General features: G+C 73.8%; 50 protein-coding genes and 1 CRISPR repeat array (2 of these 51 only partly in view). Of the genes, 31 read left to right on the forward strand and 19 right to left on the reverse strand.

All coding sequences use genetic code 11. The features are described 5' to 3' along the window. Together UIS43_RS00100 and UIS43_RS00105 are read left to right on the forward strand one after the other, a co-directional pair. Positions 1–2,914, forward strand: partial view of an OmpA family protein gene (locus UIS43_RS00100; RefSeq protein ID WP_370012127.1) — the 3' portion only. It extends 512 nt beyond the left edge of the window; only the last 2,914 of its 3,426 coding nucleotides appear in the window; its start codon lies beyond the left edge, outside the window; it ends in the stop codon at positions 2,912–2,914. Between the two features lie 115 nt (positions 2,915–3,029). Continuing rightward, positions 3,030–4,049 (forward strand): glutathione S-transferase family protein, encoded by a 1,020-nt coding sequence (locus tag UIS43_RS00105; protein WP_013152277.1) that lies wholly within the window; start codon positions 3,030–3,032, stop codon positions 4,047–4,049. Positions 4,050–4,165: 116 nt separating this feature from the next. On the opposite strand, the gene UIS43_RS00110 is transcribed toward UIS43_RS00105, so the two are convergent. Both UIS43_RS00110 and UIS43_RS00115 read right to left on the reverse strand, forming a co-directional pair. Then, positions 4,166–5,419 (reverse strand): FAD-dependent oxidoreductase, encoded by a 1,254-nt coding sequence (locus UIS43_RS00110; protein WP_013152278.1) that lies wholly within the window; start codon positions 5,417–5,419, stop codon positions 4,166–4,168. A gap of 15 nt (positions 5,420–5,434) precedes the next feature. Beyond that, on the reverse strand, positions 5,435–6,274 hold the full coding sequence (locus UIS43_RS00115) for a TetR/AcrR family transcriptional regulator (protein WP_013152279.1): 840 nt from the start codon (positions 6,272–6,274) through the stop codon (positions 5,435–5,437). Positions 6,275–6,731: 457 nt separating this feature from the next. On the opposite strand from UIS43_RS00115, the gene folP reads away from it, so the two are divergent. From folP to UIS43_RS00130, 3 genes are read left to right on the forward strand one after another with little or no spacing between them, the layout of a single operon-like run. Continuing rightward, positions 6,732–7,592: a dihydropteroate synthase gene (folP, locus tag UIS43_RS00120; RefSeq protein ID WP_013152280.1), complete on the forward strand. Its 861-nt coding sequence runs from the start codon at positions 6,732–6,734 to the stop codon at positions 7,590–7,592. 13 nt (positions 7,593–7,605) lie between these two features. Continuing rightward, a complete protein-coding gene (locus UIS43_RS00125; protein WP_013152281.1) occupies positions 7,606–8,316 on the forward strand; it encodes a hypothetical protein in 711 nt (236 codons plus the stop codon). Then, the gene (locus tag UIS43_RS00130) at positions 8,298–9,071 is read left to right on the forward strand and encodes a pyrimidine reductase family protein (protein WP_081461702.1); all 774 of its coding nucleotides are present in this window, start codon (positions 8,298–8,300) and stop codon (positions 9,069–9,071) included. Before UIS43_RS00125 ends, UIS43_RS00130 begins: the two co-directional genes overlap by 19 nt. Positions 9,072–9,328: 257 nt before the next feature. Here the strand turns inward: UIS43_RS00130 and UIS43_RS00135 are convergent, their stop codons facing one another. From UIS43_RS00135 to UIS43_RS00150, 4 genes are all read right to left on the reverse strand, one after another. Further along, positions 9,329–9,988 carry a TetR/AcrR family transcriptional regulator gene (locus tag UIS43_RS00135; protein ID WP_013152283.1) on the reverse strand — a complete coding sequence of 220 codons (660 nt, stop codon included), beginning with the start codon at positions 9,986–9,988 and terminating at the stop codon, positions 9,329–9,331. A 171-nt stretch (positions 9,989–10,159) separates the two neighbouring features. Further along, positions 10,160–11,308, reverse strand: a complete 1,149-nt coding sequence (locus UIS43_RS00140) for a PrsW family intramembrane metalloprotease (RefSeq protein ID WP_071621749.1) — start codon at positions 11,306–11,308, stop codon at positions 10,160–10,162. Beyond that, on the reverse strand, positions 11,305–11,916 hold the full coding sequence (locus UIS43_RS00145) for a hypothetical protein (RefSeq protein ID WP_013152285.1): 612 nt from the start codon (positions 11,914–11,916) through the stop codon (positions 11,305–11,307). Before UIS43_RS00145 ends, UIS43_RS00140 begins: the two co-directional genes overlap by 4 nt. Before the next feature lie 158 nt (positions 11,917–12,074). Next, complete coding sequence (locus UIS43_RS00150; RefSeq protein WP_013152286.1) at positions 12,075–13,016, reverse strand: MBL fold metallo-hydrolase; 942 nt, start codon at positions 13,014–13,016, stop codon at positions 12,075–12,077. Positions 13,017–13,218: 202 nt separating this feature from the next. Between UIS43_RS00150 and UIS43_RS00155 the strand changes: the two genes are divergently transcribed. Together UIS43_RS00155 and UIS43_RS00160 are read left to right on the forward strand one after the other, a co-directional pair. Next, complete coding sequence (locus tag UIS43_RS00155) at positions 13,219–15,186, forward strand: PQQ-binding-like beta-propeller repeat protein (protein WP_370012130.1); 1,968 nt, start codon at positions 13,219–13,221, stop codon at positions 15,184–15,186. A gap of 99 nt (positions 15,187–15,285) precedes the next feature. After that, positions 15,286–15,615, forward strand: coding sequence for a hypothetical protein (locus tag UIS43_RS00160; protein WP_013152288.1), 330 nt, complete (start codon positions 15,286–15,288; stop codon positions 15,613–15,615). A gap of 98 nt (positions 15,616–15,713) precedes the next feature. Here UIS43_RS00160 and UIS43_RS00165 read toward each other — a convergent pair whose 3' ends face one another. Further along, the gene (locus tag UIS43_RS00165) at positions 15,714–16,637 is read right to left on the reverse strand and encodes a LysR substrate-binding domain-containing protein (protein ID WP_071621751.1); all 924 of its coding nucleotides are present in this window, start codon (positions 16,635–16,637) and stop codon (positions 15,714–15,716) included. 216 nt (positions 16,638–16,853) lie between these two features. Between UIS43_RS00165 and UIS43_RS00170 the strand changes: the two genes are divergently transcribed. The 5 genes from UIS43_RS00170 to UIS43_RS00190 all read left to right on the forward strand — a co-directional run bounded on the left by UIS43_RS00170 (position 16,854) and on the right by UIS43_RS00190 (position 22,489). Next, positions 16,854–17,636 carry an enoyl-CoA hydratase/isomerase family protein gene (locus UIS43_RS00170; protein ID WP_013152290.1) on the forward strand — a complete coding sequence of 261 codons (783 nt, stop codon included), beginning with the start codon at positions 16,854–16,856 and terminating at the stop codon, positions 17,634–17,636. A gap of 48 nt (positions 17,637–17,684) precedes the next feature. Next, positions 17,685–19,331 (forward strand): acyl-CoA synthetase, encoded by a 1,647-nt coding sequence (locus UIS43_RS00175; protein ID WP_013152291.1) that lies wholly within the window; start codon positions 17,685–17,687, stop codon positions 19,329–19,331. A 138-nt stretch (positions 19,332–19,469) separates the two neighbouring features. Next, positions 19,470–20,792, forward strand: coding sequence for an MFS transporter (locus tag UIS43_RS00180; RefSeq protein WP_013152292.1), 1,323 nt, complete (start codon positions 19,470–19,472; stop codon positions 20,790–20,792). An 89-nt stretch (positions 20,793–20,881) separates the two neighbouring features. After that, positions 20,882–21,871, forward strand: coding sequence for a phosphotransferase (locus UIS43_RS00185; RefSeq protein WP_370012131.1), 990 nt, complete (start codon positions 20,882–20,884; stop codon positions 21,869–21,871). A 165-nt stretch (positions 21,872–22,036) separates the two neighbouring features. Then, positions 22,037–22,489 (forward strand): hypothetical protein, encoded by a 453-nt coding sequence (locus tag UIS43_RS00190; RefSeq protein WP_013152294.1) that lies wholly within the window; start codon positions 22,037–22,039, stop codon positions 22,487–22,489. Between the two features lie 27 nt (positions 22,490–22,516). Here the strand turns inward: UIS43_RS00190 and UIS43_RS00195 are convergent, their stop codons facing one another. Beyond that, positions 22,517–23,986 (reverse strand): bifunctional phosphatase PAP2/diacylglycerol kinase family protein, encoded by a 1,470-nt coding sequence (locus tag UIS43_RS00195; protein ID WP_013152295.1) that lies wholly within the window; start codon positions 23,984–23,986, stop codon positions 22,517–22,519. Between the two features lie 276 nt (positions 23,987–24,262). Here UIS43_RS00195 and UIS43_RS00200 point away from each other — a divergent pair, with 276 nt between their 5' ends. From UIS43_RS00200 to UIS43_RS00220, 5 genes are read left to right on the forward strand one after another with little or no spacing between them, the layout of a single operon-like run. Further along, the gene (locus UIS43_RS00200; protein ID WP_013152296.1) at positions 24,263–25,549 is read left to right on the forward strand and encodes an NAD(P)/FAD-dependent oxidoreductase; all 1,287 of its coding nucleotides are present in this window, start codon (positions 24,263–24,265) and stop codon (positions 25,547–25,549) included. Beyond that, entirely contained in the window at positions 25,546–26,421 is an 876-nt protein-coding gene (locus tag UIS43_RS00205; RefSeq protein ID WP_013152297.1) for a DUF1365 domain-containing protein, read from the forward strand. The genes UIS43_RS00200 and UIS43_RS00205 overlap by 4 nt, the downstream gene beginning before the upstream one ends. Next, a complete protein-coding gene (locus tag UIS43_RS00210; protein WP_013152298.1) occupies positions 26,418–27,668 on the forward strand; it encodes a cyclopropane-fatty-acyl-phospholipid synthase family protein in 1,251 nt (416 codons plus the stop codon). Before UIS43_RS00205 ends, UIS43_RS00210 begins: the two co-directional genes overlap by 4 nt. Further along, the gene (locus tag UIS43_RS00215) at positions 27,665–28,927 is read left to right on the forward strand and encodes a class I SAM-dependent methyltransferase (protein WP_370012132.1); all 1,263 of its coding nucleotides are present in this window, start codon (positions 27,665–27,667) and stop codon (positions 28,925–28,927) included. Before UIS43_RS00210 ends, UIS43_RS00215 begins: the two co-directional genes overlap by 4 nt. Beyond that, on the forward strand, positions 28,927–29,730 hold the full coding sequence (locus tag UIS43_RS00220) for a DUF1295 domain-containing protein (RefSeq protein WP_071621755.1): 804 nt from the start codon (positions 28,927–28,929) through the stop codon (positions 29,728–29,730). The genes UIS43_RS00215 and UIS43_RS00220 overlap by 1 nt, the downstream gene beginning before the upstream one ends. A 235-nt stretch (positions 29,731–29,965) precedes the next feature. Here UIS43_RS00220 and UIS43_RS00225 read toward each other — a convergent pair whose 3' ends face one another. Next, positions 29,966–31,015, reverse strand: coding sequence for an NAD(P)-dependent alcohol dehydrogenase (locus UIS43_RS00225; RefSeq protein WP_071621756.1), 1,050 nt, complete (start codon positions 31,013–31,015; stop codon positions 29,966–29,968). 328 nt (positions 31,016–31,343) lie between these two features. Between UIS43_RS00225 and UIS43_RS00230 the strand changes: the two genes are divergently transcribed. The 10 genes from UIS43_RS00230 to UIS43_RS00275 all read left to right on the forward strand — a co-directional run bounded on the left by UIS43_RS00230 (position 31,344) and on the right by UIS43_RS00275 (position 41,429). Next, on the forward strand, positions 31,344–32,186 hold the full coding sequence (locus UIS43_RS00230; RefSeq protein ID WP_117198087.1) for an alpha/beta hydrolase: 843 nt from the start codon (positions 31,344–31,346) through the stop codon (positions 32,184–32,186). Further along, the gene (locus UIS43_RS00235; RefSeq protein WP_198048841.1) at positions 32,183–33,196 is read left to right on the forward strand and encodes an ATP-binding cassette domain-containing protein; all 1,014 of its coding nucleotides are present in this window, start codon (positions 32,183–32,185) and stop codon (positions 33,194–33,196) included. The genes UIS43_RS00230 and UIS43_RS00235 overlap by 4 nt, the downstream gene beginning before the upstream one ends. Positions 33,197–33,243: 47 nt before the next feature. Then, the gene (locus UIS43_RS00240) at positions 33,244–34,095 is read left to right on the forward strand and encodes an ABC transporter permease (protein ID WP_026338765.1); all 852 of its coding nucleotides are present in this window, start codon (positions 33,244–33,246) and stop codon (positions 34,093–34,095) included. Between the two features lie 121 nt (positions 34,096–34,216). Next, complete coding sequence (locus tag UIS43_RS00245) at positions 34,217–35,836, forward strand: MFS transporter (protein ID WP_013152305.1); 1,620 nt, start codon at positions 34,217–34,219, stop codon at positions 35,834–35,836. 249 nt (positions 35,837–36,085) lie between these two features. Next, the gene (locus tag UIS43_RS00250) at positions 36,086–36,475 is read left to right on the forward strand and encodes a VOC family protein (protein WP_013152306.1); all 390 of its coding nucleotides are present in this window, start codon (positions 36,086–36,088) and stop codon (positions 36,473–36,475) included. Positions 36,476–36,484: 9 nt separating this feature from the next. Then, the gene (locus UIS43_RS00255) at positions 36,485–36,868 is read left to right on the forward strand and encodes a VOC family protein (RefSeq protein ID WP_013152307.1); all 384 of its coding nucleotides are present in this window, start codon (positions 36,485–36,487) and stop codon (positions 36,866–36,868) included. 1 nt (position 36,869) lies between these two features. Further along, positions 36,870–37,862, forward strand: a complete 993-nt coding sequence (locus UIS43_RS00260; RefSeq protein WP_013152308.1) for a sigma-70 family RNA polymerase sigma factor — start codon at positions 36,870–36,872, stop codon at positions 37,860–37,862. A gap of 258 nt (positions 37,863–38,120) precedes the next feature. Continuing rightward, a complete protein-coding gene (locus UIS43_RS00265; RefSeq protein ID WP_013152309.1) occupies positions 38,121–38,324 on the forward strand; it encodes a cold-shock protein in 204 nt (67 codons plus the stop codon). Between the two features lie 248 nt (positions 38,325–38,572). After that, on the forward strand, positions 38,573–40,066 hold the full coding sequence (locus UIS43_RS00270) for a DEAD/DEAH box helicase (protein WP_370012133.1): 1,494 nt from the start codon (positions 38,573–38,575) through the stop codon (positions 40,064–40,066). A gap of 580 nt (positions 40,067–40,646) precedes the next feature. Continuing rightward, positions 40,647–41,429 carry a MerR family transcriptional regulator gene (locus tag UIS43_RS00275; RefSeq protein WP_370012134.1) on the forward strand — a complete coding sequence of 261 codons (783 nt, stop codon included), beginning with the start codon at positions 40,647–40,649 and terminating at the stop codon, positions 41,427–41,429. A 105-nt stretch (positions 41,430–41,534) separates the two neighbouring features. On the opposite strand, the gene UIS43_RS00280 is transcribed toward UIS43_RS00275, so the two are convergent. The 7 genes from UIS43_RS00280 to UIS43_RS00310 form a co-directional block, all read right to left on the reverse strand. Next, complete coding sequence (locus tag UIS43_RS00280; protein ID WP_370012135.1) at positions 41,535–43,427, reverse strand: alpha/beta fold hydrolase; 1,893 nt, start codon at positions 43,425–43,427, stop codon at positions 41,535–41,537. 181 nt (positions 43,428–43,608) lie between these two features. Next, positions 43,609–45,456 (reverse strand): acyl-CoA dehydrogenase, encoded by a 1,848-nt coding sequence (locus tag UIS43_RS00285; RefSeq protein ID WP_370012137.1) that lies wholly within the window; start codon positions 45,454–45,456, stop codon positions 43,609–43,611. Between the two features lie 9 nt (positions 45,457–45,465). Beyond that, positions 45,466–46,209 (reverse strand): AfsA-related hotdog domain-containing protein, encoded by a 744-nt coding sequence (locus tag UIS43_RS00290; protein ID WP_370012138.1) that lies wholly within the window; start codon positions 46,207–46,209, stop codon positions 45,466–45,468. Beyond that, positions 46,202–47,038, reverse strand: coding sequence for an SDR family NAD(P)-dependent oxidoreductase (locus UIS43_RS00295; RefSeq protein WP_117198508.1), 837 nt, complete (start codon positions 47,036–47,038; stop codon positions 46,202–46,204). The genes UIS43_RS00290 and UIS43_RS00295 overlap by 8 nt, the downstream gene beginning before the upstream one ends. Continuing rightward, the gene (locus UIS43_RS00300; RefSeq protein ID WP_370012140.1) at positions 47,035–48,066 is read right to left on the reverse strand and encodes a 3-oxoacyl-ACP synthase III family protein; all 1,032 of its coding nucleotides are present in this window, start codon (positions 48,064–48,066) and stop codon (positions 47,035–47,037) included. Before UIS43_RS00300 ends, UIS43_RS00295 begins: the two co-directional genes overlap by 4 nt. A 676-nt stretch (positions 48,067–48,742) precedes the next feature. Beyond that, positions 48,743–49,258 carry an ATP-binding protein gene (locus UIS43_RS00305; protein ID WP_117199399.1) on the reverse strand — a complete coding sequence of 172 codons (516 nt, stop codon included), beginning with the start codon at positions 49,256–49,258 and terminating at the stop codon, positions 48,743–48,745. 162 nt (positions 49,259–49,420) lie between these two features. Further along, positions 49,421–50,566 carry a methyltransferase domain-containing protein gene (locus UIS43_RS00310; RefSeq protein ID WP_370012141.1) on the reverse strand — a complete coding sequence of 382 codons (1,146 nt, stop codon included), beginning with the start codon at positions 50,564–50,566 and terminating at the stop codon, positions 49,421–49,423. A gap of 458 nt (positions 50,567–51,024) precedes the next feature. On the opposite strand from UIS43_RS00310, the gene UIS43_RS00315 reads away from it, so the two are divergent. Together UIS43_RS00315 and UIS43_RS00320 are read left to right on the forward strand one after the other, a co-directional pair. Then, the gene (locus UIS43_RS00315) at positions 51,025–52,518 is read left to right on the forward strand and encodes a helix-turn-helix domain-containing protein (protein ID WP_013152316.1); all 1,494 of its coding nucleotides are present in this window, start codon (positions 51,025–51,027) and stop codon (positions 52,516–52,518) included. After that, complete coding sequence (locus UIS43_RS00320) at positions 52,515–52,997, forward strand: hypothetical protein (RefSeq protein ID WP_013152317.1); 483 nt, start codon at positions 52,515–52,517, stop codon at positions 52,995–52,997. The genes UIS43_RS00315 and UIS43_RS00320 overlap by 4 nt, the downstream gene beginning before the upstream one ends. 215 nt (positions 52,998–53,212) lie before the next feature. Here UIS43_RS00320 and UIS43_RS00325 read toward each other — a convergent pair whose 3' ends face one another. Then, positions 53,213–54,106: an alpha/beta fold hydrolase gene (locus tag UIS43_RS00325; protein ID WP_370012142.1), complete on the reverse strand. Its 894-nt coding sequence runs from the start codon at positions 54,104–54,106 to the stop codon at positions 53,213–53,215. 34 nt (positions 54,107–54,140) lie between these two features. Continuing rightward, on the reverse strand, positions 54,141–54,506 hold the full coding sequence (locus UIS43_RS00330) for a VOC family protein (protein WP_117199512.1): 366 nt from the start codon (positions 54,504–54,506) through the stop codon (positions 54,141–54,143). A gap of 158 nt (positions 54,507–54,664) precedes the next feature. Between UIS43_RS00330 and UIS43_RS00335 the strand changes: the two genes are divergently transcribed. Next, positions 54,665–55,309 carry a TetR/AcrR family transcriptional regulator gene (locus UIS43_RS00335; protein WP_370012144.1) on the forward strand — a complete coding sequence of 215 codons (645 nt, stop codon included), beginning with the start codon at positions 54,665–54,667 and terminating at the stop codon, positions 55,307–55,309. 100 nt (positions 55,310–55,409) lie between these two features. Further along, positions 55,410–55,743: direct repeats of the CRISPR family, unit length 29 nt; unit sequence GTGCTCCCCGCGCACGCGGGGATGGTCCC. A 13-nt stretch (positions 55,744–55,756) separates the two neighbouring features. Here the strand turns inward: UIS43_RS00335 and UIS43_RS00340 are convergent. Beyond that, positions 55,757–56,353 carry a TetR/AcrR family transcriptional regulator gene (locus tag UIS43_RS00340; protein WP_117198349.1) on the reverse strand — a complete coding sequence of 199 codons (597 nt, stop codon included), beginning with the start codon at positions 56,351–56,353 and terminating at the stop codon, positions 55,757–55,759. Positions 56,354–56,474: 121 nt separating this feature from the next. Between UIS43_RS00340 and UIS43_RS00345 the strand changes: the two genes are divergently transcribed. Next, positions 56,475–56,950, forward strand: partial view of an alpha/beta fold hydrolase gene (locus UIS43_RS00345; RefSeq protein WP_370012146.1) — the 5' portion only. 361 nt of this gene lie beyond the right edge of the window; the window shows 476 of its 837 coding nt (coding positions 1–476); it begins with the start codon at positions 56,475–56,477; its stop codon lies beyond the right edge, outside the window.

The following is a 56,950-nucleotide window of genomic DNA, read 5'->3' on the forward strand; positions in this document are numbered from 1 at the left end:
ACCGGTCGCGGAGATGATCGACTCCTACGGCGACACCGAGACGCCCGTGCGTATCACCGGCCACACCGACCCCAGCGGGAACGCCCAGACCAACCAGGAGCTGTCCGAGCGCCGGGCCCAGGCGGTCGCCGACCACCTCGACGAGGTCCTGGGCGAGGAGGCCCCGGAGATGGAGGTGGAGGGCGTCGGCTCCGAGCAGCCCCGCGAGGGCGGCGCCGCCGCCCAGCGCAGGGCCGAGGTCGCCTACACCGTCGTTCCGCAGCCGACCTCCCTCCAGTCGCGTGTGATGGCCGCCGAGACGCCGGACCCCGGTGCCGGGGAGACCGCTGCCCCCGTCGAGGAGGACGACCCCGTGGAGGCGGCGGCCGCTGCCGCCGCCGAGGCCGCCGGGGACGGCGAGAACGTGCTGGTCGTGGAGATCCCCGACGGCGCCGTCACCGGAGCGGTGGCGTTCGCGGGCCTGGCCGGGGGATACCTGCTGGGCAAGCGGGGCGTCCGGATGCCCGGCGTCAGCCTGAGCCTGCCCCGCCTGCCGAGGGCGCCCCGCCGTCTGGCCCTGACCGCCCCGCCGCCCCGCCCCACCCCCGGGGACGAGATCGACGAGCGGGTGACGGTGGAACTCGACCACGTGCCCGGCCTCGGCATCACCGGGCCGGGTGCGGCGGGGGCCGCCCGGCGCCTCATCGTCAACGCGCTCGACCGCCTCAACGGCGACGCCGTGCGCGTGCTGCTCACCGAGGCCGAGGCCGCCCGCCTGGTGGGCGACCGGGGCCGCGACCTGCTGCGCGCGCATCCCTGCGAGCCCGTGCGGATGGTCGGCACGATGGAGGAGGCCCTGACCGTCCTCCAGCGCGAGCTGCACCAGATCGTCGAGGAGCCGGGGGAGCGGCCGCACACGCCCCTGGCCCTGGTGACCTCGCCCACCTCCGAGCACGAGACCGCGCTGTCGGGTCTGCTGCTGCACGGGCAGCAGCAGGGCATCACGGCCGTGGTCCTGGGCCGCTGGCCGCTCGGGGGCAGCTGCGTCATCGAGGAGGACGGTCTCATCACCGAGACCAGCCCTCCGCTCAACTCGGTCTTCCACTGCTCCTGGCCCGGCGCGACCGCCGAGGAGGTCATGGACGCCGTCCGCGCCTACCGCCACTCCTCGCCCGCCCTGGAGGAGACCGGTGACCGGGTGCCGAGCCCGGAGGCCGCCGCGGAGGCCGCCGCGGAGACCGTCCCGGACGTCGCGCTGGAGGAGGCCGGTTCCTTCGCGGAGCCGTTCCTCGGCGCCCTGGGGGAGCAGACCGCTGTTGAGACGGCGGAGGCGAACGAGCCGGTAGAGACGGCTGAGTCGACCGAGTCGACCGAGTCGACCGAGTCGACCGAGTCGACCGAGTCGACCGAGTCGACCGAGTCGACCGAGTCAGTCGATGCGGTTGATGCCGCTGTGGGCGAGAAGGACCAGAAGAGGGCCGAGGCGGCCGCGAAGCCCAGGAGGACCAAGGGGATCAGGAAGGCCAAGGCGGCCGACGCCTCGGAGGAGGGCTTCTGGGACGCCGACGTCTGGAACACCGACTTCTGGGAGACCGACGCGCCCGCGGCCGGGAAGGCCGACACCGACCGGTCCGAGACCGAGTCGGCCGAGGCCGCGCCGTCCGTGCCCGAGCGGCCAGGTGCACTGTGGTCCGAGGCCGAGCCGGACGACACGGCCCGCTTCGGGGCCGCGTCGGAGGTCTCCACGCGGCCGGACACCCGGTCGGACGGTTCCGTCATCGGGCGGCCCGCCGTGGAGGAGAGCACGACGCGGCCTTCCTCGTCCGCACCCTCCGTTTCCGAGGAGGTGGTTTCCGGATCGTCCGCGGACGCGGAACCCGCGGGCACCGGAGCGGACCGCTCCGCCCCCGAGCCGTCCGCCGCCGAGGAGGCCGAGCCCCGGCCGTCCGCGTTCGAACAGCTCGCCGCCGAGGAACAGGTGTCCCGGGAGACCGTGACGGGACCGTCCGAGTCCGCGCGGCCCACCGCCTCCGCACCCGCTCCGGAGAAGGCCGCCGCCGAGGAGTCCGCGCCCGAGCAGAGTGCGTCGGAGCGGTCCGCCCGGGAGGAGGGTGCCCCCGTGGCCTCCCCGTCCGAACGGCCCTCCGCCGAACAGTACGCCGCCGAGCTGTCCGCGCCCGCGCCGTCCGCGACCCGGGAACAGCGCGCGCCCGAGGAGACCGCGTCCGAGCCCGCCGAGCCCCGGGAGAACGCGTCCGCCCAGGTCACCGCTCCGGCACGGACGGAACAGCCGAAGGAGAACGCACCCGCGGAGCCCCCAGCCCAGCGCCCCGCGTCCGAGGAGGCCGTCCCCGCCAGGCCCGCCGCCGAGCGGCGTGAGCCGGAGCCCGAGCCCGCCAGGCCCGCCCCCGGGCGTCCGAGCACCGGCACGGTTCCGTCGGTGGTCGCCTCTCCAGCCCGCGCCCAACGCCCGTCCCAGCAGACGCGCACGGCGCCCGCCCAGCAGGAGACGGCCTCCGAGGAAGAGACCGCCCCCGTCCGCAAGGCCGCCAAACGCGCCGTGCGCTCCCGCCTCCCGAAGCCGAGCGGGACCGCGTCCGCTCCGGCGGCCCAGGCGTCCCCGTCCGCCCCGGCGGCGCGGTCCGAGCAGCCCCCGCTCCCGGACCAGCCCGCCCGCCCCGAGCGGGCCCGCGCCCGCGCCCAGAACGCGGCCGCGTCCGGCGCGGAGCCCCTCACCAGCCGCGCGGAGCGCATGGAGAGGCGCACCAGGGCCGAACGCAGGAACGCCACCGCCCCCGCCGGAGCCGTCGCCGAGCACCCCGTGCCGGACACCGATGGCGGGGAGTCGGACGGGTCCCAGCCGTCCCGGCCCCTGCTCCGCAAGCCCAAGAAGGCGGGACGCGGAAGGAGCTGGCGCCCCAGGGACAACTCCTGACCCGGGGCCCGCACCCAGGTGTCGTGGCGCGGACGGCCGGAGCCGACTCCGTACACTGCACGGACAGTGTGCGCGGCTCCGGCCGCGTCCCGCCAGCGTGACGAGGGGGTCGCAGATGAGGGCCAACCAGATGCCCACCGAGGAGATCACCCGCGACCCGGCGGCCTTCGCCGACCGGGTCACCGCAGACGGCCGCTTCGGCCGCCGCGCCGAGCCGGGCCGTTACCGCCTGGTCGTCAGCCGCGCCTGTCCCTGGGCGCACCGGGTCGTCATCACCCGTCGGCTCATGGGTCTGGAACAGGCCGTCTCCCTGGCCGTCACCGACCCCCGCCAGGAGGTCATCGAGGGCGACCCGCACTGGGTGTTCACCGAGGCGACCGGCAGCCCCGGCGACAGGGACCCCGTCCTGGGCATCCACGCCCTGCGCGAGGCCTACCTGGCGCGCGACCCCTCCTACGACGGCGGGGTCAGCGTCCCCGGCCTGGTCGACGTGGAGAGCGGCCACCTGGTGACCAACGACTTCGACCAGCTGGTCCGGGACATGGACACCGAGTGGGGCGGCCTGGTCAGGGACGGCGCCCCGGACCTGTACCCGTCCGCGCTGCGCGACGAGATCGACGCCCTGTCCCGGGAGGTCTACACCGACCTCAACAACGGCGTGTACCGGGCCGGGTTCGCCCCCGACCAGAGGCGCTACGACGCCGCGGTCGCCGCCGTCTTCGCCAGGCTGGACGCGCTGGAGGAGCGCCTCTCCGGTCGGCGCTACCTGGTCGGGGACTCGATCACCGAGGCCGACATCAAGCTCTTCCCGACCCTGGTGCGCTTCGACGCGGCCTACCACGGCCACTTCAAGTGCAACGTCCGCAAGCTGTCGGAGTACCCGGCGCTGTGGGCCTACGCCCGCGACCTGTTCCAGACGCCGGGGTTCGGCGACACCACCGACCTCGACCACGTCCGGATCCACTACTACTGGGTCCACACGGGGATCAACCCCACGCGGATCATCGCCGCAGGACCCGATCCGCGCGGCTGGCTCACCCCGCACCACCGCGAGGAGCTGGGCGGCAGCCCCTTCGGCGCCGGGACCTCCCCGGGGCCGGTTCCGAGGGGCGAGCGCGTCCCCGACATCTCCTGACCCTCGCGCCCCGGCCGCACCCCTCCTGGCGCGTCTCCGATCCGCTGGTGGACGTACCGGAACCGTGGCCGGTGTGACGCCAGTGGCCCTGAACCGCGATGGCGGGTTTGCCGCCGCTAACGGGCCGCGCGCGCGGGGCCGCGGCGGGCGAACCCCGGTATGTGCTCGGGGCGCAGGCCCTTGCCGATGAGGTAGGCGGGCACGAACGACAACCAGGGCATGCGGTCCAGGGCCGCCAGCACGGGCTTGGGCGGACCCTGCCGCTCGCCCCTGATGATCGGTTCGGCCAGCCCCCGGTGCATGAGGCGCTGGAGCGTCTGGACCGCGACCGTCGGCACGATCCGCCGCCTGCGCACCGCGGCCAGGTCGCGGGAGGCGAGCGAGCGCCCCTTCAACGGCCGGGCCAGCAGTGTCGCGGCGGCCACGGCGTCCTGCACGGCGAGGTTGATCCCCACGCCCCCGAGGGGGGACATCGCGTGGGCCGCGTCGCCGATGCACAGCAGGCCCTCCACGTGCCAGCGGCGCAGCCGGTTGACCCGCACGTCCAGGTGCTTGACCTCGTCCATGGACCGCAGGGCCCCCACCCGGTCGGCCAGCTCCGGCATGAGTTCGGCGAGGTCGCGCCGGAAGGCCCCGATCCCGCGTGCGCGCAGTTCCCGGTCGGTGCCCTTGGGGCCGATGTAGGCGATCTGGAGGTAGCCCTCACGCGGGATGACCACGGCGAACCTGCCCGGGGCCGCACGCGGGGTCAGGGTCGCGCGGTCACCCGACTCACGGGGCAGGCGGAACCACCACGCGTCGATCCCCACCGGGAACTCCCGGGACACCAGACCCGTCTCGCGGCGGGCCAGCGACCACCGCCCGTCACAGGCCACCGTCAGGTCGGCGCGGATCTCCCCGTCGCCGTCGAGGTCCCGGTAGCGCACGCCCGCCACCCGGCCGGACTCGTGCAGCAGCCCCGTCACCTCGGTGTCCATCCGCAGGGTGAAGGCCGCCTCCTCGCCGCCTGCCTCGGCGATGAGGTTGAGGAAGTCCCACTGCGGGACCATCGCGATGTAGGGGTGGGCGAGCCCCCGCAGCCTGCGGAAGTCGGCGACGGTCACGGTGCGGCACCCGCCCAGCGGGAAGGCCACCTCGTCCAGCCTGCTCTGCGGCAGCCGGGCGAACCGCTCGTACAGGCCCAGCTCCTCCAGCAGCTCCAGGGTGGAGGGGTGCACGGTGTCCCCGCGGAAGTCCCGCAGGAAGTCGGCGTGCTTCTCCAGCACGGTGACCTCGACACCGGCCCGGGCCAGCAGCAGGCCCAGAACCATTCCGGCGGGGCCGCCGCCGACGACCACGCAGGTCGTACGCTCGCTCGTGCGTTCACTCATGGCGACTCCGCTCGTTCAGGGCGATTGTGGTGACGTGTCGGCGGTGTTCGGATCGGTCGCGACGGCGCGCAGGAAGGACTCGGCGAACACCGCGCTGACCTCCTCGATCCCGGGGAACTCCACACCCTCCACTCTGTCCAGGGCCGGGCGCAGCATGCAGTGCACGGCGATCGGGGCGAGCATCTGCTGGATCAGCAGGGGGACCGTCAGGTCGCGGACGCGGCCCGCGGCCACCTCCCCGGCCAGCCACCCGCCCAGTCCGGCGAGCAGGCGGGGGAAGAAGAACCGGACGAGCAGGTCGGAGGTGGGTCCCTCGGGGCGGGCGAACACGTCGGCGAGCATGGCGGGCAGCACCCGGGGCTCGCGGCTGAAGGCCTTGCCCAACAGGCGGTAGATCGCCCGGACCCGGTCGGCCAGGTCACCCGCCGGTCCGCTGAGCACCGCCTCCAGGTCCAGGATCGGGCCGTAGCGCTCGAAGACCGCGCGCAGCAGCTCGTCCCGTCCGCCGAAGGTCGCGTAGAGGCTGTGCACCGAGCACCCGGCGGAGGCGGCGACCGCCTCCAGGGTCGCCGCGGCCAGTCCCTGTTCGCTGATGAGGCCGCCCGCCGCCTCGACCGCGCGTTCCCGGACGGGGCGCTGCCCGCCCGGGTCCACGCCCGAGGCGCGCACCGCCTCGTCCAGGGCCCGGCGCGAACCCCCCACACGGCGCAGGAGGGTGCTGCGGGAGATCCCCGCCTCCTCCGCGATGGCGATCAGGGGCACGTCGGCCACGTCCTTTCCCAGGTTCTCCGAGGCGCGGACCGCCGCGCTCACGAGGCCGGTCGGGATCCGTGGACTGTTGAGCTCTGACATCATGGCAAAGGTAACACGTAGGCGAGTATCAGGGAAGGGTGGAAACCCCTCGCCCTCGAAGCGCCGGAGCCGGTCCGAGCCGGTCCGGTCCGCGCTCCCGGCGGGCCCGGGCCCCGGCTGAGGGACCGACCGGAACTGTTGCCCCTGTGCTCCGCGAGCCCAGAGCCGCGGTGCGGCCCCGGGCTCGTGCGGCGGGTCCGGGGCCGTCCGCCTTCCCGCCCGCGGCCGTGAACGGCCACCGCACGGACACGCCGCCGGAGAGCCGCGTGTGCGACGGGGCCCTGCGCGCGGGCAAGGACGCGTCGCCGGACCCCCTCGGGCGGACGTGCCCTAGTGTTGGCCGCTGGGGGAGGGTCCCGTGCGCGAGGGCCGGTGCGGGCACCGGCTACCGCCGCCCTCGCCCCGCCGGTCGAGCGGCCGGTCCGACGCCGACAGGGAGACAGAGGGAAGTGAGCGGCCGGTGCTGAGACTGCGCGGTCGGGAGTACGACGCGGACACGACGCTGGTCATGGCGATCGTCAACCGCACCCCCGACTCCTTCTACGACAGCGGTGCCACCTGGGACGACGGTCCCGCCTTCGAACGCGTGCGCAGGGTCGTGGCCGAGGGCGCCGACATCGTGGACATCGGCGGCGTCACCGCGGGCTACGGCCAGCCGGTCGACGCCGACGAGGAGAAGCGCCGCGTGGTCGACTTCGTGGCTGCCGTCCGCGCCGAGTTCCCCCAGCTGGTGATCAGTGTGGACACCTGGCGCGCGTCCGTGGGCCGGGCGGTGTGCGAGGCGGGCGCGGACCTGCTCAACGACGCCTGGGGCGGGTACGACCCGGAGCTGGCCGAGGTCGCCGCCGAGTTCGACGCCGCCCTGGTGTGCACCCACACCGGCGGCGTGGCCCCGCGCACCCCGCCGCACCGCACGCGCTACGAGGACGTGGTGCGCTCGGCCGTCGAGGACACGGTCGCCCTGGCCGAGCGCGCGGTCTCCCTCGGCGTGCACCCGGCGTCGGCGATCATCGACCCCGCGCACGACTTCGGCAAGAACACCTGGCACTCCCTGGAGCTGACCCGGCGCCTGGACGAGATGACCGCCACCGGCCGACCGGTCCTGGTGTCGCTGTCCAACAAGAACTTCGTCGGCGAGACCCTGGACCTTCCCGTCGGCGAGCGCCTGACCGGCACACTCGCCGCGACCGCCGTGTGCGCCTGGCACGGGGCGCAGGTCTACCGTGTGCACGAGGTGGCCCAGACGCGGCAGACGCTGGACATGGTCGCCAGCATCCGCGGGGTCCGTCCCCCCGCGCGGGCCGTGCGGGGACTGGTGTGAGGGAGGGGAGAGCGTGATCGTCGCGACCGCCGTCTGTCCGCATCCGCCGCTGCTCCTGCGCGAGCTCGGCGGCGGCCTGGACCCGCTCGCCGAACTGCGCGAGGAGTGCGAGTCCGCGGTGAAGGCCCTGGCCGCGGCCGAACCGGACCTCCTCGTCGTCGTCGGCGGGCACGACGTCTCGGCCGAGCACGCCGAGGCGCTCGTGCCGGTCCGCGAGTTCGGCGGAACGGGGAGGCGGGTGCCCCGGGAACGGACGCTGCCGCCGAGCCTGGGCGTGGCGCGGCGCCTGCTCGACACCGTCGGCTACCGCGGACGCGTGGAGATGCTCACCGTGGCCTGGGGCGCCTCCGCCGCCGAGGTGGAGGAGCTGGGGCGGCGGATCGCCGCCCGCACCGGACGGATCGGCCTGCTCGTCATGGGCGACGGCAGCGCCCGGCGCGGCGACAGGGCCCTCGTGCGACCGGACGAGCGCGCCTTCGCCTTCGACGAGGAGGTCCGCCGCCGCCTGTCCGAGGGCGACTGGGAGGGGCTGGCCCGGCTGGACCCGGCCCCGGCCGCCGAGCTGATGGCGCAGGGCCGGGCCGCGCTCCAGGTCATGGCGCACGCGCTCGCCGCCGACGCCGACGACGGCCGGGGCGGCGAACCGGCGCGGCCGCGGGTGCTCTACGCCGACGACCCCTTCGGGGTCATGTACTTCGTGGCGGTGTGGCCGTGCGGCTGCTGATGAACGACGCCGCCCCCGGCGCGGCCTCCCCGGGCCAGACCCTGGACGCCTCCGCCCTGGAACGGCTCTACGCCTACCCCGACCGGCCGTGGCTGCGCGCCAACATGGTCGCCAGCCTGGACGGTGCGGCGGCCGGGAACGACGGCCGCACCGAAGCCCTCAACACCCCCGCCGACCTGGTGGTGTTCACGCTCCTGCGCGACCTGGCCGACGTGGTCCTGGTCGGCGCCGGAACCGCGCGCGAGGCGGGCTACCGCAGGACGGGCCCGCGTACCGGCGACCGGGCGGCCCGCGCCGTCGCCGAGGGCCGCGCCGACCGGCCCGAGATCGCCGTGGTCAGCGGCAGCGGACGGGTTCCGCCGCTGCTGGCCGAGCCGGCCGGGGAGGGCGGCGGGGTGCTGCTGGTGACCTGCGGGGCGGCCGGGAACGAGGCCCTGGACCGGGCGCGCCGCACCCTGGGCGAGGACCGCGTGCTGGTGTGCGGGCGCGAGCGCGTGGACCTGCGCGCGGCGGTCGGGGCCCTGGTACGGCGCGGACTGCCCCGGATCCTGTGCGAGGGCGGGCCCCGGCTGCTGGCCGACGTGGCCGCGGCCGGTCTGCTGGACGAGATGTGCCTGACGGTCGTCCCGCTGATGGCCGGGGGAGTCCAGCAGCGCGTCGCGGTCGGCACGGCGGCCGACGCGCCGCTCGTGCCCGGTGTGCTCATCGAGTCCGAGGGCACCCTGCTCCAGCGCTGGCTGCGCCCGCCGAGCTGACCGCCGGGCCCGCGCGCGGAGCGCCTTCCACGGGCCCCGGCGGGAGCGATCGCCGACCGCTCGGCGGGCCCGGTACCCGTGGCGGACCCCGGGCGGCCCTTCCGCGGGGTCGGCCCCTCCACGGGGCGGGACCGGTCGCGCCGGGACTCCTCCGCGGTCGGCGGACCCGGTTCCGGAGCGGTGCCGAGACCCCGTGCGGTCACCGGCGCTCCTCGCGGTCGGCGGGCCGGAGCGCAGCCGCTCGGCTACCGGCGCCCTTAGCGGTCGGCCGCTCCCGTCCCGACCCCGTCCACCAGCGGGGCCAGCACGAAGTCGGCCAGCGGGAACGCGTGCTCGTCCACGTGCTCGCGGGCGCGTTCGCGCTGGCCGGGGCCCATGGTCAGCGCGTGCACCAGGACCGTCCCGTACAGCGCCTCGGTGAAGGGGGCGGTGTCGGCGCCCGGCGGCAGCTCGCCGCGTTCGACGGCCCTGCGCACCATGTCCGCCATCCCGTCGCGGTGCACGCGCACCAGCCGTTCCTGGAGTCCCACGAAGGTCTCCATCCCCGTGGTGGCGTCTACGGCCACGCGCAGGGTGACCCAGCCCGACGGGGCCAGGAAGTGGTCCAGCAGGGCCGAGGCCAGCGCGCGGGTGTCGCCGCGCAGGCTGCCGGTGTCGGCCGCGGCGGGCGGCCGGGTGTGCTGCTCGATGGCGTCGGCGAGCAGGCGTTCCTTGGTCGGCCAGCGCCGGTACAGGGCGGCCTTGCCCACCCCCGCCCGGCGGGCCACCCCGTCCAGGGTGAACGCGGCCCAACCCGCCCTGCCGTACTCGGCCAGCGCCGCCGCCATCGCCCGCGGAGTGAGGCTGGGGTCGCGCGTGCGCCCCCGCCCCGTCCTCGGCGGTGTCGTCCCCGTGCCCCTCCGTGCTCGCTCACCCATGGGGCACGTTATGCCCAGGTAACGGCCGATGAAAATCCGCGGTCGCCTCCATCCGGGCGTTCGCGGGCCGGGACCGGTGCCGTCCGCGCGTCCCACGGCCCGCCCGCCGTCCGGTCGGCCCGCTGCCCGCTGTCCGTTCCGCTCGCCGTCCGGTCGGTCCGCGCCCGCCGGTCACGGCGTCCGGCGCACCGCCCGGTCCTCGGCGATCGCCAGCATCTGCTCCTGACGCCTCTCCACGGCGGGCCGCTCCGGTTCCGCCACGCGGCTCAGCTCCCCGACGCGGCCGCGCCGGTTGGCCAGGGCCACCGCCGCCGACCGCCGCATGCCCAGAGCCCCGCCCTCGGAGGCCAGCGTCGCGCGCACCCGGCGCCGGTAGGCGTGCCGGACGGTGAAGTACACGGCCATCGTGGTCAGGAAGACCGCCGCGACCTTGAACACGACACCACCGAACCCGGCGAACAGCGGCGAGTCCAGCAGCCAGTGCAGCGCCATCGCCAGGAGCACCAGCAGGGCGGCGGCCCCGGCCCTGCGACTGCCGGGCCGCCACGCCACCGCCGCCAGCAGGCCCACGGCGGTGCCCGCGACCGCCGACATCGCCCAGTGCGAGCCCAACCCCGTCAGGACCAGCCGCACCACGGTCGTCTGCGCCACCGGCACCAGTCCGCCGGTGCCGCCCGACTGGACGATCGCGTTCATCGAGTAGACGAAGTTCTCCGTCACCTCGAAGCCCAGACCCACCAGGGACCCGATCACGAACCCGTCCACCGGACCGCGCACGGCGGCGGGGAAGGCCACCGCCACCAGCACGATCCCGGCGAGCTTGAGCACCTCCTCGTTGAGGGGGGCGGTCATGGCCGCCCCCCAGACCCCGGAGAAGGGCAGCCCCAGGCTCTTGGCCCAGATCGAGCCCAGGCCCGCGTTGGCGACGACCCCGCCCGCCGGCGCGGCGGTCAGACCCCAGAGCACCGCGACCACGGAGGCGTCCAGGGCGGGGTCGCGCACCGGACGGATGCGGCGCAGTACCCAGAACCCGAAGGCCAGCGTCACCAGCCCCAGGAACACCGCCAGCGCCGCCTCGGAGAAGAAGACGCGCACCAGCCCGGTGAACCGCACCGCCAGGTAGCCCAGGCCCACCGCGCACAGCACCCCGATCAGGACGAGCGCGGCCAGCGCGGGCAGCCGCTGCCCGCGGGCGCGCCCGCCCCCGGTCGGCCGCTCCCAGGCGTGCCGGGGACCGGAGTCCTCCTGGCGGGCGCGGCGCGGCGAGGGCACGGAGCCCCGGTCGGTCGCGGCCGGACGGTTCTCGGGTTCGGGGTTCACGAGCCCTCCCGGGTGAAGGAGACCGAGCGCACGACGTCGGCGACCGCGCTGAGGTCGGCCGGGGTGGCCTCGCGCCCGGCCAGGGTCATCTCCACGGCCAGCTGTCCGTCGGGGGAGGGGTAGACCACCGCGGAGCCGTCCCCCTCCCGGCTCTCCAGGGCCCCGGCGAGCCCCTCGACGCCGCTCCGGGTGGAGATGGCCTCCGGGGCGCCCAGCCTCGCCGTCGCCTCGCCGGCGCGCACGACCCGTCGCAGGCCCGCCCACAGCTCCTCCAGGCTGGGCGGCGGCGAGGTCACGGGGGTGATCGAACTGAGCGTCAGCTCCACGGGCCCCCGGGTGAAGCGGTAGATCTGCCCGGCCTGGCTGGAGCCGGTGTTGAGGTGCCAGCCCTCCTGGGGGAAGGTGAGGGAGGCCCGGTAGTCACCCGCGGACCCCACGGGCACCGGTTCGCCGGAGGGGACGGACTCCGAGCCGGGCAGGAGCGCGTTGACCAGCGGCCAGGCCACCACCAGCAGCGCGATCGCCGCCGCGGCCACGCCCAGTGGCACCCAGTTGCTGCGGGGGCCGCGCCGCTGTGTGCGCGCGTCCTCCCCGGTCGCCTCCGCCATGGCGTTCCCCCTCGTCACCCGCGGTGATGCCCTGTCACGGCAAGCGAAACATTCGGGAGTGTGTGCTTTGGTGGCACGGCGCCGACTTGGCACACGTTTACGGTGATTTCACCAATGCGGGGGATCGGCGCGGGGGCGCGGTGACCGGCCGGGAACGCTCAGAGGCCGGTGGGCATCGGGCCCCCGTTCCACTCGACGGTGTCGGACAGCGCCGCCGCGAGGTCCATGTCGGTACCGGTGAGGTCGGCGTGGGCGCGGTGCAGGTTGAGCACGATGCGCTCGGCGTCGGCCCAGTCGCGGAATCCGCCCAGGTCGCAGTCCCTGGCGTTCTCCAGCGGGGTGAGCCCCCGGGCGACCCCGTCCCGGGCGGTCTCCAGCACGAACCGGTAGTAGCGCTCGTGCTCACCCAGCACCGCGTCCAGCCCGGCGGCGCCCAGCAGCGGGCCGTGCCCGGGGACCACGTGTTCGGGGCCGAACGCGTACAGCCACTCCAGCGAGCGCAGCGCGCCCTCCAGCGAACCCATGAACACCAGCGGCGTCAGCCCGTGGAAGACCAGGTCGCCGGTGAACAGCACCCGCTCCTCGGGCAGCCAGGCCACCACGTCGCCGGGGGTGTGCGCCGTGTGGCCGGGGTGGCGCAGCTCCACCCGCCGCCCGCCGGTGTGGACGGTCAGCTCCCGGTCGAACACGATCGACGGCAGGCGCCGGGTGACGCCGCCCCAGTCCGGAAGGGGCGACCAGAACGGAGGGCAGGCGTCCAGGATCGGGTCCTGCGCGAGCGCCTCGCGCATGGCGGCCTGCCCGATGAGCGCGGCGGACTCGGGCAGCAAGCTGTTGCCGTAGGTGTGGTCGCCGTGGTGGTGGGTGTTGACCGCCCACCGGACGGGCGCGCCGCCGGTGGCGCGCGCCAGGGCGCCGAGGAACGCGCGGGTGCGTGCCTCGGACGCACAGGTGTCCACCACCAGGAGCCCGTCGCCCCCGGCGACGGCTCCCGCGTTGTTGACCCACCAGGTGCCGTCCGGCTGCACCCAGGCGTACACGCCGTCCACGACCTCTGTCAGGCTCGCCGCATCCGGCCCTGTCCGTGCGGTCCGGTCCATGGGGTCCTCCCTCGCGCTCGCCGACTTCGGGGAAAGAAGGAAGAGGCTACAACAGCGCCCCCGCGGAGCCCACCGTGGCCGGTACCGGCCGAAGAGGGAAACGGCCCCCATACGCGCTGTTATCGTGACGACCGCATATCCGGTTCGTGCGTCCGTGGGCGCACGCGCACGCCCTCGGACGGGCCAGGGAGCAGGGACACACGTGAACAGCGAGGCGGGTATTCCCGCGGGCTTCTCCCGGGAGGGGAACGCCCACGGAGCCGGAACCGAGCACCGGGACGCGAGCGGTTCCGAGGAGGGACCGGAGCACCGGGAGGGCCCGCAGCGCCGCGATGACGAGGCGCTCCCCCGGTCCGGAGACCAGCCGGGACCGCTCCGCGCGGCCTGGCCCCTCCTCTCCGCCCTCCTCGCCTGGGCCGGAACGGGTCTTGTCGCCAGCGCCCTCCTGCTGTCGGTGGTTTCGCTGTTCCCGGGGGACTCGCCGCAGGACTTGGGGCTCGGCCCCTCCCTGCTCGTGGCGTTCTCCGCCGGACTGGCGCTGCTGGTCCTGGTCCTGCGCCACGCGGCGTCGCGGGAGACCGGCCCGGACCACGACCGCAGGGGGCTGATCCGCCTCACGGCGCTGGCTGCTGGGGCCGCGCTGCTGTCGTACCTGGCCTACCGCTCCTTCCCGCTCGACGCCTTCGCCCGGCTCACGGAGAGCAGGGACACCTGGGCCCCGTCGGTCCCGGGCAGCCTCCAGTGGGTTGTGCTGTGCGCGTTCGCCCTGGGCTTCCTGGCGCTGCTCCTCGCCGTCCACAGTCCACGGTCCCAGCCGGGCGGGCGTGCCTGGACGGGCTTCGCCGCCGGTGTCCTGGCCGTGGTCACGGCCGGGTGGGCGGCCGTCTCCGAGACTACCCACCAGCCGCTGGAGCACGCGGTCGCCGCCCCCGGAGCCGCCCCGGGCATGCCGACCACGGTCACCCGGGTGGGCTGGGCCTGGGAGAAACCCGAGGACGCCAGAATCGAGCGGGTCGTGGCCGGACCGCGCGGGCCGGTCGTGCTGCTCGGGGACGGGCTGGTCGGCCTGGACGGTGCGAGTGGTGAGGAGCTGTGGACCTACCGGCTCCCCTTCGGCTGGTACACGAGCACAGACGCGTCCCTGGGGGGCGACCTGGCGTACGTGAGCTACCGACAGGTCCCCGACGACATCGAGAGCGGGCGGATGACCGCGGTCGACACGGCCACCGGCGAGATCACCAGGGAGGTGCCGGCACCGCCTGAGGAGCGGTCCGTTACCGGGGACGACCACTTCATCGGTGTCCTTCCCACGGGCAGTCTCTACACGGGCTCCGACGAGGAGCCGGGAACTCTGATCGCGTACGGCGATACCGGAGAGGACGAGCTGTGGACCTTCACTCCCACTCCCCAGGAACCGGAGACCATCTGTGATACGGAACGGCGGGTCCTTCTCCATGAGGACCTGATCCTGGCGGCGTACCTGTGCCGGGGGGAGTCGGATGTCCGGCCTCTCGTCGTTCTCGGCCTGGACGCGCGTACCGGGGAGCAGAGGTGGCGCACGCAGATCGGGGACCCGTACCCGAGCGGCTCCATGCGGATCTTCTGGGAGGGGCGCGTCGTGTCGGAGGGGGAGCACCCCGTGGTGGGAGTCGGTTCCGACTCCGGTCCCGTCACTCTGCTGGATCCGCGCACGGGCGCGGTGGCGGGCGAGTTCCCGGAGTTCCTGATGGAGGATGACGACGAGGCCAGCCAGGAATACCGGGCGATCCGTTCGGGATACCGGGGACGCGTCCACGCCGACACCGGAGGCGCGGTCTACGTCGAGCGGGACGGGAACGACGGGCACCTCGTCCACCGCGTCGACCCCTCCGGCACGCTGGTCCGCACCACCATGGTCCCCGAACCGCCTTCGGGGGATGACGAGATCAGCGACGCCCTCGTCGTGGGGGACACCCTCCTGGTACCGCACCAGGAGCAGCCGGTGTGGGGCGGCGAGGTGGCGGCGTCCGTGCGTGTGATCCCGCTCGGGGAGGGACCGGACGAACCGGAGGACGGCGGCACGGTGATCGGGATCGACTCCGCCGTGAACCTCCGACTGCTGCCCGTCCCCGGGGCCGTCACCGCCTACGACTGGGACGAGGGCACCACCGTGTACGGCCTGGTGCCCTGACCCGGCACCTCCACAACCCCCTCCGGATCTTCGTCGGAGCCGGGCCCACTCGTCTCCTCGGGGAGCCCCCGAAAGCACGCCTGGGACGCCCGCAACGCCGTGGGACGGGCGCTCGAGCTGCCCGCGGACCTGGTCGCCGACGGGGTCGACGAGTTCCTGGCGTTCATGCTGGCCCTGGGCAGCGGGCCGCCCGAGGGCTTCGAAGCGGTGGTGTGCCTGCGGACCGCCGACTTCGGGCGGGCCTGGACCGTGGTCCCCTCAGCGGGAACCTGGCGGACGCGGCCCGTCGCCGAAGACGGTGCGACGACCACGGTCGAGGGCACCGCCTCCGACCTGATGCTCCTTCTGCGGGGGCGCACCGGCACCTCCCGGGTGCGTGTCGACGGGGACGCCCTCGCGGCCCTCCTCTCCGCCGCCGGAACCGAGTAGGCCGAGCGGTCCGAGGGCGCCGCGCCCGGACGGAAACGCGGTGCTCCCCGCCCATCGTTCCTCCGTCCGCGCCGATGAGTGAGCGCGGCGCCCCGCGCTCACTCCTCCGCGGTGCCGGACCCGGGCTGGATGACGTGCCCCGCCGCCTCCAGGCCCGCCGTGGCCGCCGCCACGAACACCGCCACGCTCGCGTGCCTGCGGCGGGGCGGCCACACCACCGACGTGCGCCACGCCAGCGGGCTGCCCTCCAGCGGTGACCACACCAGTCCCTCGGGCAGGCCGCCCAGCGGATGCTCGTTGAGGTGCACGCCCCGCCCGGCCAGCACCAGCCCGTTGACGAAGTGCGGGTTGCGCGCGTGCCGGATCGCGCCCGGCCGGAACCCCTCCGACCTGCACGCCGACATGATCTGGTCGTAGAGCATCGGCGCCATCGCGCGCGGGAAGACCACCAGCGGCATCCCGTTGAGGTCGCGCAGCCGCACCGGCCCGCCCGCCGCCAGACGGTGCTCGGCGGGCAGCAGCACCCCCAGCCTGCGGCTGGCCACCGGGCCCGACTCCAGCCCGGTGGTGTCGGAGGGGTGGCGCACCATCCCCACGTCCAGTTCGCCCTCGCGCAGCGCGGCCAACTGCTCGTCCGTGGTCAGCTCGTGCAGGTCCACCAGGACGTCGGGCGCCAGGCGGGCCAGTTCGGCGGTCAGCGTGCGCAGCGTGACCGCCATGGTGTCCGGCGGAATCCCGGCGCGCAGTATCCCGCTCCGCCCGGGGCGGATGCGCCGCATGGCCTCGCGGGCGGACTCGGCGCTCTCCAGCACCGGCCGCGCGTGCTCCAGCAGCAGCGCCCCGGCCTCGGTCAGCCGCACCTGGTTGCGCCCCCGGTCGAACAGCCGCACCCCCAGCTCCCGCTCCAGGTCGCGGATGCGCTGGGACAGCGGGGGCTGGGCCATGTGCAGGCGGGCGGCGGCCCGGCCGAAGTGCAGTTCCTCGGCCAGCACCGTGAAGTAGCGCAGGTGGCGCAGTTCCATGCGGCGACCCTACCGGCCATATCACTGCGATATCGCGTGAGGTCGCAACTGGTGTTGGACGCCGGAGCCGACGGGCTGTTCTCATGGCGTTCACCGGAAGGACGAACCGGCTTCCTCCCCGCCCCCGGCGCGGCGGCCCCCTCGTCCCCGGCACCCCGGCGAACACGACGGTGTACGTCGACCACCCTTGCTTGTGAACATGTGAAAGGACTCCACGTGTCCGACGAACTCGTCCTGGCGCACCGCGAACCCCTCACCGAGGGCCACACGACCGTCATCACCCTCAACCGCCCCGCCAAGCTCAACGCCTGGACCTCCGCCATGCGGGCCCGCATCGTCGAGCTCCTCACCGAGGCCGGAGCCGACCCCGACTGCCGCGCCGTCGTCCTCACCGGCACCGGAGACGCCTTCTGCGCCGGTCAGGACCTCGCCGAGACCCGGGCCATCGACCCCGGGGACCACGCCGCCGCCGAGGCCTGGATCGACGAGTTCGACGTCCTCTACCGGGCCCTGCGCGGCGTCGACAAGCCCACCGTGGCCGCCGTCAACGGCGTCGCCGCCGGGTCGGGCTTCCAGCTCGCGCTCCTGGCCGACCTGCGCGTGGGCCACCCCGGCGTCCGCATGGGCCAGCCCGAGGTCCGCTCCGGCATCCCCAGCGTCACCGGCATCTGGGCCATGTGGGACATCCTCGGCAAGGCCCGCACCATCGAGTTCACCCTCACCGGCGACCTGGTCGACGGCACCGAGGCGCACCGCCTGGGCCTGCTCACCCGCCTCGTCCCCGAACGCGGGGACGTGCTCGCCGCGGCCCTCGACCTCGCCGCCTCCCTGGCCTCCCTGCCCCCCGGCGCCGTCGCGCTCACCAAGGCCCGCCTGCGCGAGATCGACGACGCCGCCCTCACCGACGCCGTCACCGCCGCCAAGGACGTCCACGCCCGGGCCTACGCCAGCGGCGAGCCCCAGCGCGAGATGGAGCGGTTCCTGGCCAAGCGCCGCTGAACCGCCGCTCCACCGCCAAACCACAGCAGGAACAGGGGAAACCACCCGATGACCACCACCGGAACCGAGGCCGCCGCCTTCGAGACCCCCGGCCCGGACGCACTCGCCGAGGGGGAGCGCCTCTACCGCCGACTGCGCTCCGAGCAGCGCTGGGAGGTGCCCGAGCGGTACAACATGGCCGTCGACGTCGCCGACCACCACCCCGGGGACCGGGTCGCCCTCGTCTTCGAGGACCACACCGGGCACCGCGACGAGGTCACCTGGGACCGCGTCCGCGACCGGGCGGCCCGCGTCGCCGCCCACCTGCACGCCCTGGGCGTGCGCGAGGGCGACCGCGTCGCGGTCCTGCTGCCCCAGCGCCCCGACACCCCCGCCACCTACCTGGGCGTGCTGCGCACCGGTGCCGTCCTGGTCACCATGTCCCTGCTGTGGGCCGACGACCCCATCGCCTACCGGCTCGCCGACTCCGGCAGCACCGTCCTGATCACCGAGGACGCCGCCCTGGAACGCGCCGCGGGAGCCGTCCGCGCCGCCCGCGCCTCCCACGGGCTCGACGCCGACGTCCGCGTCGTGAGCGTGGACGACCCGGCCGTGGCCGCCCGCGAGCCCCGCCACGAGGCCGCCGACACCGCCGCCGACGACCCCGCGCTCATCTTCTACACCTCGGGGACCACCGGCGCGGCCAAGGGCATCGTGCACGCCCACCGCACCCTGCTGGGCCACAACGAGTTCCGCTACTGCCACGACCTGCGCCCCGGCGACGTGTTCTACGGGGCGGGCGACTGGGCCTGGTCCATGGCCAAGCTCATGGGCCCGCTGCGAGCCGGGGCCACCCACCTGGTCCACCGCCCCCGCGCGGGCTTCGATCCCGAGGGGCTGCTCGCCGCGATGGCGCGCAACCGGGTCACCACCGCCCTGGTCAACCCCACCCTGCTGCGCAAGCTCCGCGCCGGGGTGCCCGACGCCGGACGCCGCCACCCCCAGTCCCTGCGCGTGGTGTGCTGCTCCAACGAGCCGCTGACCACCGACCTCATCACCTGGTTCCGGGAGCAGTTCGGCGTCACCCCGTTCGACTACTACGGGTCCACCGAGTCCTACCCCCTGCTCGGGAACATGCCCGGAATCCCGGTCAAGCCCGGCTCGGTGGGCCGCCCGCTGCCCGGCTGGGACGTCGTCCTGCTGGACGCACAGGACCGCGAGGTCCCCGACGGGGAACCCGGCGAGATCTGCCTGCGCGCCCGCAGCAACCCGCAGTTCCCGCTGGGCTACTGGAACCGGCCCGAGGCCTCCGCCGAGACCTTCGGCGGCACCTGGTACCGCACCAAGGACCAGGCCACCCGCGACGCCGACGGCTACTTCTGGTTCCTGGGCCGCACCGACGACGTCATCAAGACCTCCGGCTACCGGGTCGGACCCTACGAGGTCGAGGCGGCCCTGCGCGAGCACCCGGCCGTCGCCGACGCCGGGGTCGTGGGCCTGCCCGACCCGCTGCGCGGACAGGTCGTCAAGGCGTGGATCGAACTGGCCGACGGGTACGAGCCGAGCGAGGAGCTCGCCGACCGGATCCGCGCCTTCGCCCGCGAGCACCACTCCCTCTTCGCCTACCCGCGCCTGATCGCCTTCGAGGAGCGCCTGCCCCGCTCCGCCACCGGCAAGGTCCAACGCGCCGAGCTGCGCCGACGCGACACGGCCTGAGATCCGTGCGGTGGCGGCGGGGGCCGCCACCGCACCCGGCCGCGCCCGGCCACCCCGGCGGGCCGCCCCCTCTCTTGTCCCCCCTACCATCGAATCCGGGCCAGGCCCGGACCAGTGAGAAAGAGGAGTTCGGGTACGGTGCTCAACGACCCCAAAGCCCCCGCGACCCCGCCGGAGGACATCGGCCGCGTCCGCCGCCGCGTCACCGTCGCCACCGCCATCGGCAACTTCGTGGAGTGGTTCGACTCCGGCGCCTACGCCGTCATGTCGGCCACCATCGCGGTGCTGTTCTTCCCCAACTACGACCCCGCCGCCGCGCTGCTGGCGACCTGGGCGATCTTCGCCGCGGGGTTCATCGCCCGCCCCCTGGGCGCCCTGTTCTTCGGCCACTACGGCGACCGCATCGGCCGCAACCGCGCCCTGGCGCTGAGCGTGCTGTGCATGAGCGGGGCCACCCTCGCCATCGGCCTGCTGCCCACCTACGCCGCGATCGGCCTGGCCGCGCCCCTGCTGCTCCTGCTCATGCGCGCCGTCCAGGGCTTCTCCACCGGCGGCGAGTACACCGGCGCCTCCTCCTTCATCATGGAGTACGCCCCCGAGGGCCGCCGCGCCCGCTACGCCAGCGCCGTCCCCATCACCGTGGGCGTGGCCGCCGTCGTCGGCTCGGGCGTGGGCGTGCTGCTCACCGGCACCCTCAGCGAGGAGGCCCTGATGTCGTGGGGCTGGCGGGTGCCGTTCCTGATCGCCGGGCCGCTGGGCGCCATCGGCCTGTACCTGCGCTCCCGGCTCGACGACACCCCCGTCTTCCGCGAGATGGCCCGGGAGGACAACACCACCCGCAGCCCGCTGCGCGAGGCCTTCCGGGTCTCCGGCCGCCAGATGTTCACGCTCTTCGGCTACAGCATCACCAACGCCGTCGGCTACTACTTCATGAGCAGCTACATGATCAGCTACATGTCGGAGTCGCTGGACTACACCAAGACCCAGGCGCTCACCACCAGCGTGGTCGCGATGCTGGCGTACACGCTGATGTGCCCGCTCATGGCCAGGGCCAGCGACCGGTTCGGGCGCCGCCCCATGCTGATGACCGCCTGCGCCGGGTTCGTGCTGCTGACCTACCCCGCGTTCCAGCTCATGGGCACCGGGCTGGCCGGGGCGATGCTGGGCACCTCGGCGCTGGCCGCGCTCGTGGCGGTGATCGGCACCTCCAACGTGCCGATGATGGTGGAGATGTTCCCGGCCCACCTGCGCGCCAGCGGGTCGGCGGTCGGCTACACCACCGCCTACGTGCTCTTCGGAGGCACGGCGCCGTTCGTGGCCACCTGGCTGGTCGCCACCTCCGGCAGCGCCCTGACCCCGGCGTTCTACCTCGTCGGCGTCGCCGCGCTCAGCCTCCTGGTGGTGCTCACCCTGGTCCGCGAGACCCGGGACCTGTCCCTGCACCGCACCACGCTGGACTGATCCGCCCCGGGGACGCCTCCGAAGCCACACGGGCGTCCCCGGGGAGCAAATTCCCGGCCGCGGCGCGGACCGGCTGGTAGTTTCGCCGCATGCGCGAACGGCTGACGAACCTGGAACCACGCCTGCACGACGCGCTGGCGGCGTGGGGCGTCCACGCGACCTCGATCGACCACGTCCCCCTGGGTTTCGGCGACCACCACTGGAGCGTCACCGACACCGCGGGCCGCCGCTGGTTCACCACCGTGGCCGACCTCGCCCGCAAGTCCTTCCTCGGCCCGGACCCGGCCGCCGTGCGGCGGCGCCTCACCCGGGCCATGGACACCGCCGCCCGGCTGCACGACGACGAGGGGCTCGGCTTCGTCGTCGCGCCCCTGCGCACCCCGGGCGGGGACACCGTCGTCCCGGTCGGCGACGGGTACGCGCTCAGCGTCTTCCCCCGCGTGGAGGGCGAGTCCGGAGACTTCGGCCGGGAGCTGTCCGCCGACCGGCGGGCCCGGCTCCTGGACACCCTCGCCCAGCTGCACCGCAGCGCACCGGGCGACGCGCCCGCCGTGGAGACCCGCCTCCCCGGCCAGGACCGGCTCGCCGCGCTGCTGGACCGCCCCGCCGCCGTCGGCGACGCGGGGCCCCACGCCGGGCCCACCGCCGACCTGCTCGCCGAGCACGCCCCGGCGCTGCGCGAGCGCCTGGCCGAGTCCGACCGCGGCGCGGCCGCCCTGGAGGACGCGGCGGCGGTCCTCACCCACGGCGAACCCCACCCCGGCAACCTGCTGTGGCGCGGCGACCGCCCGCTGCTGGTCGACTGGGACACCGTCGGCCTGGCCGCCCCCGAGCGCGACCTGTGGCTGGTCACCGACGACCCCGCCGAACTGGAACGCTACGCCGAGGTCAGCGGGCACGAGCCCGACCGCGCACTGCTGGACCTGTACCGGCTGCGCTGGGACCTGCGCGACGTCGTCGAGTTCGTCGACTGGTTCCGCGCGCCCCACGAGGGAGGCCCCGACACCTCCCAGGCCTGGCGGGACCTGGTCCGCATCGTCGAACGCCTCGGCGCCGGGGAGCGGTCCGGCGCCCGCTGACGCCGCCCGGATCCGGCGGCCCGGCGGGTCGCGGCCCGCCCGCGCTGTTCGCGGTCGGTAACATCTCCCTGACTCTTGGCGACCGGAAAAGACCTGTTGTCGGTGCGGCCGGGCCGGAACCGGCCGACCGGGCACGCCACGGACCCGACCAGCTGTTGGAGCGACATGAACCTGCCCCTGAGCACCCGCGACCTGCCGCTGCGCGTCATCACGGGGGCGTTCGTCCTCAACTCCGGGCTGGAGAAGCGCGGCGCCGACGAGGAGGCCGCGCAGGGCCTGCACGGCATGGCGGCGGGGACCTACCCCTTCCTCAAGGACGTGGACCCCGTCACCTTCGCCCGGCTGCTGTCGGCCGGTGAGATCGCCCTGGGCGCCGCCCTGCTGATCCCCGTCGTCCCGAGCCGTGTCGCGGGCGCGGGCCTGACCGCGTTCGCCGCCGGGCTGCTCGGCCTGTACCTGCGCACCCCGGGCATGCGGCGCCCCCAGAGCCTGCGCCCGACCGAACAGGGGCTGCCCCTGTCCAAGGACGCGTGGCTGCTGGGGGCGGGGCTCAGCCTCCTGCTGGGCGGCGACACCGGTAGGGACCACTCCCGCGGCCCGCGGCGGTGCCGCCGCTGACGGTCGTGCCGACGCCGCTCGCGGTGTTCACCGGTCGGTCTCGACGGCGGGCACGAACACCCGCAGGGCCGCGTGCCGCTTGGTGAAGACCACCGTGCGCGAGCCCTCCACGACCTCGCCGTCCACGGCGAGCAGCCTGGGCTCGCCCGGGATGGTCAGCGTCAGCCCCGTGGTCAGCCGCTCGGAGTACCCCTCGCCGTGCGCGAACTTGCCCAGCAGCACGTCCGCGACGGCGCGCAGCCTCGGGAAGGGCGCCCGCGCGGTGAGCACCCGCACGTCCAGCCGCCCGTCGTCCAGCTGCTCGCGCAGCGCGGGCACCCGGCCGTGCGTGCGGTACTGGCAGTTGCCCACGAACGCCCACCACACCTTGGCGGGCTCGCCGTCCACGACCGCGGAGATCGGGCTCACCTCCCGCAGGTCCTGCCACAGGGCCAGCGCGAACGCGGGCCACTTGCCGATCCGCTCGGCCCACTTGTCGCGCCGGTCCACCATGCGCGGGTAGGAGCCGAAGGAGGACGTGTTGAGGAAGATCCGGCCGTCCACCTCGCCCACGTCCACCCGGGCCAGCCGCCCGTCGTCGAAGGCCCGCAGCGCGATGTCCACCGAGGACAGCCCCAGGGTGCGGGCGAAGTTGTTGAGGGTGCCGTCCGGCAGCACCAGCAGCGGGCGGTCGTGGTCGAGCGCCGCCTGCGCCCCGGCGTTGACGGTGCCGTCGCCGCCCGCCACCGCCAGCACCTCGCTGGTGCGCGCGGCCTGGTCCATGACCCCGACCACGTCGTCGTCGGCCGACAGCGGGATGATCCGCGCCTTGGGCAGCGCCCGCGCCACCCTGCTCGTGACGTCGGCCGCGGTCAGCCCGGGCACCGTGCCCGAGGCCGAGCGCGGGTTGACCACCACCGTCACCCCGCCGCCCTCGCGGTCCACGTCGGTCTCCCCGTCGGCGACGGTGCGCGCGCCGAAGACCAGTTCGGGCCGGGGCGGCACCACCGTTCCGGCGAGCAGGGCCGCGCCGCACCCGATGGCCACTCCGGCGAGCACGTCGCCGGGGTAGTGGACGCCGCTGTGCACGCGGGAGAACGCCACCCCGCCCGCCAGGAGGGCGACCAGCCCGGCCAGCGGCTTGGGCGCGTCGGTCATGACCCCGGCCGCGTAGGCCGCGGCCGCGGCGGTGTGCCCGGAGGGGAAGGAGGTGCTCGGGTAGGAGCGGTAGGGGCTGCGCGCGGCCGGGACGGCCGAGTTGTCCGGGCGGGTGCGCCCCGAGATCTGCTTGATCCCCGCCGAGACCAGGTTGGCGGTGCCCGCGGCCAGGATGGCGCGCAGGGCGGTGCGCCGCAGCCTGGGGCCGCCGGTGGCGGCGAGGGTGGCCGACATGAGGAACCACGGCGCCATGTTGTCCGTCGCCTGCACGAACTTGGGGGTGTAGGCGTCCAGGGACGCGGGTCCCAACCCCGTCACGTGGTCGTAGACCTTCTTGTCAGCCCGTTGGAGTCGACTCATAAGGCTCATTGCCCCAGATTGGGCAAAGCGCCGTCAGATGTCCATAAGGGCGCGCCCGCAGGAGAGCCTTCAGTGTGTTGATGACATCACACACGATGTTGGTTTCGGTGGGACGCGGTCGCCGGAAGCGCGATCCGCGCGGTGCCGTACGGCGCGACCGTCCCCGCCCCGGCTCCTTCGCTTTCGAGACCTTTTCGTGATGATGCGGACCAATCCGCCTGGTTCCCGGTACCGAATCACTTCCGCCACACAGACCCCGGAAGTGAAGAGGACGCATTGGGTACAGGGCAGCACACCCTCCACCGGCGCAGGGTCGCGGTCATCGGCTCCGGCGTCTCCGGACTGACGGCGGCGCACGTCCTGCACCGGGACGACGACGTCACCCTGTTCGAGGCCGACGACCGCCTGGGCGGGCACGCCCACACCCACCGGATCGACGGCGGACCGGGCGGCGAGATGCGGGTCGACAGCGGCTTCATCGTGCACAACAGGCGCACCTACCCCCACCTGCTGCGCCTGTTCGACGAACTCGGCGTGTCCACCCAGCCCACCGAGATGAGCATGTCGGTCAGCTGCCGGGGCTGCGGCCTGGAGTACGCGGGCGCGCGCGGCGTGCGGGCCATGCTCCCCAACCGGTCCCGGCGCAGCCCCGCCTACCTGCGCATGCTCACCGAGATCCCCCGCTTCCACCGGGCCGCCCGGCGCCTGCTCGCCGCGACCCCGCCCCCCGGCGCGGCCGAGCCCACCCTCGGCGCCTTCGTCCGCCACCACCGGTTCACGCCCTACACGGTCGCGCACTTCCTGCTCCCGCTGGTGTCGGCGGTGTGGTCCTGCCCGCCCGGCACCGCCACCGACTACCCCGCCCGCTACCTGTTCTCCTTCCTGGCCAACCACGGCATGCTCAGCGTGTGGGGCTCGCCCCGCTGGCGCACCGTCACCGGCGGCTCGCACTCCTACGTCGAGCGCGTCGCCAAGAACCTGCACGCGGTGCGCACCGCAACCCCGGTCACCTCGCTGGCCCGTACGGCACAGGGGGTGCGCCTGCGCGCCGGGGGAGAGGCCCTGGACTTCGACGCCGCGGTCGTGGCCACCCACGCCGACCAGGCCCTCGCCCTGCTCGCCGACCCCACCGACGCCGAGCGCGAGGTCCTCGGCGCCTTCGGCTACTCGCGCAACCGCACCCTGCTGCACACCGACGCCTCCGTCCTGCCCGCCGACCGCGACGTCTGGGCCAGCTGGAACCACCGCCTGGCCTCCTGCGAGCCCGACACCGGGCCCGTGCGCGTGAGCTACCACATGAACCGCCTCCAGCGCCTGGACGCCGACGAGCAGTACGTGGTCACCCTCAACGGAGCCGACGAGGTCGACCCCGACCGGGTCGTGGCCGCCATGGACTACGCGCACCCCGTCTACACCCCCGCCTCCCTGGCCGCGCAGCGGCGGCTGCCCGAACTCAGCGACCGGGTCGTCGCCTTCGCCGGGGCCCACCACGGGTGGGGCTTCCACGAGGACGGGTGCCGCTCGGGCGTCCGGGCCGCCGCGAGCCTGGGGGTGCACTGGTGACGCCCTCCCCGGCGCCCGCGCTGTACGAGGCCACCGTCCGCCACGTCCGCTCCGAACCCGTCCGCAACGCCTTCGCCTACGGCACCTACTACTGGCTGGTGGACCTGGACGACCCGCCGCGCCCGCGCTGGCCGCTGAGCGTCCTGGCCGGGTTCCGCGCGAAGGACCACGCCGTGGACGGCGACCGCGCACCGGTCGTCACCCGCGCCTCCGCTGAAGCCGGTGCCCCGACCGTCACCTGCGTCCCAGCCGGCACCGGCACCGGCACCGGTGCCGCGCGCCGCGACCGCGCCGGCGCCTGGGCGCGGGAGCTGCGCGCCGACATCGACGCCCTCCTCGCCGAGCACGGCGTGGACCTCGACGGCGGCCGGGTGCTCATGCTCGCCCACGCCCGCGTCCTGGGCCACGTGTTCAACCCCCTGACCGTCTACTGGTGCCACCACCGCGACGGCCGCCTCAGCCGCGTCGTCGCCGAGGTCCACAACACCTACGGCCAACGCCACCGCTACGTCCTGGACGTGGACGGCCGCGGCCGGGCCGAGGCGGACAAGGCCATGTACGTCTCCCCGTTCAACGCGGTGGACGGCCGCTACCGCCTCAGCCTCCCCGAGCCCGGTGAACGCCTCGCGCTCACCGTCGCCCTGCACCGCGACGGGCGCCCGCCCCTCACCGCCTCGGTGCACGGCGTCCGACGCCCCGCCACCACCGCGTCCCTGCTGATCAGGGCGCTGCGCCACCCCCTCGCGCCGCTGGTCGGCGCGCTGCGCATCCGGCGCCAGGGCATCGGCCTCTACCTGCGCGGACTGCCCGTCCAGCCGCGCGGGCGCACCCACACACCAGCGACCGAACGGAAGACCGGAACACGGCCATGACCACGACCAGCCCCCACACCCACCCGCCCCTGGACGCACGCCGCTGGCCCGACGTGGCCCGGGTGCCCGGCGGACGCCTGCGCGCGGCCGTCGCCCGCGCCATCGTCCGCCACGCCACCGCGCGCTCGGGCGTGCGCGTGCGCACCGGCTCCGCCGCGCCCGCCGCCGACGACGGCGCGCCCGTCCTGGAGCTGCGCGACCCCGACGCCTTCCACCGCCGTCTGGCCGCGGGCGGCCTCATCGGCTTCGGCGAGTCCTACATGGCCGGGGAGTGGGACTCGCCCGACCTGGTCGCACTGCTCACCCGCCTGGCCGCTGACTACGACAACCTCGTGCCGCGCCCCCTCCAGCCCCTGCGCCACGTCACCCTGCCCCGCAGACCCGCCTCGGACCGCAACACCCGCGCCGGGTCCAGACGCCACATCAGCCACCACTACGACCTGTCCAACGACCTCTTCGGCCTCTTCCTCGACCGGACGATGACCTACTCCTCCGCGCTGTTCGAGGACGGCGAGGCCCGCGACCGCGACACCCTGCCCCGCGCCCAGGAGCGCAAGACCGACCGCCTCCTGGACGCCGTGGGCGTGGCCGAGGGCGTCGAGCTGCTGGAGATCGGCACCGGCTGGGGCGAGCTGGCCGTGCGCGCCGCCCGCCGCGGCGCCCGCGTCACCACCGTCACCCTCTCCGCCGAACAGCGCGACCTGGCCGTCGAACGCGTCGCCGCAGCCGGGCTCTCCGACCTGGTCGACATCCGCCTGTGCGACTACCGCGACGTCACCGGAACCTACGACGCCGTGGTCAGCGTGGAGATGATCGAGGCCGTCGGCGAGCGCTACTGGCCCGTCTACTTCGCCGCCCTGGACCGGCTCGTGCGCCCCGGCGGACGCGTGGGCCTCCAGAGCATCACCATGGAGCACGCCCTGATGCGCGCCTCGCGCGGCTCCTACACCTGGATGCACAAGTACGTCTTCCCCGGCGGACTCATCCCCTCGGTCACCGCCGTCGAGGAGCGACTGCGGGCGGGCACCTCCCTGCGCATCACCGACCGGCTCTCCTTCGGCCGCGACTACGCCGACACCCTGCGCGTGTGGCGCGAGAACTTCACCGACGCCGCCGAACAGGTGGAGGCCCTCGGCTTCGACGCCACCTTCCGCCGCATGTGGTCCTTCTACCTCGCCTACTGCGAGGCCGGTTTCCTGTCCGGAATCATCGACGTCGAGCAGATCACCATGGAGAAGGCCCGATGAGCACCACCGCGACCCCCGCCCCGCCCCGCGGAGCCGCCCACTTCCTCGCGCCCCTGGCCGCCGGGCTGTTCAACGGCGTGCTCCCCGTCCGGCTGCGCGCCTGGGACGGCAGCGAGGCCGGTCCCGCCGACGCCCCGCTGGCCCTGCTGCGCGACCGCGACGCCCTGCGCCACATCCTGGCCCGCCCCGGCGAGCTGGGCCTGGCCCGCGCCTACGTCACCGGATCGCTGGACGTGGAGGGCGACCTCACCGACGCCCTGAGCCGGGTGTGGGCGAGCGTGCGCGAGAACGGCACCTCGCTGCCCGGCCCCGCCGAGTGGGCCCGCGCGGCCCGCACCCTCCTGGCCCTGGGCGTGGTGGGCTCCCCGCCGCCCGTCCCTCCGGCCGAGGCGCGCCTGCGCGGACGCCCGCACTCCAGCGAGCGCGACGCCGCGGCCGTCTCCCACCACTACGACGCCGGGAACGACCTCTACGAGCTGCTCCTGGACGAGTCCATGGCCTACTCGTGCGCCTACTGGACCAGCGACGACCCCGGCTACACCCTCGCCGACGCCCAGCGCGACAAGCTCGACCTCGTCTGCCGCGGACTGCGCCTGGGCGAGGGCGACCGCCTGCTCGACGTGGGGTGCGGCTGGGGATCGCTCACCCTGCACGCCGCCCGCCACCACGGAGCGCGCGTCACCGCCGTCACCCTCTCCGCGCGCCAGCGCGACCACGTCGCGGCCCGCGTCCGCGAGGAGGGCCTGTCCGACCTGGTCGAGGTGCGCCTCCAGCACTACCGCGACGTCACCGACGACGGCTTCGACGCCGTGGCCGCCATCGAGATGGGCGAGCACGTGGGCCGGGACGAGTACGCGCCCTTCGCCCGCCGCCTGCACGACCGGCTGCGCCCCGGCGGGCGCCTGCTGGTCCAGCAGATGTCGCGGCGCGGCGCCCAACCCGGCGGCGGCCCGTTCATCGAGCGCTACATCGCCCCCGACATGCACATGCGCCCCCTGGGTGAGACGGTCGGGCTGCTGGAGGGGGCCGGACTGGAGGTGCGCGGCGTGCGGGCCATGCGCGAGCACTACGTGCGCACCGCCCGCGCCTGGCTGGAGGTGCTGGAGCGCCGCTTCGACGAGCTGGTGGCCCTGGCCGGACCCGAGACCGCCCGCGTGTGGCGGCTCTACCTGGCCGGGGGCGCGCTCGCCTTCGAGGAGGGGCGCATGGGAGTGGACCAGATCCTGGCCGTGCGCCCGGACCGCGCCGGGAGCCGCTGATGGACGTCTCCGCGCTCCCCCTCACCCTGGGGCTGTCCGCCCCGGCCGTGCTGGCGCTCATGCTCGCGACCTTCGCCCTCGCGCTGCGCCTGGGCAGGCACAGCGTGGTGGACGCGGCCTGGGGGCTCGGGTTCACCGCCGTGGCGGCGGTCGGCGTCCTGACCGCCTCGGGCGACCCCGCCCGCTCCTGGCTGCTGGCCGGGCTCACCGCCGTGTGGGGGCTGCGCCTGGCCGCGCACATCGGGCTGCGCTCCCGGGGCAAGGGCGAGGACCCCCGCTACGAGCGCCTGCTGTCCGGGGCGCCCGGGAACCGCGACGCCTACGCCCTGCGCGTGGTCTACCTGCTCCAGGGGTTCCTGGTGTGGATCGTCGCCATGCCGGTCCAGGTGGCGGTGCACACCGACGCGCCCCTCCTCGGCTCCCCGCAGGTGTGGCTTGCCGTCGCCGGTGCGGCCGTGTGGCTGCTGGGGTTCGTGTTCGAGACGGTGGGCGACGCCCAGTTGGCCCGGTTCAAGCGCGACCCCGCCAACAGCGGGCGGATCATGGACCGCGGCCTGTGGGCGTGGACCCGCCACCCCAACTACTTCGGCGACGCCTGCGTGTGGTGGGGGCTGTTCCTGGTCGCGCTGTCGGGGTCGTGGTGGGTGCTGCTCACCCTGCCCGCGCCCGTGGTGATGACCTACCTGCTGACCCGGGGGTCGGGGCAGCGGCTGCTGGACGAGCACATGTCCGGTCGGCCCGGCTGGGCGGAGTACGCCCGGCGCACCAGCGCGTTCGTGCCGATGCCGCCCGGCAGGGGCTGAGGATCCCGGGCACGGGTTCCCGTCCTCCCGTCCCGGGGCCTCCCCTTCCGTGAGGGCCACGGGACGGGCCGCACACGGGCACGGCGCTCCGGCGGCCCGCCGCTTCCACCGCGCCTTCCCGCGCGGTCGGCTCCGGCGCGCCGCCCGGGGCCCGCCGGTCGTGCGAACCCCCTGGGCGGTCGCCCCCGGTGCGCGTCGCGCCGGCCCGCCGGTCGGGCGGAGTCGCCCGGGGCGGTCAGCCCTGGTGCGGCACCACCACGGCGCGGCCGAAGACCTCCCCGGCCTCCAGCCTCCGGTAGGCCTCCAGGGCGTCCCCCAGGTCGAACCTCTCGACCTCCGGACGGATCTGCCCCGCCTTGTACATGTCCACCACCTCCCACAGCTCTCCCACCGTCCCCCAGTAGGTGTTGGTGATGTAGGACTCGTACGGGTTGGTGAAGAACGAGAACTCGTGCGTGCCGCCCGCGATCCCGACCACGGTCAGCCGCCCGCCCCGGGCCATCGACGCCGCCGCGGTCGCGATCGTGGGGGTCACGCCCACGAAGTCGAAGGCCGCGTCCACGCCCCGGCCGCCGGTGATCTCGCGGATCTCCTCGACCTGGTGCGCGCCCGCCCCCACCGTGACCGCGCCGTTGCGCTCGGCCCAGGCCCGCGGCTCGGCCTTGACGTCGGTGGCGATCACCGTCGCGCCGGTCAGCGCCCTGAGGATCTGCACGCCGATCTGCCCCAGCCCGCCCAGGCCGATCACCAGGGCGTGCCGACCGCCGCCCTCCAGGTGCGGCAGCGCCTCCTTGATCGCGTGGTACGGGGTCAGGCCCGCGTCCGACAGCGGCGCGGCCTCCACCGGGTCGGCGTCGCCCAGCGGGACCAGGTGGTGGGCGGGCACGGTCACGTACTCGGCCATGCCGCCGTCGCGTCCCAGGCCCACCGCCAGGTAGGGCATGGTCGCCGCGTTCTCGCAGTAGGTGTCCTGGCCCCGGACGCACATGCGGCAGTGTCCGCAGCCGATCGGGCCGTAGGCCATGTAGGCGTCGCCGACCCGTACGCGCTCGCTCACGCCGTCGCCGAGCGCCTCCACCCATCCGGAGTTCTCGTGCCCCAGGACGAACGGCGGTTTCTGGGCTCCGGCCTGCCCCTCCTTGAAGTGGCGGTACACGCTGACGTCGGAGTGGCAGGCGCCCGCCCCCGCCACCCGCAGCAGGACCTCGCCCGGCCCCGGCTCGGGCACGGGAACGTCGGTGAGTGACGGGAACCGCTCGTAGTTCTCGAAGACCACGGCTCGCATGGAGTACCCCCAGGCTCTCGCGGAGAGCGGGCACCGGCGCGCGACGACCGTATTTCTCGGCGCCCGTATGGCCGCTCGACACTGTCCGTCCAGTTCACGGCTGTCCGCCCACCACCTACCCGAAAGCCTTTCGTCTTATTTGTCGCTTTAGTCGGAATTTGACCGTGCGCCGTACGGCCGGGTGTGGTGCCACCACTACCGAACCGGGTGGTCAACGCCAGACCCGGTTCGGGGGGACAGCGCCATGGAGGCCGACCCCGCCGCGGACCTAGCGTGAAAAGGGTCCGTTCCCCCCACCTGTCGGCACTCGAACTTCCCCAGGAGAGTCATGATCGCGGCGGGCCCACGTCACGCTTCGCCCCCCACCCCCCTGCGCTACGAGGAGCGCGAGTGGCACGGCCTGCGGCTCCTGGCCCACGACGAGGCCGGAGACGGCCGCATCGTCGAGGCGCTGGGCGACGTGGCCGCCGCCGACCACATCGTGGTCCTGGTCCCGGGCAACGACAACTACCTGGGCAACTACTTCGACGCCAACCGCCCCACCCGGCCCCGGGTCAACGGGGGGACGGTCCTGCGCACCATGCGGGCCCTCGCCCCCGAGGAGCGCTCCGCCGTCGTGGTCTGGGTCGGCTACGACACCCCGCGCGGCTTCGCCGAGGCCGCCTTCCGGGGACCGGCCGAACGCGGCGCCGAGGACCTGGCCCGCCTGACGGCCTTCCTGCCCCGCACCGCCCGCATCACGCTGGTGGGGCACAGCTACGGCACCGTCGTGTGCGGGCTGGCCCTGCGGCACGGGCGCGTGGACGAGTGCGTGGCCCTGGGCAGCCCCGGCATGGGCGGGAACTCCGTCGCCGACCTGGGCTTCACCGGGAACCTGTGGGCGGCGCTGGGCCCCGCGGACTGGATCCGCTTCTTCCCCCGGGGACGCTGGCGGGACCTGGGCCACGGGCCCTCGCCGCTGCGCCCCGGGTTCGGCGCCACCGCCTTCGCCACCGGCCCGATCCCCGGCCACTGCTCCTACTACGCCGAGGGCAGCGAGTCGGTGCGCAACATCGCCCTCATCGGCCTGGGCCGCCACGACGAGGTCACCCGGCCGGACGTGCCCGCCCAGCGCACGCGCCCGGGCTGGCGCCCGGCCGCCGGGGCCCCGGTCGAGGGGGCGGCGTCGTGAGACCCGCACCCGCCGTCGACGACCGTGCAGCCGGGCACCGCACCGCCGACCCGGTGATCCTGGCCCGGGACGTGCGCAAGGCCTACCCCGGAGCCCGCGGCCGCGCCGCCCTGGACGGCTTCGACCTGGAGGTGCCCCCCGGCGCGGTGCACGCGCTGCTGGGGCCCAACGGCGCGGGCAAGACCACCGCCGTGCGGATCATGTCCACCCTGCTGCGCTTCGACTCCGGACAGGTGCGCGTCGCCGGGTTCGACGTGGCGCGCCAGAGCGCGCGGGTGCGCTCGCGCATCGGCTTCGCCGGTCAGTACGCGGCCCTGGACGAGGTCCTCGACGGGCGGCGCAACCTGGAGATGTTCGCCCGCCTGCACCACCTGCGCGCGCGGGCGGCGCGGGCCCGGGCCGCCGAACTCCTGGAGCGGTTCGGCCTCACCGACGCCGCCCGCCGCCCGGTGCGCGAGTACTCCGGCGGCATGCGCCGCCGCCTGGACCTGGCCGCGAGCCTGATCCCCGACCCCGCCGTGCTGTTCCTGGACGAGCCCACCACGGGCCTGGACCCGCGCAGCCGCGCCGAGGTCTGGCGGGCCGTGCGCGACCTCGCCGAGGGCGGCACGACCGTGCTGCTGACCACCCAGTACCTGGAGGAGGCCGACCGCCTGGCCGACCGGATCTCGGTGGTCGACGCCGGAAGGATCATCGCCGAGGGCACCCCCGAGGAGCTCAAGTCCCGGGTCGGGGGCGGCCGGGTGGAGGCCGTGGTCGCCGACGCGGACGCGCTCTCGCCCGTCGGGGAGGTCCTGGGCCGCGTGGCCGGGGCCCTGCCCGAGGTGGACGCCGACGCCCTGCGGGTGTCGGTGCCCTTCGACGGCCGGGGCGCGGGACTGGCCAAGGTGGTGCGCGCCCTGGACGAGGCCGGGCTGGACGTGGAGGACATCGCCCTGCGCCGCCCGACCCTGGACGACGTCTTCCTGGGGCTGACGGGCCGTCAGGGCACGCGCGGGGAGGGTTCATGATGTCCGTGACCGAGGCGGGGCCGCCGGCCCCGGAGGAGGGAGGCGTCATGGCGTCCGTGACCGAGGTGGAACGTCCGGTTCCGGAGGAGCCCGGACCCCTGGCGCGGACGCGCTGGGCGGTGGCCGACACCTGGGTGGTGGCGCGCCGCTACCTGCTGCACCTGGTGTACAAGCCCGACGAACTCGTCGGCACGCTGATGGTCCCCGTCCTGGCCGTGCTGCTGTTCGGCTTCGTCTTCGGCGAGGCCATGGGCGCGGTCATGGACGCGCCCGGCGAGGAGTACCGCGAGTTCCTGATGCCGGGGCTGTTCGCGCTGACCATGGCCTTCGGGATCGGCAACACCACGATCGCGGTGGTCACCGACGCCGGGCGCGGCGTGGTCGACCGGTTCCGCACGCTGCCGATGGCCCCCGCCTCCCTCCTGGCCGGGCGCAGCCTGGCCGACGTGCTCTCCGCGGTGGTGGACCTGGCCGTGCTGGCCGGAATGGGGCTGTTGGTCGGCTGGCGGTGGCACGAGGGCCCGCTCTCCGCGCTGGCGGCCCTGGGGCTGCTGTTGCTGCTGCGCCTGGCCTTCACCTGGATCGGCATCTACCTGGGGCTGGTGGTGCGCAGTCCGGAGGCGGCGATGAAGTTCTTCTCGCTGGTCTTCCCGCTGGCCATGGTCGCGGACACCTTCGTGCCCACCGACACCATGCCGGACTGGCTGGTGCCGGTGGCCGAGTGGAACCCGTTGTCGGCGACGGTGATCGCGGCCCGCGACCTGTTCGGCAACCCGGTGGCGGCCAACGACTCCTGGATCGCGCAGAACGCGCTGCTCATGGCGGTGGTGTGGCCGCTGGTGCTGATGATGGTCTTCGTGCCGCTGGCGCTGCGGCGCTTCCGGCGGCTGAGCCGCTGAGGCACTGACACGGCGCTACCCGGAACGTCTCCGGTCCAGGCCGATGAGTTCTCTCAGCCTTCGGAGTCCGTACACACGAACGAACCGCACCGTGCGGATCCGACGGACGAGGACGACCACGATGAACGGCGCGAAGCCGACCCCCGCACGCGCGGGAGGGCGCGAGTGGCTCGGGCTCGGGGTGCTGGCCCTGCCCACCCTGCTGCTCTCACTGGACATGAGCGTGCTCTACCTGGCGCTGCCCCACCTGGCCGCCGACCTGCGGCCCTCCGGCAGCCAGCTGCTGTGGATCATGGACGTCTACGGCTTCATGATCGCCGGGTTCCTCATCACCATGGGCACCCTCGGCGACCGCATCGGCCGCAGGCGCCTGCTCATGATCGGCGCCGCCGTCTTCGGCCTGGCCTCCGTGGCCGCGGCCTTCGCGCCCAGCTCCGCCGCGCTCATCGCCACCCGCGCTCTCATGGGCGTGGCCGGAGCCACCCTCATGCCCTCCACCCTGGCCCTGATCAGCAACATGTTCACCGACCCGCGCCAGCGCGCGGTGGCCATCTCGGTGTGGACGAGCTGTTTCATGGGCGGCACCGCCATCGGACCGGTCGTGGGCGGACTCCTCCTGGAGTGGTTCTGGTGGGGGTCGGTGTTCCTGCTCGGCGTCCCCGTCATGCTGCTGCTCCTGGTGTGCGCGCCCCTGCTGCTCCCCGAGCACCGCGCGCCCGAACCCGGTCGGCTGGACCCGGTCAGCGTCGCCCTGTCCCTGGCCGCCATCCTGCCGGTCGTCTACGGCCTCAAGGCCGTCGCCGAGGGCGGGCCGCTCCTCGGACCGCTCGCCTCCCTCGCCTTCGGGCTGGTCATGGGCGCGGTGTTCGCCCGCCGCCAACTGCGCCTGCCCGACCCGCTGCTGGACCTCGCCCTGTTCCGCCAGCCCTCCTTCGGGGTCGCGCTGGGCGTGATGATGGCGGGCGCGGTCACCATGGGCGGCACGTTCCTGCTGATCAGCCAGTACCTCCAGATGGTCGCCGGGCACTCCTCGCTGGTCGCGGGGATGTGGCAGGTGCCCCCGGCGCTGGCGATGATCGCCGCCACCATGGCCGGAGGGCCGCTGGCCGCGCGCGTGGGCCGGGCCAACGTCATCGGCGGCGGCATGCTGGTGACCGCGTCGGGGTTCGCCCTGCTGTTCCTGGTCCCCGTCGAGGGCGGAACAGCGCTCGTGGTCGCCGGGCTGCTGCTGGCCTCGGTGGGGCTGGGGCCCGGCGCCGCCCTGGTCACCGACATCGTGGTGGGCTCCGCGCCCAGGGAGAGGGCCGGGGCCGCCGCGTCGATGTCCGAGACCAGCGGGGAGTTCGGCGTCGCCATGGGCGTGGCCCTGCTGGGCAGCCTGGCCTCGGCGGTCTACCGCGCCGAGGCCAGCGTTCCCGAGGGCCTGCCCGAGGAGGCGGGCCAGACCCTGCCCGCCGCCGTGGCCGTGGCCGCGGAGCTGCCCGCGGGCCTGGCCGAGAGCCTGCTCGGTCCGGCGCGCGAGGCCTTCACCTCCGGCATCAACCTGGTCGGGGTGATCGGCTGCCTGGCCATGGCCGTGTTCGGAGTGGCCGCCGTGGTCCTGCTGCGCCCCGCGCCGTCGGGGACACCGCCGGAGCGCGAACCGGCGGAGGCACCGGTGGACGCCGAGGGGGAGAGCGCCGCGGACACGCCCGAGGCCGGGGCCGCGAGCGCCCCGGCGCCCGGACCGGCGGGCGGCTGACGGGAGGGGAACCGGTGGCGGTGGGCCCCGCCCGAAAAACGGTGGCGGCAGAACCGCCGCGGGCCGATGAGTCCGCGCACCCCGGCGAGTCAGTACGGGTGAGCGGCACCGAGCACCGGATCTGGACCCGCCCGGGACCGAAGGCCCCCGGCAGGGGTCCCGGACCCGGCGGGCCCGGGACCGGCGGTGCCGACCGGCACTGCGGCCCGCACCCGATGACGCGGACCCGGACACCACCCGGAGGACATCATGGAACGCCCCAACCTCGACGGCATGCTGCTCGCCACCACCGACCCCGACCGCCTGCACGACTGGTACGCCGACGTCCTCTCCCCCCAGGACGACATCGACATGGACGGCTACCGCGTCCTGCGCCTGGGCACCTTCCACCTGCTCATCGACCGCCGGGACGACGTCGCGCCCAGGGCGGGGGACCCGACCCGCATGATCCTCAACGTCGACGTGGACGACGCCCGCGCCGTCGCCGCCCGCGTGGACGCCCGGGGCACCGGGTGGCTCGCGCCCCTGGAGGACCGCGACGGCAGCCTGTTCGGCACCGCCGTCGACCCCGACGGCAACCACGTCCAGATCATCCAGCTCAGCGACGAGCACCGCGCCGCCATGGCGCGCGAGAGTTAGGAGAGGACCGTGTTCGACACCACCAGGGCCTTCGGCTCCTTCGCCGTCCGCGACCCCGACCGGGCCAGGGAGTTCTACGGAACCACCCTCGGGCTCACGGTCGGGCCCGTGGAGGGCATGGAGGAGCACGGCCTGCTCAGCATCGACCTGGGGGAGGGGCGGGCGGTCCTCGTCTACCCCAAGCCCGACCACGAGCCCGCGGGCTTCACCGTGCTCAACCTCCCCGTGGACGACATCGACGCCGTCGTGGACGAGCTCGCCCGCCGCGGCGTCGGAACGCTCCGCTACGAGGGCTTCGACCAGGACGGCAAGGGGATCTCGCGGGGCGTCCCGACGGTGGCGTGGTTCGCCGACCCGTTCGGGAACGTGTGTTCTGTCATACAGGAGGCGTAACGTGACGGTCGTGGTGGAACACGCGTCCGACCAGGACTTCATGAGTGCCGCCGATCCCTACCGGCGGGAGCTGTTCGCGCACTGCTACCGCATGCTGGGGTCGGTGCACGACGCCGAGGACCTGGTGCAGGAGACCTACCTGCGTGCCTGGAAGGCCTACGACCGGTTCGAGGGCCGCTCCAGCCTGCGCACCTGGCTCCACCGGATCGCCACCACGGCCTGTCTGACCGCCCTGGACAGGCGCCGACGGCGGCCCCTGCCCACCGGGCTCGGCGGGCCCGCCGCCGAGCCCGAGGGCGAACTGGCCGACCGCCCGGAGCTGCCCTGGCTGGAGCCGGTGCCCGACGCCCTGGTCGGCGCGGACGACCCCGGCACGGTCGTGGCCGCGCGGGAGAGCGTGCGCCTGGCCCTGGTCGCCGCGCTCCAGCACCTGCGACCCAGGCAGCGGGCGGTGCTGATCCTGCGCGACGTGCTGCGCTACAGCGCGGCCGAGGTCGCCGACACCCTCGGCGTCTCCGTCCCCGCGGTCAACAGCCTGCTCCAGCGGGCCCGCGCCCAGCTGGCCCGGGTCACCCCCGCCGAGGAGGAGGTGGCCGAGCCCCGGCCGGAGCAGCGCGAGGTCCTGGACCGGTACGTCGACGCGTTCGAGTCCTACGACATCTCGGCGATCACCGAGGTGTTCACCGCCGACGCCGTGTTCGAGATGCCGCCCTTCGCCACGTGGGTGCGCGGCGCCGGGCACATCGGCCGCCTCATCGCCGCCCACTGCCCGGCCAGCGGGCCGGGCGACATGGCGCTGGTGCCGACCGGGGCCAACGGGCAGCCCGCCTTCGCGCTGTACATGCGGGGCGGCGACGGCGTCCACCGGGCGTTCGGGATCCAGGTGCTGGAGCTGGCACCCGGGGGAGACGCGGTCGCCCACGCGGTGATGTTCTTCGACACCTCGCTCTTCCGGCACTTCGGGCTGCCCGCCGTGCTGTCCCCGCGCCGCTGAGGCGGCGGGACGCGCGGGCGGCCGTCGGCGGTCGCGGGAAGCCGGGGCCAACGCGTTCTCCGGGCGGATCGTTACCACGTTTCTCCGTGCCATGTGACACACGGTATTTCTGTGGCACGGGAGAGAAGGTGTGCTAGATTCAGTGAAGTTGCAGTCGTGATTCCCGTTGGATGTACATCTTTTTCGGGTTATTGCCGCAGTGACGGGAAAATCGTCAGACCGCGGTTTTCTTCATACTCCCGAACGAGAGGAACACCCATGGCGACCGGCAAGGTCAAGTGGTTCAACGGCGAAAAGGGCTTCGGCTTCATCGAGCAGGACGGCGGCGGCCCCGACGTCTTCGCCCACTACTCCGCGATCCAGGCCAACGGCTACCGTGAGCTCGCGGAGGGCCAGAACGTCGAGTTCGACGTCACCCAGGGTGCCAAGGGCCTCCAGGCCGACAACATCACCCTGATCTGACCGATCTGAGACTCCTTCCGGGGCAGGGGCCCGCCCTCGCGGCGGCGGCCCCTCCCCGGTTTTGTTTTTCCCGGACCGCTCTTCTGGCCGTCGTTCTCCGACAGGCGCTGGTCCGGTCCTCTGCCACGACCCCGGGTTCTCCGTGCAGGCCGTGGATCCCAAGACTCTTTCCGGCGCACACCCGGTGTCACACGCCGAAGCCCCCGAGGGCTTCCCGCCAGGCACGCGTCGGCGGCGAAAGGCCCCATATGAACCAACCCCGCACCAACACGCGTCGTGGCCGCCCCTCCGGTGGCTACGGCCGTCAGCGCCCCCACCAGTCCGGCGGCCGCCCCCAGCGCGGCGGCTTCGGCGGACGTTCGGCGGGACGCTCCTCCGGGGAGTTCGCGCTCCCCGTCTCCACCACCCCCGCACTCGACCCGGTCCACGCCTTCGAGGACCTGGAGATGCCCGCGCAGCTGAAGTCGACGCTGGCCCGCCAGGGCCTGACCACCCCGTCGGCCATCCAGGCGGCGACGCTGCCCAACTCGCTGGCCGGACGCGACGTCCTGGGCCGCAGCCAGACCGGTTCGGGCAAGACCCTGGCCTTCGGTCTGGCGCTGCTGGCCCGCCTGGAGGGCCGCGTGGCCGAGCCCCGCCGCCCCCTGGCCGTGGTGCTCGCGCCGACCCGCGAACTCGCCCAGCAGGTGAACGACTCGCTCGCCCCCTACGCCCGTTCGCTGCGCGTGCGCACGACGACCGTGGTGGGCGGCATGCCCATCAGCCGCCAGTCCCGCGCCCTGCGCCAGGGCGTGGAACTGGTCGTGGCCACCCCGGGCCGCCTGCGCGACCTGATGGAGCGCGACGACTGCGTTCTGGACCAGGTGGACGTCACCGTCCTGGACGAGGCCGACCAGATGACCGACATGGGCTTCATGCCGCAGGTCACCGCGATCCTGACGGAGGTGCCGACCGGGGGCCAGCGCATGCTGTTCTCGGCCACCCTGGACCGCAACGTCGACACCCTGGTCCGCCGCTTCCTGAACGACCCGGTGGTCCACTCGGTGGACCCGTCCGAGGGCGCCGTCTCCACCATGGAGCACCACGTCCTGCACGTGTCGCACATGGACAAGCAGGACGCCGCCACCCGCATCGCGGCCCGCGACGGGCAGGTCATCCTGTTCCTGGACACCAAGCACGCCGTGGACCGGATGGCCAAGCACCTGCTCAACAGCGGAGTCCGGGCGGCACCGCTGCACGGCGGGCGGTCCCAGCCCCAGCGCACCCGCACCCTCAAGCAGTTCAAGGAGGGCACGGTGACCGCGCTGGTCGCCACCAACGTCGCCGCGCGCGGCATCCACGTGGACGGGCTGGACCTGGTGGTCAACATCGACCCGCCCACCGACCACAAGGACTACCTGCACCGGGGCGGACGCACCGCGCGCGCGGGTCAGACGGGCAGCGTGGTCACGCTCGTGCTGCCCAGCGAGCGGCGGGACATGGACAGGCTGATGCGGCTGGCCCGGATCGACGCGCACGTCGCCCAGGTGAGCGCCAGCGACCCCGAGCTGGCCCGGGTGACCGGCGCCCGCGAGCCCTCCGGCGTTCCGGTGACCCTGCCCAGCGCTCCCCGGGAGGAGCAGCGCCGCCAGGGCGGTCGCGGTCCGGGTTCGCGCGGCGGATCGCGCGGGTCGGCTGGGCGTGGCGCGGCCTCGGGTAGCGGGTCGGCCTCGCGCCGCCGCGGTCCCCGCCGCCCGGCCTAGAAGCGCTTAGCGCACCGGTTACCGGTGCACGGGCCCCGGGTGTTCGGCTCTGCGTGTGCGAGGCCGGGTGCCCGGGCCCGCGTGCTTGGGCCTCGCGTGTTCGGGCCCGGATGTCCGGCCCTGCGTGCTCGGACCCGGGTGCCCGGTCTGGCCCGGGGGCACGAGCGTCCGGGCGCTTGGACGCCGTGCCCTGGGCGCAGGGGAGTCCGTCCACAGGGGCGGATCGGGGCTTGTCCGGGTGGCGGCGGGCCGGGGACACTGGATTCGGGGGCGCATGGCGCGCTCATGGGCGGCGCGACAGCCCCCGGGTTCGAGTCTACGTATCCCGGCGGTCACCGCACCAGCCCACATCATCCGCCTGTGGAAAGGCAACCGGTCCGTCCGCCTGCGGAGAGGCGTCCGCCCCGCTCACGCGGGGCGTGACCGGGCACCGTATGCCCGGCCGCGCAACCCCCGGTCGGGCACGCGGTCCTCGGCCCACGACGACCGGGCACACGGTAGGGGTCGTGGAGCGCGGGGTCTGCACTAGCGTTCCTGGTGCAGCGAAGACCGCCGGACCGTGAGCGCGGAGGGGACCGTCATGGCGTGGAGCACCCGTCAACTGGCCGAACTGGCCGGAACGACCCTGCGGACGGTGCGGCACTACCACGAGGTCGGTCTGCTGGCCGAACCCGAGCGCGGCGCCAACGGCTACAAGCACTACAAGGTCGAGCACCTGGTGCGGGTCCTGCGCGTCAAACGGCTGTCGGACCTGGGGTTCTCCCTGGTGCAGATCGCCGAGATGGGGGAGGCCGACGCCTACCCCGAGCAGGAGCTGCGGGCCCTGGACGACGAACTCGCCCAGGCCATCGAACGCCTGAGGCGGATGCGCGAGGAGCTGGCCCTGGCACTGCGCGGGTCCGGGCCGACCGAACTGCCGCCCGACATGGCCCTGGCCACCGCCGGGATCGCCATGACCGAGGCCGACCGTTCGCTGGCCGCGGTCATGGCGCGCCTGTTCACGCCGCAGACGCAGCGGGCCCTCACGGAGTTGGCGCGCGCCTACGGCTCCGGTGCCTCCGACGAGGAGTTCGACAACCTGTCGGCCGACGCCGACGAGCGGACCCGGCAGGAGCTCACCGAACGGCTGTGGCGCGCCTCCCGCGACCTCCTGTCCGACCGTCCGGAGCTGCGCATCTCCCAGGCCACGACGGCCATCGACCGGCACAAGGCCGCGCAGGCGTTCACCACGGCGCTGAACGACCTGTACAACCCCGCCCAGATCGACGTCCTCGACCGCCTCTCCCGCGCGGCGATGGCGGACCAGCGGGCCGAAGAGCGGGCAGACCAGCAGGCCGAAGCGCAGGCCGACCAGCGGCCCTGACCGGTCGCGGGGCCCGCGGGCCCCGCGACCGCCGGTCCCGCCCGGCCGGGACACGGTGGAGGGCTGGGCCCCTGCCGCCCCCGTGCGGCCGGGGCCCAGCCGGGCTCAGCCCCTGCGTCCGCCGAGGTGGCGGGCGAGGAAGCGCTCGGCCGTGCGGTGGAGGTCGAGCTGGTTCTCCGGGTTGACGAACCCGTGTCCCTCGTCCTCCTTGAGCAGGTACTCCACGTCCACGCCGCGCTCGCGCAGCGCGGCGACGATGTTGTCGGACTCGGCCTTGACGACCCGGGCGTCGTTGGCGCCCTGCGCCACCATCAGCGGCGCGGTGATCCGGTCCACCCTGCTGATCGGTGAGCGCGCCAGCATGTCGGCCTCCTGCTCGGGGACGGCCGGGTCTCCGACGTAGCGGTACCAGTTGTTGGCCAGCGCGGGCCGGACGAACGCCGGTTGGTTGCGCATGAAGTTGGCCAGGTCGGAGATGCCGACGTAGTCGACGGCGGCGGCGAAGCGGTCGGGGGTGAAGGCGACCCCCACGAGCGCGGCGTAGCCGCCGTAGGAGCCGCCGAAGATCGCCACCCGGTCGGGGTCGGCGTAGCCCTGCGCGACGGCCCAGTCCACGGCGTCGATGAGGTCGTCGTGCATCTTCCCGGCGAACTCGCCGATGGCGGCCTTCATGTGGGCCTTGCCGAACCCGACGGAGCCGCGGAAGTTGACCTGGAGCACCGCGTAGCCCCGGTTGGCCAACAGCTGCACGGTCGGGTCGAAACCCCAGGCGTCCCGCGCCCACGGGCCTCCGTGCACCATCAGCACCATCGGCAGGTTCTCGGGTTCGACACCCACCGGCAGGGTCAGGTACGAGGGCAGTTCCAGCCCGTCCCGGGCGGGGACCGTGACGGCCGTCATCGGCGCCAACGCGTCGGGGTCCAGGTGCGGGTGGGGGCGGAACAGCAGCCGGGACTCCCCGGTGGAGTGGTCGTAGAACCAGGTCGCGCCCGGGTCGCGGTCGTGGGTGAAACTCACGATCCACCGCCGCCCGTCGGCGTCGGACGACAGGCCCGCGACATCCCCCTCGGACAGCTTCTCCAGGTTCGCCAGCACCTCGGCGAAGTGCGGGTCCAGGGCGTGGACGACCTGTCGCTCGCCCAGGTAGCGAACCCCCAGCAGCTCACCCCGGTGGTCGAGGATCAGCGGCGGGGGAAGGGTGGAGACCTGTGCGCGCGTGTCGATGTCGAAGTCCGGGTGGCCGTCGACCTCGGTCTCCTCACCCGTGGACAGGTCGGCTCTCACCAGGCGGGTGCGGTCGGTGCCCCGGCTGGAGCCGACCCACATCCCGGTCCCGTCCGGGGTGACCTGCGCCGGGAAGACGCCCAGCGGGTAGTCGGCGCCCTCGTACACCAGGACGCTGCTCGTGGTGTCCGTCGCGGAGTCGTGACGGGAGATCTCGAAGTCGCTGTTCTCGTTGAGAGTCGTGGAGAGCAGCTCCCCCTCCCTGCCCCGCGTCCAGATCCTCGCGGCGCCGGGGCTCTGGGCGAGCATGGTGAGCTCGCCGGTGGCCACGTCGAGTTCGTGCAGGTCGAACTCGGCGGCGTCGCGGGCGTTGAGCGACACGGTCATCCTCCCCGGGCGTCCCCGGGAGGGCTCGAAGCTGACGACCCGGGCTCCGGGGAAGGGGGTCAGGTCCACCGCGGTGGGCTCGGGGGCCTCCAGGTCGACCCGGAACAGGTGCCAGTTCTCGTCGCCGCCGCTGTCCTGGAGGTAGAGCAGCCAGCGCGGGTCGTCGGTCCACTGGTAGCTCTGCACGCTGCGGGTCTCGTCCGCGGTCACGCAGCGCGGGTCGCCGTCGAAGCCCCCGGACGGGGTGAGGTCCTGGACCCAGACGTTGAGCCGGTCCTTCCACGGCGCCAGGTAGGCGATGCGGGTTCCGTCCGGCGAGATCGTCGCGTCAGCGCGCTCCGGCGGGCTGAAGAAGTCCTCGACCGGGATCAGGTCGGGCAGTGCCATGTCGTTCCTCTCGTTCGTGCTCGGTCAGACAGGCGAGCTGGGAACCAGGAGAAACCATGCCGACGCGGCACACTCAAGGATCCGTACGTGTGACGGGAGACACCATTGCGGATCGGGGGAGGACGCCCGGCGTTCACCGGAGGCGGGGGCGGAGGGCGCGCGGCTCCGAGCGAGGCGGCCGTCACGTGCGGCCGTCCGCGAGGCCGTCCGCGCCCAGCCGACGGGAGTAGTCGGGAAACGCGATCGGCGCCCCGATCTGTTCGAACGGCAGGTCGAGTACGTCCACGAGAGCCTCCGCGTCGACCTCGCCGAGCAGGGACCGGCGCAGGTCGAGCATGACCAGGTACTCCTCGCGGGTGAGGCTGCCGTGGGCCAGGTGCTCAGCCGCCCTGTCGCCGATGGCGTCGAGCGCCCACAGCCCGAACAGGGGCGAGAGGAGTTCCCCGGCGGGTGACCCGGCGAGCGGGGCCGCGGCCTCCTCGAAGGACTCGAAGGCCACCCGCCGCGAGTGCGCGGAGGCGAGCGCGAGCAGCAGCCACAGGTGCCTGTCCCACTGTCGCGGGGGCGCGGCCGCCCCGGCGGAGCCGCCGAGGACGGAGCGGGCGTGCGCGAGCAGGCGCCGCTCGTCCTCGGCGAACAGGTACGACCACATCCGCGGGTCTCCCGGAGAGCGGCCCGGCGGAGGCTCCGGGCGGGGCCGCTCCCCGTCCTCCTCCAGCACCAGTGCGCGCCCCACGTCCAGGAGGATGAGCCGGTTCTCCCCGCCCGCGCTGTTGTAGACGTGGGTGAGGGCCTCGTAGGAGGAGATCCTGTTGGCGTCCAGGGCGCCCTGGGCGCCGCAGCGCCGCCGGGACTCGGCGCAGGCCCTCTCCGCCGCCTCGGTGGCCGCGGTCTTGGCCAGGGACAGCTCCCGGCTCACCGAGGCCCAGGGGGTCCAGGCCGCCGCGCCGCCGTCTCGTCCGCCGCCCTCCGGTCCGACCCGGGGCGGACCGCCGCGTGCGCGTGCGCCGCGGACCAGGAAGGTGGTGGCGTAGGCGGCGGCGAGCGCCCCGTACACGGACTCCTGCTGGATCCCGTAGCCGATGACGGGCACCTCCCCGGCGTGCGCGCTCACCGTGACCCGGTGCCGCGAGTACCGGTAGGAGATGCCGGCGGTCGCCCGGGTCACCGCCGCCAGGGCCGTGGCGCCGGCCGCCGAGGCCGCGGAGGAGACCGCCAGCGAACGCGTGAGCCGTCCGCCCCGGTGGGAGGGCGGTTCCTCGAAGAGCCCCTGCCGGGAGATCCCGGCGCTGTCCCGCAGCCAGCGGCCGAATGGTACGGGCGCGTCCCGGAAGGAGACCAGGCAGTGGTCCAGCGGGGAGACACCGCTGTGGGGCAGGCGGGTCACCCGTACGCCGGGGCGGGGTCCGTGCTCGTCGCTGATGTCGACCAGGAAGGGGAAGACCCCGTGCTGGCCGCCGCCGGTGCACAGCTGCGCGTACACCAGGCCCGTCTGCGCGATCCCGGGGGTCCCGACCGTGCCCATGAACTTGGCGTCCTCCGGTTCGGGGGTCGTGATCCTGAAGCCGGGCAGGCTCGGGTCGTACTCGGCCCGGGTGCGTACGGAGACGTGGCTGCCGCCGCGCCCGACCTCGGTGATCAGGACGCTGCCGACCGAGGAGAGGTCGTCGAGCCGGTCCACGGCCTCGCGCAGACCGGGGTTGTCGTCGCCGAGGGTGAGGGCGGCGTTGAGGCACACCTCGTAGTGCACCATCGCGCGGAGGAAGAGGGAAGGGTCGACCACCGCGGCGTGCCCGAGCACGTCGAGGAGTCGTTCGGGCGAGCGCAGGGCCTGCCTGCCCCCTCCGACGCGCCCGTTGAGGACGCGCAGGCGTTCGTAGGTGAGGTGGTGGAACTCCTCCGCGGAGGAGAAGCCGGCCGGCGCGAAGACCGGGTGGTCGAACAGGGCGGCGATCTCCGCCCCGCCGCGGGGCGCGCCGTGCAGGAGCGCGCGGAGCCGGTCGCGCTCCCCGGTGGTCGTCGGTGGCATCTGCCCTCCTCAGCCGGACGCGGTCCGGCTCTCGTCGCGGGCGCTTTCGATCACCCTCCGTGACTGGCTCTGTTCTATGCGGTGGATGACGGGAGGGTCGAAGGCGTGGAAGGAGAAGCGTCCCGTGGCGGCGACACGCCCCTGTTGCAGGTAGGAGACCTCCGCGCGCAGCGGTCGTCTGTCGCCGGAGGCCGGTCCCTGGGGGACGAGGGTGACGCGGACCTCGACCGGCAGCCAGAACAGGAACCGCTCGAAGCCGAACGCGCACTCGTGCATGACCGGGTACGGGGGGAGCCGTCCCTCCCCGGACGGGTACAGTGCCCGGGTGGCCCAGGTCGTGGCCTGGATACCCGCCTCGATGAGCAGCATGCCCGGCAGGTGCTGCCGCTCGGCGGTGTGGTCGTGCATGATCTCGTTGCCGTCGGCGACCACCAGGTCGCACCCGACCGTGTGGCCGCTCACCCGCGGCCGTGCGATGACCACGTTCTCCTGGATGGTCTTGAGCACCTCGGCGCGCGGGAGCGGCGCGGGAGGAGGTGCGTCGAGGAACACGGTCCGCGACCGCCCCGCCTCCGCGACGGCCTGGTCCAGGTACTCCCAGTCCCGGGGGCCGACGCCGAGGGCGGGGAGCAGGTACCCCTCGCGCAGCTCGCCGGTACGGAGCGCGTGGAGGACCTCCCGGTAGGTTCTGATCTCGGGGTGGAGCCGGGGCGTGGGGAACCCGTCGCCGACGACCCAGAACCGTTCATCCATGCGGGGCCTCCTGAGGGGGCGCGGGCTGGGGCATGGCGGGGAAGGCCGACAGGCCCCCGTCCACCGCCAGGTACTGGCCGGTGACGAAGGCCGCGGCCGGGGAGCAGAGGAACACGGCGGGACCGGTGACGTCCTCGACCCCTCCCCACCGGCGCATCGGCACGTTGGTGAGGGCGGCCCCGGCCATGGCCTCGGTCCCGTGGACGGGCCTGGTGAGCTGGGTGCGCACCCAGCCGGGGCACAGCGCGTTGACGCGTACCCCGTCCCCGGACCACGCCACGGCCAGGGAGCGCGTGTAGGAGAGCAGGGCGCTCTTGACCGCCCCGTAGGACTCCATGCCCGGAACGGCGACGAGCGCCGCCGCGGAGGACATGAGCAGGACGCAGGCGCGTTCGGAGCGCCGCAGGTGGGGGTGGGCCGCGCGGCACAGTCGCACCGCGGCCAGCAGGTTGAGGTCCACGACCCCCCGCCACTCCTCGTCCGAGGTCTCGGTGACGGGGCGCAGGACCATGCTCCCGTCGGGGTCGGTGTGGGGGCCGCCCGCGTTGTGCACGAGCAGGTCCAGCCCGCCCAGGGCCGCGGCGGTCGCGTCCACGGCGTCGGCGGCCGTCGACGGCTCCCTCAGGTCCCCGGGCACGACCACGGCCTCGCGCCCGAGGTCGGAGATCTCCCGTGCCACCTCCTCCAGGGCCGGCCCGTTGCGCGCGCACAGCCCTACGTGCGCCCCCGCCTCGGCCAGCGCGAGGGCGGTGGCCCGGCCGATGCCCTGGGAGGCGCCGGTGACCAGTGCCCTGGCACCGTCGAGGCGGAACCCCTGCGTGACGCTCATGCGCGATCCCCTCCGTCTTCGTCGCGGGTGCGGCCGCGTTCGGTCCCGGTCCAGGTCAGCAGGCCGCAGCCCCAGGTCATGCCGGCGCCGAAGGCCATGAGCAGGACGCGGTCCCCCTCGCGCAGGCGCCCGGTGGCCTCGGCCCGGGCAAGGCCGAACGGCACCGACCCGGCGCCGATGTTGCCCACGAGGTCACCGGTGATGAGGACCCGTTCGGGGGGCACTCCCGCCTGCGCGCAGGCCCTGGCCAGCAGCAGCGGGTTCGGCTGGTGCGATACCACCAGGTCGATGTCATCCAGGGCGAGGGCGTGCTCCTCCAGGCACTCCTGGACCATGCGCGGCAGCACACGGAGGGTGAACTCGCTGATGGCCCTGCCGTTCATGCGGATGGTGTGGCCGCCGGAGGCGACGGTTTCCGGGGAGGCCGGGCGCCGGGTGCCCCCGGAGAAGACCCCGACCAGGTCGGCCCCCCGCCCGTCCGCTCCCAACCGGAGGGGGGACAGCCCCTCCCCGCCGTCCCCCGAGGTCAGCACCACGGCTCCGGCCCCGTCCGCGAAGAGGGAGGCCGTGGCCCGGTCGGCGGGGTCGACGAAGCGCGAGTACACCTCGGCTCCGACCACCAGGGCGGGCGGGGCGTCCGGCCTGGCGTGCAGCCAGCACCGCGCGACCTCGAGCGCGTACAGGAATCCGCTGCACGCGGCTCCCACGTCCATGGCGGCCGCGTCGCGGGCGCCGATGCGGCTCTGGATCCGACAGGCCACCGAGGGGCCCAACTCGTCGGGCAGGGACGTGGCGCTGACGATCAGCCCGACCTGGTCCGGACGCAGTCCGGCGGAGGTCAGCGCACGCTCGCAGGCCCGCGCGGCCAGGTCCGAGGTCGCCTCGTCCGGGGCCGCGCGCCTGCGCGCCAGCACCCCCGTGCGCTGGTTTATCCATTCCGCGGAGACCCCCGCGTGTTCTGAGATCCGCTCGTTGGAAACCTCTTCTGCGGGCAGGTATTCGCCTACTCCTGATATTCGAACGGGCAAGGGGGCTCCAGGGCGCTGGGCGAGGCAAAGGGGAAAGCGAAAAGCATCGTTCCCGTCGGATGTCGCGGCAAAACTCCTTTTCTTCTGGTAAGCGAAGAAGGAGGATGCTTCCTCTGGGGTGCTGTGAATCCAGGAGTCGTGAGGTCAGGCGGGCTGTGGTGACCGTGCGGACTCCGGGCGCGCGGGAGGGTTTTCGAGGGTGGTCCTTCGTTGTTCCGGTGAGTGTGTGAGGGTTCGGCGGGCCCCGGTCTGTTCTGGGTATTCGGGGGTTGCGCGCCCTGGCCTGTTCCTGTGCGGGAAAGGGTCGGATATGATTCCGGGCCGCGGTGAGAATATTTCCTCCGGGGGAGTTCCGTCTTCGGATGAAACGCCCGGACACGGTAGGTGCGTAGCTGGTGGATATGTGTGCGAGATGACATGGGAACGGTCTGCCGCCGGCGCTTCGCGGGTGCCGGGCGCGACTGGACGGGACTACGCCGCCCGGCCCCGCTCACGTGCCGGGCCCCATGGCGGAGGAGCACTCCACGACTGGGCGGGGGAACCTACGCCGCAGGGGAGGAGGACCGGTGCGGGGGTCGCCTGCGGCGGCGCGGGGAACGGGCGGGGAGGAGGAACCACCGCTGGACGGCTCGGAGACCGCGGCCCCGGGCCCAGCTCCAACCCGGGGCCCGCGCCCCTACGCCGCCACCCGGCGCGGGCTCCACCGCGGCGCGAGGTCGAACTCGGCCCAGATCACGCGGCCCCCGTCCTCGCCCGGCGCACCGGCCCGACGGGTTCCCCAGCGGGCGGAGAAGTGGCCGATGAGCAGCAGCCCCTGCCCCAGCGCGAGCTCCCGCCAGTCCTGGTCCGCCTCCGGACCCGGCACGCTCGCCAGGGCGCCCGGAATCCACCGGTCCGCCACCGACAGCCGCAGGACGCGGCGACCACCGGGGTCATGGCGCAGCACGAGCGTGCGCACCACCTCCGCCCCGCTTCCGCCGGGCAGGACCCGCCCCATGGCGCTGGTCAACATCTCGCTGGCGCACAGCACCACGGCCGCGACCAGTTCCTCGTCGGCGCCCGAGATCCGCGACAGGTCGGCGCGCAGGTCGGCCCGGGCTCTTCGGATGGCCGCCAGGTTGGCGGGGTAGCTGCGGCGCTTCCAGCGTCTGTCCAGGTCGAGCGGTCGCCGTGGGCGTGGCAGGACGGTCATCTGTCTTCTCCTCGGTTCGTGCGACGGCGGCACGGGCGGTTCCCACGGGAACGGCCTCCACGGTCCGTCGGGTCCTGGTGTTCTCTCGTGTCTGTGTGCCTTCATGCCTCGGCGTCCTCCGAGGCCCCGGGAGCACGCGGCCCCGGCGCTCCGCCCGCCCCGTCACCTCATGGCGGCGAAGACCGTGGCCTCGTCGTCCAGCCACACCAGCTGGTGTTCGGCCGACACCGTCAGCCCGAACCGGGTGTGGGAGGGACGCCCCGCCTCCACCCACAGCAGGTGGGCCGCCTCCAACTCGTCGAACAGCCTGCGGGGGCCGTGCTGGCGCACCTCGTAGCCCTGGTCCCGGTGCCCGGGGTCGATGTGCCATGAGGCCCACGACCAGGTCGAGGAGTCCAGCAGGTACACCGTGAACCGCGGATCCTCGGGACCGCCCCCGAGCCGGACGATCCTGTGCACGTCCGGCATCTGCAACCCCACCGCGAAGGCCCCGTCGGAGTCGCCGACCACCTCTCCCGGATGGAGCCGGGAGAACGTCGTGGTGTGCTCGTCGTCGTCCGGCCGGACGTAGGTCTCCAGCAGGTGGCGCGGGGTGCGGTCCGCGCGCGCCCACATGCGGTCGGTGTGCCCGGCGAACCTGCCGCGCGCGGTCCCGTGCGGGCCGACCACGAGATCGGCCGTCACCCCGTGGTGGAAGGCGGTGCCCCACGGCGTCAGGACGCGTCCGCCGGGCTGGCACTGCGCCACCCAGGCGTAGGGGACACGCTGCACGGTCACCGCGCTGACCACCCGGTCGTAGGGCGCGCGCCCGGCCCAGCCGCGCATGCCGTCCCCGCTGACCACCAGAGGTGTGAGCCCCGCGCTCATCAGCCGCACCCGCGCCTGTTCGGCCAGTTCGAAGTCGATCTCCACCGAGGTGACGGCGTCGTCGCCCAGGAACCGCGCGAGCAGGGCGGCGGTGTACCCGCTGCCGGTGCCCACCTCCAGCACCCGCATGCCCGGCGCCAGCCGCAGCCGCTGCACCGTCTCCGCCACCGAGGACGGCGCCGGGGACGAGGACGTGGGCTCGCCGGGGCCGTAGCGGGCGCCGTCGTCGACCTGGGTGACGACGGGAACGTCGGCGTAGGCCGCCTCCAGCCACCGCAGTTCGCCGCGGTAGCGGTCCACGGGCACGCCCGTGTCGGGGTCGGCGATCTCGTCGGGCAGGAACAGGTGCCGCGGCACCGCCGCGAAGGCCCCGCGCCACTCCGCGGCCAGAGCGCCCTCCTCGACGAGGCGTTCGACCATCCTCTCGTGCGGGGGGATCATCTGCCGCACCTCCCGCACCGTCTGACGCACTGTGCGCTGACGCCCCGGGCACGCCGGGCGTGCCCGACGTGTCCGCCGTACTCGATGCGCTCGCTGTAGCCGTCAGGTCCGGAGTGTCCGGCGGACGGAGCACGCCCGGCGTGCCCGGGAGGCTCGACGCGTCCGATGTGTCCGGGGCGCCCGCTCAGGTCGTGCCTTCCGCGCCGACGGACGGGCGCGTCACTCGTGTGAACAGCACCGACACCGGCTCCGGACCCGTGGCCCGCGCCGCCGCCGTGCCCTGCCTGTGGGGTGGAGGTCACCGCTCTTCTCCTCGGGGGGGGGTCCCCGGCATGGACGAACCAGGGTCTTGCGTCCATTACGGGGACGGGAGTTTCCGGGTAAGGATTACTACGGAAGATGTAACGCCGTTCGTCCACGAGGACGGAATTCCGTGCCGATATACACCGGCGGTATGCATGACGAAATCCCAGGTCGGTCCACGTCTTTCCCCGTCACGGGCTTTCTGGGCCCGTGCCGACGTCCTGCGGTCGCTGGCCGAGCACGACGCCGGAGCCCTGTTCGGGCTCGTCCGACAGCACACCGGCGCCAGCCAGCAGACGATCGGCTCCGCCGTCGACATGGCCCAGCCACACGTGAGTGCGATCATGGCGGGAAGGCGCCTGGTCACCGCGCTCAGCACGTGGCAGCGCATCGCCGACGGCCTGGCCATGCCTTCCGAGGCCCGCCGGACCCTGGGCCTCGCTGATTCGGGTGACGAGTATTCGAAGGGCGTTTCCTGGACAGAATCCTCTCTGCAAGAAGGCGATTTATGGTCCGCGTCCAGAACGGCGCAGGACATCGTCGACATCACGCTGAAGGACCTGATGAAACGCAGAGACGCATTCGCGGTCGGCGGCGCGCTCCTGATGGGCGCCGCGCTGACGGAGACGCTGGAACACTGGCTGCTGCCCGGCCCGGCCGCCCCCGGCCTGGTCCGCGGCACCATCGGAGAGGCCGAACTGGGGCGCATCGAGGCCGCCACCGTGGCGCTGCGGCACTGGAACGACCGGTGGCGCCTGGGCGTGCGCCGCAAGGCCGTCGTCGGACAGCTCTCGGAGGTGTCCGAACTCGTGGAGACCCCCCAGCCCGCCTCCGTGCAGAACCGGCTGTTCGCGGTGATGGCCGAACTGTCCAAGACCGTCGCCTCGATGTCCTTCGACGCCGGCGACCACCCCACCGCGCAGCGGTACTACACCCTCTCCCTGCGCGCGCTCCACCAGGCCGGACCCGAGCACCGCCCCTACGGCGTCGGGGTCCTGGCCGACATGGCCCGGCAGATGCTCGACCTGCACCGGCCCGAGGACGCCCTGGACATCTCCCGCCTCGCGCTCGACAGCGCGGACTCCACCGGCGCGCCCGCGCTCGTCCGGGCGATGCTGCGCACGCGCGAGGGCTGGTCCTACGCGCGGATGGGCAGGTCGGAGGCCTACCGCCGCACCGTCATCCAGGCCGAGGACCTCCTGGAGGGCGCCAACGGCGAGGAGGTGCCCGACTGGGTGGGCGGCTTCGACCACGCCGAGCTGGCCGGGGTGGTCGGCGCCCGCTACCGCGACCTCGCGGTGCTCCAGGAGGACCCGGGCGCGCGCCGCAGGCACGCCGAGTCCTCCGCCGCCTACATCACCAAGGCGCTCCAGCTGCGCGCGCCCTCCGGCAAGCGCGGCCGCGCCTTCGACCTCATCGGGCTGGGCCGCACCTACCTGCTGCTCGACGAGCCCGCCGAGGCCGCCCGGGTGGTGCGCCAGGCCGCGGCCCTCGAACCCTCCCTGGGTTCGGGCAGGGTCCGCAGACGCCTGCGCGACTGGTACACCGAGTCCGCCACGCACCACCGCGACCCGCACGTGGCCGCGGTCCGCGATGAGTTATCACATACGCTGCTGCACCATCAGCGAAATGTGAAAGGGATGACGTGACTCGTATCGGAATCACCGGTCATTCGAATCTTTCCGGCGACAGCGTCACTTTGGTGCGCAAAGCGCTGGTGGCGGCACTCGACCCCCACGCCGACGACAGGCTCGTCGGCGTCTCCTGCCTGGCGCGCGGCGCCGACCAGCTCTTCGCCGAGGCCGTGCTGGACGTCGGGGGCAGACTGGAGGTGGTGCTGCCCTCGGCCGACTACCGCGAGGCCAAGGTCAAACCCGCCAACCTCGACCGCTTCGACGACCTGCTCGTGCGCTCCTCACTGGTGCGCTACATGCCGCACCGGCGGGCGGGCCGCGCCGCCTACGAGGACGCCAACGAGGCCGTCCTGGACTGGGTGGAGCTGATGTTCGCGGTCTGGGACGGCCAGCCCGCCGACGGCAGGGGCGGGACCGCCGACGCGGTCGAGGCGGCGCGGGTGAGGGGCGTGCCGGTGGAGGTCATCTGGCCGGAGGGAGTCCGGCGGGACTGAACCGGGAGCCCCGCCCCGCCCGCCCCGCCTTGCGCGGCGCGTGGCGGGGCGGTACGGGCCGGTTCCGGGGCGCGTGCCTGAGCGGACAGGCCGGACCGCTCGGTCGTGTGCGTCCGAAACCCCGGCCGGTGTCGGGAGAGGGCGTGGTCGGGACCGGACGGTCCTGACCACATCCGGCCAACGCCGCTCCGGCCGGTCGGCACTGCCCCGGTCGGTCAGCGCCGCTCCGGTGTGCCGTCCAGCGCGCCGTGCAGTGCTTCGGCGAAGGCGCGGGGATGGGTTCCGAAGCCCGTGTGGTCGCCCGGGAAGGCGACCGGCTCCGTGCCCAGGAGCCGCACCAGCGCGAGCCCGATGTCGTGGATGGGCTTCCCGGCGGAGGCGTCGCCCAGACCCACCGTCACCGGGACCCCGCCCTCCCGCAAGGCCTCCACGTCGGGCCGGTACAGCGACAGCGGCATCAGCCCGTGGGCCAGGAAGTACCCGAAGTTGCCGCTGACCCGCTCGAAGGTCTCGGGGTCCTCGTGCATCGGCCCCTCCGTCGCGGCGCCCTCCGGCTCCGGCCCGTCCTCCTCCCGCGCCTCCCCGTCCTCCTCGTCCAGGCCGTTGAGCGCCATGAACTTGCCGATCGCCGCCTCCACGCCCTCGCGCCGGTAGGTGTCGTAGACCTCCCGGTCGCGGGCGAGCACCTCGGAGGGGTCGTCGAGCAGCATGACGCAGGGCGGCTCGTGCGCGAGCAGCGCGCGCACCGCCCCGGGGTGGCGCACGGCCATGTCGAGCCCGATCTGGGCGCCCGCGCTGTTGCCGAACACGTAGGCCGGCCCCCCGCCCACCTCGGCGACCAGCCTGGCGGCGTCGTCGCTGTGCACCTCCACGCGCTGGTCCTCGGGCTCGCCGTCCAGCGTGCTGCGCGAGTTGCCGCGGGGGTCGTAGGCCACGGTCGTGTAGCGGTCGGCTAGCTGCTCGGCCAGGGCGGTGTAGACGCCCGCGTCCTGCGGGCCGCCGGGGATCATCAGCAGCACGGGGCCCGAACCGCGGACCTCGTAGTGGATGCTGGCGCCCGGCACCTTCAGCGTGTGCGCTCCCGGTGCGTGGCGCGAGTGGTGCGACATGTCTGCGTCTCCCTGCCTCTTGCGTGCCCGGCGGTCAGCTGTCGCTGAGCACCATGCGGTTGCCCTCGCTGTCGCGGAACTCGGCGGCCGTGACCCCCGGCTGCCACATCGCCTCCCCCGGTTCGGTGACGATCTCCACGCCCGCGGCGCGCAGAGCCTCGACCGTGCCCTCGACGTCCTCCGTCACCAGGACCATGACCGGCTCGGCTGACGGGTTCTCGTCCGCGCGGCGCTGGAAGTGCAGGCGGGTCCGCGAGCCGGGGAAGCCGAGCTCGATCCACCGCCACCCGTCGTCGGACATGGGCGCGTCGGTCGCCACGGTGCAGCCGAGGCGGTCGGTGTAGAAGGCCTTGGCCCGCTCCTGGTCGAAGACGGGGAGTTCGGCGAACTTGACGTACATGGGGCTTTTCCGTTCCCTCTGACGCGCTACCGCGTTCGGTCCGCCTTCAAACTGGACCGTCCAGTACCGCGTGTGATGTGAAACTAGACCGTACAGTACCCATAGGACAAAAGGGTCGAAGCGAAACCTGGAACGACGAAGACGAGGTGTTGAGCAGCGTGAACCCGCCAGCGGAGGAGGAGCTGAGCCGCTCGGCCCGCAAGCGCCGGGCCATCCTGGGCGCCGCCGAGGAGGTCTTTCTGAGGGGCGGTTACCTCGGGACCAACATGGACGAGATCGCCGCGCTGTCGGGGGTGTCGAAGCAGACGGTCTACAAGCACTTCGGCAGCAAGGAGGGGCTCTTCGTCGAGATCGTCACCAGCATGACCTCGGGCGCGGGGGACGCGGTGCGCGACGAGACGCCCGAGCCCGACCGGGTCGAGGACGTGGAGGCCTACCTCAGGGACTATGCGCGTCGGCAGCTTGCGGTGGTGCTCACGCCGCGGTTGATGCGGTTGAGGCGGATGGTGATCGGCGAGGTCGCGCGGTTCCCCGAGCTGGCGCGGGTGCTGTACGAGTGCGGGCCGCAGCGGGCGATCGAGGGGCTGGCGGAGAGCTTCGCCCGGCTGGGGGAGAGGGGGCTGCTGGCGGTGGGGGATCCGTCGCGGGCGGCGTCCCACTTCAACTGGCTGGTGATGTCGGAGCCGGTGAACCGGGCGATGCTGCTGGGGGACGGGGCCATTCCGACGGAGGCGGAACTGTGCCAGCATGCGGAGGAGGGCGTACGGGTGTTCCTCGCCGCTTATGGGGTCGGCGGTCGTTAGGGGAGTTGTGGGGCTTCTGGGACCTGTGTCTTCGGTGTCTGTTTTTCGAGAAGTTGGAAAAATGGCTGCTTGCCGCTGGTAAGTTCGCAGGTCGTTGACTGTGCTCCCCGCGCACGCGGGGATGGTCCCCCGTACAGAGTCCGTGCTGCCATGACGTAGCGGTGCTCCCCGAGCACGCGGGGATGGTCCCCCCTACAAGAAGGTGTGGCAGGAGGATCTGAGGTGCTCCCCGCGCACGCGGGGATGGTCCCTCGTTCAGGCCGAAGGCGATGGCGTCCCAACCGTGCTCCCCGCGCACGCGGGGATGGTCCCGCGACGAGGGCGGCGGCGAGGCTCTTGATTTCGTGCTCCCCGCGCACGCGGGGATGGTCCCTCCACCACTGGCGAGGAGGGCGCACTCCCCTAGTGCTCCCCGCGCACGCGGGGATGGTTGCAGTTCACACCGCTTTACGGGAGTGAAGCCTTCTCAGCCGCACCGCGGTTCGCCTTCTCCAGGGCCGCGTCGATCAGTACCTCGGCGGCCTCGCGCGCCCGGTCGGCCGCTTCCGCCTGGCCGGTGATCGCTGCGGTGGTCTGCGCGCCCTCCGCCAGCAGAGCGAGCTGCGCGGCCAGGGAGGAGTCCACGCCGATCCGTTCCACCAGTTCGCCCAGGTAGCGCTGGAAGGACAGCTTGTGCTCGCGGGCGATATCGGCGACGTCGGAGTTGACCGCCCCCAGTTCGGCGAAGGCGTTGATGAACCCGCACCCCCGGAAGTCCTCCTCGCAGAACCAGTCGGACAGGAACGCGTAGACCGCCAGCAGCTTCTCCCGGGGCGTCCCGGCCGCGTTCACGTGCTCGTCCAACCCCTCGGCCCATATACGCCTGCGCCTGTGCAGCACCGCCATGACGATGTCGTCCTTGGAGGGGAAGAGCTGGTAGAGGCGGCGCAGTGAGACCCCGGCGGCGTCCCGGAGCTGGTCCATGCCCACGGACGAGAAACCCCGCGTGTAGTAGAGCCGGTCGGCCGCCGCGACGATCTGCTGTCGGTACTCCTCGTTGTCCATGCCACCAGTGTACTTGCGCCGAGAACGATCGTTCTCTAAGGTGTGGAGCAAGTGAGAACGCTCGTTCTCGCACACGGCTTCGGATGAGAACGACCGTTCTCATTGAAAGAGGGGGTTCACCATGGGCCGTATCACCGTCGGAACCGAGAACAGCACTCCGATCGAGCTGCACTACGAGGACCAGGGCAGTGGTCAGCCCGTCGTCCTCATCCACGGCTACCCGCTCGACGGTCACTCCTGGGAGAAGCAGACCGCCGCCCTGCTGGACGCCGGTTACCGGGTCATCACCTACGACCGCAGGGGTTTCGGCCAGTCCTCCCAGCCCTCCACCGGCTACGACTACGACACCTTCGCCGCCGACCTCAACACGGTCCTGGAGACCCTCGACCTCACCGACGTCGTCCTGGTCGGCTTCTCCATGGGCACCGGCGAGGTCGGCCGCTACCTGGGCACCTACGGCTCCGCCCGCGTCGCCAAGGCGGCCTTCCTGGCCTCCCTTGAGCCGTTCCTGCTCCAGACCGAAGACAACCCCGCAGGGGCCGCGCCCCGGGAGTTCTTCGAGGGTGTCGTCGCGGCGGTCAAGGCGGACCGGTACGC

Source organism: Nocardiopsis sp. LDBS0036 (genome assembly GCF_041228755.1).
Classification (GTDB): Bacteria; Actinomycetota; Actinomycetes; order Streptosporangiales; family Streptosporangiaceae; genus Nocardiopsis; species Nocardiopsis dassonvillei.

Bases quoted from the DNA above. Each gene is read 5' to 3' on its own strand.
- UIS43_RS00265 (WP_013152309.1), top strand. From the start codon at position 38,121: ATGGCGACCGGCAAGGTCAAGTGGTTCAACGGCGAAAAGGGCTTCGGC.
- UIS43_RS00230 (WP_117198087.1), top strand. From the start codon at position 31,344: ATGATCGCGGCGGGCCCACGTCACGCTTCGCCCCCCACCCCCCTGCGC.
- UIS43_RS00295 (WP_117198508.1), bottom strand. From the start codon at position 47,038: ATGAGCGTCACGCAGGGGTTCCGCCTCGACGGTGCCAGGGCACTGGTC.
- UIS43_RS00145 (WP_013152285.1), bottom strand. From the start codon at position 11,916: ATGGCGGAGGCGACCGGGGAGGACGCGCGCACACAGCGGCGCGGCCCC.
- UIS43_RS00330 (WP_117199512.1), bottom strand. From the start codon at position 54,506: ATGTACGTCAAGTTCGCCGAACTCCCCGTCTTCGACCAGGAGCGGGCC.
- UIS43_RS00270 (WP_370012133.1), top strand. From the start codon at position 38,573: ATGAACCAACCCCGCACCAACACGCGTCGTGGCCGCCCCTCCGGTGGC.
- UIS43_RS00110 (WP_013152278.1), bottom strand. From the start codon at position 5,419: ATGAGTGAACGCACGAGCGAGCGTACGACCTGCGTGGTCGTCGGCGGC.
- UIS43_RS00220 (WP_071621755.1), top strand. From the start codon at position 28,927: ATGGACGTCTCCGCGCTCCCCCTCACCCTGGGGCTGTCCGCCCCGGCC.
- UIS43_RS00285 (WP_370012137.1), bottom strand. From the start codon at position 45,456: ATGCCACCGACGACCACCGGGGAGCGCGACCGGCTCCGCGCGCTCCTG.
- UIS43_RS00165 (WP_071621751.1), bottom strand. From the start codon at position 16,637: ATGGAACTGCGCCACCTGCGCTACTTCACGGTGCTGGCCGAGGAACTG.
- UIS43_RS00150 (WP_013152286.1), bottom strand. From the start codon at position 13,016: ATGGACCGGACCGCACGGACAGGGCCGGATGCGGCGAGCCTGACAGAG.
- UIS43_RS00290 (WP_370012138.1), bottom strand. From the start codon at position 46,209: ATGGATGAACGGTTCTGGGTCGTCGGCGACGGGTTCCCCACGCCCCGG.
- UIS43_RS00115 (WP_013152279.1), bottom strand. From the start codon at position 6,274: ATGATGTCAGAGCTCAACAGTCCACGGATCCCGACCGGCCTCGTGAGC.
- UIS43_RS00340 (WP_117198349.1), bottom strand. From the start codon at position 56,353: ATGGACAACGAGGAGTACCGACAGCAGATCGTCGCGGCGGCCGACCGG.
- UIS43_RS00195 (WP_013152295.1), bottom strand. From the start codon at position 23,986: ATGAGTCGACTCCAACGGGCTGACAAGAAGGTCTACGACCACGTGACG.
- UIS43_RS00185 (WP_370012131.1), top strand. From the start codon at position 20,882: ATGCGCGAACGGCTGACGAACCTGGAACCACGCCTGCACGACGCGCTG.
- UIS43_RS00190 (WP_013152294.1), top strand. From the start codon at position 22,037: ATGAACCTGCCCCTGAGCACCCGCGACCTGCCGCTGCGCGTCATCACG.
- UIS43_RS00250 (WP_013152306.1), top strand. From the start codon at position 36,086: ATGGAACGCCCCAACCTCGACGGCATGCTGCTCGCCACCACCGACCCC.
- UIS43_RS00175 (WP_013152291.1), top strand. From the start codon at position 17,685: ATGACCACCACCGGAACCGAGGCCGCCGCCTTCGAGACCCCCGGCCCG.
- UIS43_RS00225 (WP_071621756.1), bottom strand. From the start codon at position 31,015: ATGCGAGCCGTGGTCTTCGAGAACTACGAGCGGTTCCCGTCACTCACC.
- UIS43_RS00210 (WP_013152298.1), top strand. From the start codon at position 26,418: ATGACCACGACCAGCCCCCACACCCACCCGCCCCTGGACGCACGCCGC.
- UIS43_RS00215 (WP_370012132.1), top strand. From the start codon at position 27,665: ATGAGCACCACCGCGACCCCCGCCCCGCCCCGCGGAGCCGCCCACTTC.
- UIS43_RS00105 (WP_013152277.1), top strand. From the start codon at position 3,030: ATGAGGGCCAACCAGATGCCCACCGAGGAGATCACCCGCGACCCGGCG.
- UIS43_RS00280 (WP_370012135.1), bottom strand. From the start codon at position 43,427: ATGGCACTGCCCGACCTGATCCCGGTCGAGGACTTCTTCAGCCCGCCG.
- UIS43_RS00315 (WP_013152316.1), top strand. From the start codon at position 51,025: ATGACGAAATCCCAGGTCGGTCCACGTCTTTCCCCGTCACGGGCTTTC.
- UIS43_RS00240 (WP_026338765.1), top strand. From the start codon at position 33,244: ATGGCGTCCGTGACCGAGGTGGAACGTCCGGTTCCGGAGGAGCCCGGA.
- UIS43_RS00135 (WP_013152283.1), bottom strand. From the start codon at position 9,988: ATGGGTGAGCGAGCACGGAGGGGCACGGGGACGACACCGCCGAGGACG.
- UIS43_RS00310 (WP_370012141.1), bottom strand. From the start codon at position 50,566: ATGATCCCCCCGCACGAGAGGATGGTCGAACGCCTCGTCGAGGAGGGC.
- UIS43_RS00275 (WP_370012134.1), top strand. From the start codon at position 40,647: ATGGCGTGGAGCACCCGTCAACTGGCCGAACTGGCCGGAACGACCCTG.
- UIS43_RS00305 (WP_117199399.1), bottom strand. From the start codon at position 49,258: ATGACCGTCCTGCCACGCCCACGGCGACCGCTCGACCTGGACAGACGC.
- UIS43_RS00325 (WP_370012142.1), bottom strand. From the start codon at position 54,106: ATGTCGCACCACTCGCGCCACGCACCGGGAGCGCACACGCTGAAGGTG.
- UIS43_RS00245 (WP_013152305.1), top strand. From the start codon at position 34,217: ATGAACGGCGCGAAGCCGACCCCCGCACGCGCGGGAGGGCGCGAGTGG.